This window comes from Pseudomonas sp. B3G-3, from assembly GCF_028640915.1.
In the GTDB taxonomy this organism is placed as follows: Bacteria; Pseudomonadota; Gammaproteobacteria; order Pseudomonadales; family Pseudomonadaceae; genus Aquipseudomonas; species Aquipseudomonas chlororaphis_I.
The window spans coordinates 1-57,494 of sequence record NZ_JAQZAB010000061.1; the positions used below are offsets into that span (position 1 = coordinate 1).

At 62.7% G+C, this 57,494-nt stretch carries 50 protein-coding genes (1 of these 50 running past the window's edge); 21 read left to right on the plus strand and 29 right to left on the minus strand.

All coding sequences use genetic code 11. From position 1 onward, the window contains the following. Positions 1-528 precede the first annotated feature (528 nt). Together PVZ80_RS02725 and PVZ80_RS02730 are read left to right on the plus strand one after the other, a co-directional pair. Positions 529-861 (plus strand): DUF6124 family protein, encoded by a 333-nt coding sequence (locus PVZ80_RS02725; protein ID WP_038630595.1) that lies wholly within the window; start codon positions 529-531, stop codon positions 859-861. Positions 862-1,470: 609 nt separating this feature from the next. Next, positions 1,471-3,012 (plus strand): alkaline phosphatase D family protein, encoded by a 1,542-nt coding sequence (locus PVZ80_RS02730; RefSeq protein WP_041988883.1) that lies wholly within the window; start codon positions 1,471-1,473, stop codon positions 3,010-3,012. A gap of 117 nt (positions 3,013-3,129) precedes the next feature. Here the strand turns inward: PVZ80_RS02730 and PVZ80_RS02735 are convergent, their stop codons facing one another. Both PVZ80_RS02735 and PVZ80_RS02740 read right to left on the minus strand, forming a co-directional pair. After that, on the minus strand, positions 3,130-5,658 hold the full coding sequence (locus PVZ80_RS02735) for a PepSY domain-containing protein (RefSeq protein WP_124301137.1): 2,529 nt from the start codon (positions 5,656-5,658) through the stop codon (positions 3,130-3,132). A 265-nt stretch (positions 5,659-5,923) separates the two neighbouring features. Continuing rightward, positions 5,924-8,197, minus strand: a complete 2,274-nt coding sequence (locus tag PVZ80_RS02740) for a TonB-dependent receptor (RefSeq protein ID WP_028681659.1) — start codon at positions 8,195-8,197, stop codon at positions 5,924-5,926. Positions 8,198-8,402: 205 nt separating this feature from the next. Here PVZ80_RS02740 and PVZ80_RS02745 point away from each other — a divergent pair, with 205 nt between their 5' ends. Further along, positions 8,403-9,083 (plus strand): Fe2+-dependent dioxygenase, encoded by a 681-nt coding sequence (locus PVZ80_RS02745; protein WP_016701680.1) that lies wholly within the window; start codon positions 8,403-8,405, stop codon positions 9,081-9,083. A gap of 3 nt (positions 9,084-9,086) precedes the next feature. Next, a complete protein-coding gene (locus tag PVZ80_RS02750; protein ID WP_053268205.1) occupies positions 9,087-9,869 on the plus strand; it encodes a tetratricopeptide repeat protein in 783 nt (260 codons plus the stop codon). 185 nt (positions 9,870-10,054) lie between these two features. Here the strand turns inward: PVZ80_RS02750 and PVZ80_RS02755 are convergent, their stop codons facing one another. Together PVZ80_RS02755 and PVZ80_RS02760 are read right to left on the minus strand one after the other, a co-directional pair. Beyond that, on the minus strand, positions 10,055-11,218 hold the full coding sequence (locus PVZ80_RS02755) for a type III PLP-dependent enzyme (RefSeq protein WP_007923836.1): 1,164 nt from the start codon (positions 11,216-11,218) through the stop codon (positions 10,055-10,057). Positions 11,219-11,569: 351 nt separating this feature from the next. Beyond that, positions 11,570-12,541: a LysR substrate-binding domain-containing protein gene (locus PVZ80_RS02760; RefSeq protein ID WP_009046955.1), complete on the minus strand. Its 972-nt coding sequence runs from the start codon at positions 12,539-12,541 to the stop codon at positions 11,570-11,572. A gap of 134 nt (positions 12,542-12,675) precedes the next feature. On the opposite strand from PVZ80_RS02760, the gene PVZ80_RS02765 reads away from it, so the two are divergent. After that, a complete protein-coding gene (locus tag PVZ80_RS02765; protein WP_009046956.1) occupies positions 12,676-13,359 on the plus strand; it encodes a type 1 glutamine amidotransferase domain-containing protein in 684 nt (227 codons plus the stop codon). On the opposite strand, the gene PVZ80_RS02770 is transcribed toward PVZ80_RS02765, so the two are convergent. From PVZ80_RS02770 to PVZ80_RS02795, 6 genes are all read right to left on the minus strand, one after another. Further along, a complete protein-coding gene (locus tag PVZ80_RS02770; RefSeq protein WP_053268206.1) occupies positions 13,360-13,500 on the minus strand; it encodes a zinc-binding dehydrogenase in 141 nt (46 codons plus the stop codon). Further along, positions 13,491-13,880: a zinc-binding dehydrogenase gene (locus PVZ80_RS02775; RefSeq protein WP_016701684.1), complete on the minus strand. Its 390-nt coding sequence runs from the start codon at positions 13,878-13,880 to the stop codon at positions 13,491-13,493. Before PVZ80_RS02775 ends, PVZ80_RS02770 begins: the two co-directional genes overlap by 10 nt. 246 nt (positions 13,881-14,126) lie before the next feature. After that, positions 14,127-15,284 carry an osmoprotectant ABC transporter ATP-binding protein OsmV gene (locus PVZ80_RS02780; protein WP_009046959.1) on the minus strand — a complete coding sequence of 386 codons (1,158 nt, stop codon included), beginning with the start codon at positions 15,282-15,284 and terminating at the stop codon, positions 14,127-14,129. A 222-nt stretch (positions 15,285-15,506) separates the two neighbouring features. Continuing rightward, a complete protein-coding gene (locus PVZ80_RS02785; RefSeq protein WP_016701686.1) occupies positions 15,507-16,199 on the minus strand; it encodes an ABC transporter permease in 693 nt (230 codons plus the stop codon). A gap of 14 nt (positions 16,200-16,213) precedes the next feature. Then, complete coding sequence (locus PVZ80_RS02790; RefSeq protein WP_016701687.1) at positions 16,214-17,107, minus strand: glycine betaine ABC transporter substrate-binding protein; 894 nt, start codon at positions 17,105-17,107, stop codon at positions 16,214-16,216. A 20-nt stretch (positions 17,108-17,127) separates the two neighbouring features. After that, positions 17,128-17,844, minus strand: a complete 717-nt coding sequence (locus PVZ80_RS02795) for an ABC transporter permease (RefSeq protein WP_028681655.1) — start codon at positions 17,842-17,844, stop codon at positions 17,128-17,130. Positions 17,845-18,390: 546 nt separating this feature from the next. Here PVZ80_RS02795 and PVZ80_RS02800 point away from each other — a divergent pair. Beyond that, positions 18,391-19,974 (plus strand): peptide chain release factor 3, encoded by a 1,584-nt coding sequence (locus tag PVZ80_RS02800; RefSeq protein WP_028681654.1) that lies wholly within the window; start codon positions 18,391-18,393, stop codon positions 19,972-19,974. A gap of 479 nt (positions 19,975-20,453) precedes the next feature. Further along, entirely contained in the window at positions 20,454-20,714 is a 261-nt protein-coding gene (locus PVZ80_RS02805; protein ID WP_016701688.1) for a hypothetical protein, read from the plus strand. 120 nt (positions 20,715-20,834) lie between these two features. On the opposite strand, the gene PVZ80_RS02810 is transcribed toward PVZ80_RS02805, so the two are convergent. From PVZ80_RS02810 to PVZ80_RS02860, 11 genes are all read right to left on the minus strand, one after another. After that, on the minus strand, positions 20,835-21,806 hold the full coding sequence (locus PVZ80_RS02810) for a peptide ABC transporter ATP-binding protein (RefSeq protein WP_009046965.1): 972 nt from the start codon (positions 21,804-21,806) through the stop codon (positions 20,835-20,837). Beyond that, positions 21,806-22,774, minus strand: coding sequence for an ABC transporter ATP-binding protein (locus tag PVZ80_RS02815; protein ID WP_009046966.1), 969 nt, complete (start codon positions 22,772-22,774; stop codon positions 21,806-21,808). The genes PVZ80_RS02810 and PVZ80_RS02815 overlap by 1 nt, the downstream gene beginning before the upstream one ends. Positions 22,775-22,784: 10 nt before the next feature. Beyond that, complete coding sequence (locus tag PVZ80_RS02820; protein ID WP_007927027.1) at positions 22,785-23,711, minus strand: ABC transporter permease subunit; 927 nt, start codon at positions 23,709-23,711, stop codon at positions 22,785-22,787. 11 nt (positions 23,712-23,722) lie between these two features. Continuing rightward, positions 23,723-24,733 (minus strand): ABC transporter permease subunit, encoded by a 1,011-nt coding sequence (locus PVZ80_RS02825; protein WP_009046967.1) that lies wholly within the window; start codon positions 24,731-24,733, stop codon positions 23,723-23,725. Positions 24,734-24,806: 73 nt separating this feature from the next. Continuing rightward, a complete protein-coding gene (locus tag PVZ80_RS02830; RefSeq protein ID WP_009046968.1) occupies positions 24,807-26,402 on the minus strand; it encodes an ABC transporter substrate-binding protein in 1,596 nt (531 codons plus the stop codon). Positions 26,403-26,483: 81 nt separating this feature from the next. Then, entirely contained in the window at positions 26,484-27,905 is a 1,422-nt protein-coding gene (locus PVZ80_RS02835) for an OprD family porin (RefSeq protein ID WP_009046969.1), read from the minus strand. Between the two features lie 171 nt (positions 27,906-28,076). Then, the gene (locus PVZ80_RS02840) at positions 28,077-29,678 is read right to left on the minus strand and encodes an ABC transporter substrate-binding protein (protein ID WP_009046970.1); all 1,602 of its coding nucleotides are present in this window, start codon (positions 29,676-29,678) and stop codon (positions 28,077-28,079) included. A 305-nt stretch (positions 29,679-29,983) separates the two neighbouring features. Continuing rightward, positions 29,984-31,609 carry an ABC transporter substrate-binding protein gene (locus PVZ80_RS02845; protein WP_009046971.1) on the minus strand — a complete coding sequence of 542 codons (1,626 nt, stop codon included), beginning with the start codon at positions 31,607-31,609 and terminating at the stop codon, positions 29,984-29,986. Between the two features lie 113 nt (positions 31,610-31,722). Next, positions 31,723-32,160 (minus strand): hypothetical protein, encoded by a 438-nt coding sequence (locus tag PVZ80_RS02850; RefSeq protein WP_273863401.1) that lies wholly within the window; start codon positions 32,158-32,160, stop codon positions 31,723-31,725. Positions 32,161-32,423: 263 nt separating this feature from the next. Beyond that, positions 32,424-32,987, minus strand: coding sequence for a helix-turn-helix domain-containing protein (locus tag PVZ80_RS02855; RefSeq protein ID WP_009046972.1), 564 nt, complete (start codon positions 32,985-32,987; stop codon positions 32,424-32,426). A gap of 214 nt (positions 32,988-33,201) precedes the next feature. Then, positions 33,202-33,918 carry an SIMPL domain-containing protein gene (locus PVZ80_RS02860; RefSeq protein ID WP_273863402.1) on the minus strand — a complete coding sequence of 239 codons (717 nt, stop codon included), beginning with the start codon at positions 33,916-33,918 and terminating at the stop codon, positions 33,202-33,204. A gap of 400 nt (positions 33,919-34,318) precedes the next feature. On the opposite strand from PVZ80_RS02860, the gene PVZ80_RS02865 reads away from it, so the two are divergent. The 4 genes from PVZ80_RS02865 to PVZ80_RS02880 all read left to right on the plus strand — a co-directional run bounded on the left by PVZ80_RS02865 (position 34,319) and on the right by PVZ80_RS02880 (position 38,776). Continuing rightward, positions 34,319-35,581 (plus strand): ATP-binding protein, encoded by a 1,263-nt coding sequence (locus PVZ80_RS02865; RefSeq protein ID WP_009046974.1) that lies wholly within the window; start codon positions 34,319-34,321, stop codon positions 35,579-35,581. Further along, entirely contained in the window at positions 35,574-36,134 is a 561-nt protein-coding gene (locus PVZ80_RS02870) for a response regulator transcription factor (RefSeq protein WP_009046975.1), read from the plus strand. The genes PVZ80_RS02865 and PVZ80_RS02870 overlap by 8 nt, the downstream gene beginning before the upstream one ends. A gap of 97 nt (positions 36,135-36,231) precedes the next feature. Further along, the gene (locus PVZ80_RS02875; RefSeq protein WP_009046976.1) at positions 36,232-37,959 is read left to right on the plus strand and encodes an ABC transporter ATP-binding protein/permease; all 1,728 of its coding nucleotides are present in this window, start codon (positions 36,232-36,234) and stop codon (positions 37,957-37,959) included. Between the two features lie 67 nt (positions 37,960-38,026). After that, positions 38,027-38,776, plus strand: coding sequence for a FadR/GntR family transcriptional regulator (locus tag PVZ80_RS02880; protein ID WP_009042168.1), 750 nt, complete (start codon positions 38,027-38,029; stop codon positions 38,774-38,776). Positions 38,777-38,999: 223 nt separating this feature from the next. On the opposite strand, the gene PVZ80_RS02885 is transcribed toward PVZ80_RS02880, so the two are convergent. Both PVZ80_RS02885 and PVZ80_RS02890 read right to left on the minus strand, forming a co-directional pair. Further along, positions 39,000-39,191, minus strand: coding sequence for a hypothetical protein (locus tag PVZ80_RS02885; RefSeq protein ID WP_009046977.1), 192 nt, complete (start codon positions 39,189-39,191; stop codon positions 39,000-39,002). 13 nt (positions 39,192-39,204) lie between these two features. Then, a complete protein-coding gene (locus PVZ80_RS02890) occupies positions 39,205-40,842 on the minus strand; it encodes a hypothetical protein (RefSeq protein WP_009046978.1) in 1,638 nt (545 codons plus the stop codon). A 236-nt stretch (positions 40,843-41,078) separates the two neighbouring features. On the opposite strand from PVZ80_RS02890, the gene kdgD reads away from it, so the two are divergent. The 5 genes from kdgD (at position 41,079) to PVZ80_RS02915 (ending at position 47,772) form a co-directional block, all read left to right on the plus strand. After that, a complete protein-coding gene (gene kdgD / locus PVZ80_RS02895) occupies positions 41,079-41,990 on the plus strand; it encodes a 5-dehydro-4-deoxyglucarate dehydratase (RefSeq protein WP_016701696.1) in 912 nt (303 codons plus the stop codon). Positions 41,991-42,057: 67 nt separating this feature from the next. Next, on the plus strand, positions 42,058-43,503 hold the full coding sequence (locus PVZ80_RS02900) for an aldehyde dehydrogenase family protein (RefSeq protein WP_273863403.1): 1,446 nt from the start codon (positions 42,058-42,060) through the stop codon (positions 43,501-43,503). A 99-nt stretch (positions 43,504-43,602) separates the two neighbouring features. Next, positions 43,603-44,967 (plus strand): MFS transporter, encoded by a 1,365-nt coding sequence (locus tag PVZ80_RS02905; protein ID WP_009046981.1) that lies wholly within the window; start codon positions 43,603-43,605, stop codon positions 44,965-44,967. A 12-nt stretch (positions 44,968-44,979) separates the two neighbouring features. Beyond that, a complete protein-coding gene (garD, locus tag PVZ80_RS02910) occupies positions 44,980-46,533 on the plus strand; it encodes a galactarate dehydratase (RefSeq protein ID WP_273863404.1) in 1,554 nt (517 codons plus the stop codon). A 297-nt stretch (positions 46,534-46,830) separates the two neighbouring features. Further along, a complete protein-coding gene (locus tag PVZ80_RS02915) occupies positions 46,831-47,772 on the plus strand; it encodes an AEC family transporter (RefSeq protein ID WP_009046983.1) in 942 nt (313 codons plus the stop codon). A 93-nt stretch (positions 47,773-47,865) separates the two neighbouring features. On the opposite strand, the gene PVZ80_RS02920 is transcribed toward PVZ80_RS02915, so the two are convergent. From PVZ80_RS02920 to gatC, 6 genes are all read right to left on the minus strand, one after another. Continuing rightward, entirely contained in the window at positions 47,866-48,246 is a 381-nt protein-coding gene (locus PVZ80_RS02920) for a carboxymuconolactone decarboxylase family protein (protein ID WP_009046984.1), read from the minus strand. Beyond that, on the minus strand, positions 48,243-49,298 hold the full coding sequence (locus tag PVZ80_RS02925; RefSeq protein ID WP_289945830.1) for a calcium/sodium antiporter: 1,056 nt from the start codon (positions 49,296-49,298) through the stop codon (positions 48,243-48,245). Before PVZ80_RS02925 ends, PVZ80_RS02920 begins: the two co-directional genes overlap by 4 nt. A 59-nt stretch (positions 49,299-49,357) precedes the next feature. Next, positions 49,358-49,729, minus strand: coding sequence for a septal ring lytic transglycosylase RlpA family protein (locus tag PVZ80_RS02930; protein ID WP_016701700.1), 372 nt, complete (start codon positions 49,727-49,729; stop codon positions 49,358-49,360). A gap of 133 nt (positions 49,730-49,862) precedes the next feature. After that, a complete protein-coding gene (gatB, locus tag PVZ80_RS02935; protein WP_016701701.1) occupies positions 49,863-51,308 on the minus strand; it encodes an Asp-tRNA(Asn)/Glu-tRNA(Gln) amidotransferase subunit GatB in 1,446 nt (481 codons plus the stop codon). Positions 51,309-51,457: 149 nt separating this feature from the next. After that, positions 51,458-52,909 (minus strand): Asp-tRNA(Asn)/Glu-tRNA(Gln) amidotransferase subunit GatA, encoded by a 1,452-nt coding sequence (gene gatA / locus PVZ80_RS02940; protein WP_135006256.1) that lies wholly within the window; start codon positions 52,907-52,909, stop codon positions 51,458-51,460. A gap of 16 nt (positions 52,910-52,925) precedes the next feature. After that, positions 52,926-53,213, minus strand: coding sequence for an Asp-tRNA(Asn)/Glu-tRNA(Gln) amidotransferase subunit GatC (gatC, locus tag PVZ80_RS02945; RefSeq protein ID WP_009042181.1), 288 nt, complete (start codon positions 53,211-53,213; stop codon positions 52,926-52,928). A gap of 210 nt (positions 53,214-53,423) precedes the next feature. Between gatC and mreB the strand changes: the two genes are divergently transcribed. The 5 genes from mreB to rng form a co-directional block, all read left to right on the plus strand. Beyond that, the gene (mreB, locus tag PVZ80_RS02950) at positions 53,424-54,461 is read left to right on the plus strand and encodes a rod shape-determining protein MreB (RefSeq protein WP_002555108.1); all 1,038 of its coding nucleotides are present in this window, start codon (positions 53,424-53,426) and stop codon (positions 54,459-54,461) included. Between the two features lie 141 nt (positions 54,462-54,602). Beyond that, complete coding sequence (gene mreC / locus PVZ80_RS02955; RefSeq protein ID WP_273863426.1) at positions 54,603-55,721, plus strand: rod shape-determining protein MreC; 1,119 nt, start codon at positions 54,603-54,605, stop codon at positions 55,719-55,721. Continuing rightward, on the plus strand, positions 55,721-56,197 hold the full coding sequence (gene mreD, locus PVZ80_RS02960) for a rod shape-determining protein MreD (RefSeq protein ID WP_009042183.1): 477 nt from the start codon (positions 55,721-55,723) through the stop codon (positions 56,195-56,197). Before mreC ends, mreD begins: the two co-directional genes overlap by 1 nt. A gap of 43 nt (positions 56,198-56,240) precedes the next feature. Beyond that, positions 56,241-56,840 (plus strand): Maf family protein, encoded by a 600-nt coding sequence (locus tag PVZ80_RS02965; RefSeq protein WP_053268213.1) that lies wholly within the window; start codon positions 56,241-56,243, stop codon positions 56,838-56,840. 57 nt (positions 56,841-56,897) lie between these two features. Then, on the plus strand, positions 56,898-57,494 hold the 5' end (the start) of the coding sequence (rng, locus tag PVZ80_RS02970) for a ribonuclease G (protein ID WP_007929907.1). Its footprint extends 861 nt past the window's final position; only the first 597 of its 1,458 coding nucleotides appear in the window; it begins with the start codon at positions 56,898-56,900; the stop codon falls past the right edge of the window.

Consider the following 57,494-nt stretch of genomic DNA (forward strand, 5'->3'; position numbering starts at 1 on the left):
TCCATACGATGTCCTCGACTGCGTCGAGGGGCGCTGCGCGCCATCCCCCTGATGAACACCTCCGCTCGGCCTCCCGATGGGGCGGGTGGATCAAGATCAAAAGCCAAAGCCAAAGCCGGGCGCGACCTGCCGGTCGGCGCGAAACCCTGTAGCCGCTGCCGAGCTTGCGAGGCTGCGATCGACCCCGAAGGGGGCGCAGGATCTTGAGACCGCTGGAGGACCTTCGGTCCTATCGCAACCTGCGGCAGCGGCTACAGGGATCGTGTGTATCAGGTTCTGCGGATGACAGTTTTGTCGCGTAAGACGCTGTCTGAAAGTGAGGCGCTTCGCTTTCCTTTGTAAGGCTTTTCCGAGAAGCTCCGGGCCGCTTGCGTCTGGGAAGGGCGCTGTCTAGCCTCGGGTTTGTCACTGGTTTTTCAGTGATCGGGACTAGCAGCCCGGGTCAGGGGATTTCGGTCCCGTGTTCATCGGTCGGTGTTTCACTTGTTCTGATGAGTCATGGCGACTCCATTTATTCGGAGGAGCATCATGAAAAGCCCAAATTCTGTCCCCCTGGTTTCTCACGCTCGTCGCTTGTGTGATTTCAAGCACGATGAAGCTAACCGCTCGGTGCTTAAAGCGCTTAAAGAAACAGCCAGCTCTACCATTGGCAACAACTCGCTCTTCACCGTCCGCCCAGGCATCAGCGCCGAAGAGGCGTTGCTTCACGTTTCCATGCTGCTCAAGTCCGCCGAGGAGGTTTCCGACGAGATCACCGAGCACGCCAGCGGTATCGAGCGTGGCCTGATCTGGTCGCTGGTGCATTCCGTGGAGATGGCGCGTGGTGTGGTGGATGCCTTGCTCGATGGCAATCGTCTTTGATCTGAAATGACTGCCGCAGGCTGCGATCGATTTTGAAGAGGGCGCGGGATCTTGAGATTGCAGGAGGACCTTCGGTCCTATCGCAGCCTCGCGGGCTCGGCAGCGGCTACAGGGACCGTGGGTATATCGGGGCCTTTTGTAGGAGCGAGCTTGCTCGCGAGCAGATCGTTCGGATGACGCGTTGGACCTTGTAGGACGCTGTTTGAAAGTGCGGCTCTTCACTTTCTTGTGTAAGGCCTTTCCGAGAAACGCTGGGCCACTTGCGCCTGGGAAAGGTGCTGTCTAGCCTCGGGTTTGTCTCTGGTTTTTCAGTGATTGGCTTTAGTCGGATTCTGTTCTGGCGGCTGAACGTGGGGCACCCTCGGGGGCGCCGGGCTCCTGAGCCCCGGTCTGCTAACCCGCGTCCAGCTGCCATCCTCAATCGTTTAGTTATTCCATGACTCGCAATGCTCGGCTGTAACACCGCAGTTCATCAGACAGGTGGCGTTATCGTTGACGGCCATCGCGAGCAAGCTCGCTCCTACAGTAGAGGCGGGGTGTGGGGTTTGTCATACGCAGTTCATCCACACTGGCTAAGGTTTGCTTTTGACATTAGGTCAGGGAGCAACCATGAGCGATTTCACTCTCGGTCGGCGGCGTTTGATTCAGGTGGCGGGGGCAGGGCTGTTGCTGCCGGGGTTGGCGCCGGCGGTGATTGCCTCGGGCAAGGACCGGCCGAAGATGGTCGATGGCGTGCAGTCCGGGGATCTGCTCGGCGATCGGGCGATGGTCTGGAGCCGTACCGACCGGCCGGCGCGGATGGTGGTGGAGTGGGATACCCGCAGCCTGTTCAGCAACCCGCGCAAGTTTGTCTCACCCCTGGCCGATGCCCGCACCGACTTTACCGCGCGGGTCGAGTTGGGCGGGCTGCCCACCGACCAGGCGATTTTTTATCGGGTGTATTTCGAGGATGCCCAGACCGGCGTGCGCAGCAAGCCCTGGTTCGGCCATTTGCGCAGCGTGCCGCAGACCCGTCGCGATATCCGCTTTGTGTGGAGCGGCGACACCGTCGGCCAGGGCTTCGGCATCAACCCGGACATCGGCGGCATGCGCATCTACGAGGCCATGCGCCGGCGCCTGCCGGACTTTTTTATCCACAGCGGCGACACCATTTACGCCGATGGCCCGGTGCCGGCGCAGCTGACCACCGAGAACGGCCGGGTGTGGCGCAATATCACCACCGAGGCCAAGAGCAAGGTCGCCGAGACCCTCGACGAATACCGCGGCAACTACCGCTACAACCTGCTGGACGAGAATGTGCGGCGCTTCAACGCCGAGGTGCCGCAGATCTGGCAGTGGGACGACCATGAGGTGGTCAACAACTGGTCGCCGAGCAAGGTGCTGGACGAGCGTTACACCACTAAAGATATCCACACCCTGGTGGGCCGTGCGCGGCAGGCCTGGCTGGAATACGCGCCGATGCGCTTGCAGAGCGCCGACCAGGGCGGGCGGATCTATCGCAAGCTGAGCTACGGGCCGCTGCTGGATGTGTTCGTGCTGGACATGCGCAGCTATCGCGGCGGCAACGACGACAATCTCGGCGCGGCCAAGCCGTTCCTCGGCCGCGAACAGTTGGATTGGCTCAAGCAAGGGCTCAAGCACTCCAAGGCGCAGTGGAAGGTGGTGGCGGCCGACATGCCCATCGGCCTCGGCGTGCCGGACGGCGAGGTCAGCCCCGGCGTGCCGCGCTGGGAGGCAATCGCCAACGGCGACCCGGGCCCGGCCCAGGGCCGCGAGCTGGAGATCGCCGAGCTGCTGGCGTTCCTGCGCAAGCACAAGGTGCGCAACCATGTGTGGCTGACGGCGGACGTGCATTACTGCGCGGCGCACCACTATCACCCGGATCGCGCTGCGTTCCAGGATTTCGAGCCGTTCTGGGAGTTCGTCGCCGGGCCTTTGAATGCCGGCAGTTTCGGGCCCAACGCGCTGGACAAGACCTTCGGTCCGGAGGTGGTGTTCCAGAAGGCGCCGCCGGCGCAGAACACCTCGCCGTTTGCTGGGTTCCAGTTCTTCGGCGAAGTGCAGATCGAAGGGCAGAGCGGGGAGTTGAAGGTGATCCTGCGGGACCTGGACGGGGTGGCGGTGTTCGAGCGCAAGTTGCAGCCGGTTTGATACGACTGCATCTGTAGGAGCGAGGCTTGCCCGCGATGGGCGCGACGCGGTGTGTCTGAAACACCGCGTTATCGTTCATCGCGGGCAAGCCTCGCTCCTACAGAAGCATGCGGTGAATCAATAGACGTCGCGGCGATAGCGGCCTTGCTCGATCAGCCGTTCGACGACCTCGGCGCCCAGCACTTCGTTGAGCACCTGATCCACCCCCGAGGCCATGCCTTGCAGGCTGCCGCAGATGTAGATCGAGGCGCCGTCGGCCAGCCATTGCTTGAGGCGTTCGGCCTGTTGGCGCAGGCGGTCCTGGACATAGATCTTCTCTGCCTGATCGCGGGAGAAGGCCAGGTCCAGGCGGCGCAGGTCGCCGGCGGTCAGCCATTCCTGCAGCTCGTCCTTGCAGTAGAAATCATGCTCGGCGTTGCGCTCGCCGAAGATCAGCCAGTTGTCTTGCTGGCCCTCGGCGATGCGCGCCTTGAGCAGGCTGCGCAAGCCGGCCAGGCCTGTGCCGTTGCCCAACAGGATCAGCGGACAAGGCTCGGCCGGAGGATGGAAGCCGCTGTTGCGCCGCACCCGCAGGCTGATGCTGGAGCCGACCGGCGCGTGCTCGGTAAGCCAGCCGGAGCCGATGCCCAGGCTGCCGTCGGGGTGGCGTTCCTGGCGTACCAGCAGTTCCAGTTGGCCGTCGCTGGCCAGCGAGGCGATGGAGTATTCGCGCATCGCCAGCGGCACCAGGGCATCCACCAGTGCCTGGGCGTGCAGGCCCACCAGATGGGCACGGTTTTCCGGGAGCTGGCGGCTGGCCAAGGCCTGGGTCAGGGTTTCCGTCAGGCCGTCGAGCTGCACCGTGGCGCTGCCGTCCAGGCCCAGGCCGTCGAGGAAGAACTCGATGGCCCATGCGCAGTTGCGCGGCAGCACTTCCACCAGGTCGCCGGCCAGCCAGCTGCTCGGTTGTGGTGGCGTCAGGCCCAACAGGTAGACGCCGGAGCCGCTGCTGTCGGGGTTGAGCAGCAGGCGCTGGTTCAGGGTCCAGTTGTCGTAGGCGGGCGCCTGCCACAGGTCCACTGGCGCTTGTCCGATCAACTGGCCCAGTTGCTGCTGCCAGTGGCGCAGGGCGTAGCTATCGCCGCTGTCGACTTCCACCGGGGCGAACAGGGTGTTGCCGCCATGCTCGGCCAGCCAGCCATGCAGGCGCTTGGCAAAGCCGCAGAAGTGCGGGTATTGCCGGTCGCCCAGGCCCAGTACGGCGTACTTGAGGTTGTCCAGGGACAAGGCGCGGCTCAGCACCTTGCGCTCGAAGCCCCGGGCGCTGTCCGGCGCTTCGCCGTCGCCGAAGGTGCTGACCACGAACAATGCGTTCTGGGTATTCAGCAGGTCTTGCTCGCTGACGCTGGCCAGCGGCTGGACCCTGGCCGGTACGCCGGCGGCCTGCAATTGTCCGGCAGTCTGCCAGGCCAGTTGTTCGGCGAAACCGCTCTGGCTGGCGAAGCCGATCAGCCAGGCCGAGGCATCGCCGGTGTCGGCGCTCAGGCCCTGGCGCGCGTCCTTGATCTGGCGTTTCTTGCGCCGGCGATCCAGGTACAGCAGCCAGCCGGTGATAAAGAACAGCGGCATGGTCAGCGAAGCGATAGTCACCAGGATGCGCCCGACGATGCCGAAGTAGCTGCCCACATGCAGGGCATAGATGCTGGTCAGCAACTGGGCCTTGAGGCTCTTGTCGCTGTAGCGGTCATGGCGGCTGACCACGCCGCTGTTCGGGTCGATAGTGATCTGGTTCAGCGCGCGGTCGTGGGGCGAGTGCTTGAGCAGATAGAACACGGTCGCCGGCTTGCCGGCCACCGCGGGCATGCGGATGTTGTAGGAACTCAGGTCCTTGCCGGCGGTGCTGTAGATGCCCAGCCACATGGCGTTGTAGTCGGCGGTCGGCGCCGGGCCCTGGGGCGGCGCGCCCCGGCCGCCCTTCATGCGCTGGCCCTGTGGCGAGTCGGCCAGCAGTTTGTTCAGGCCCTTGTTGTACCACTCGTAGGACCAGGACAAGCCAGTCAGTGCCGCCAGTAGATAAAACAGCAGGCACCAGGTCCCGGCCACGGCGTGCAGGTCCCAGTTGAAGCCACGGCCTTTTTTCGCCCAGTCCAGGGTCAGCCAGGCGCGCCAGCTCGCCACCTGGCGCGGCCAGCGCAGGTACAGGCCGGACAGGCAGAAGAAGATCAGGATCAGGGTGCAGGCGCCGGTGATCTGCCGGCCGCTGTCGCCCATGGCCAGGAAACGGTGCAGTTGCAGCATCAGGCCGAAGAAGTCCTGGCCCAGGGCGGCGCCCATGAATGCGCCGGTGTAGGGGTCGAAATAGCGCATTTCGCCGCGGCGCTGGCCCGGCGGCGGGGTGAACCAGACGCGGGCGGCATTGCCGCTGTCGGCTTCCACGGTGAGCATCGACACGGTCTTGCCCGAGGCAGCCTGGATTTTTTCCACCAGCTCGGCGGGTGGCAGGACGCCAGCCGGCTGTTTTTCCACCAGCAGTGTGGAGGGGTTGAGGGCACGCAGGATTTCATCCTGGAACGACACGGTCGCTCCGGTAATGCCCATCAAGGCCAGGACCAGGCCGGCGCTGATGCCGAAAAACCAGTGCAACTGGAACAGGGTTTTCTTCAACACATCGACCGCCTCGTTGGTTCTGTAAGTCTGTGCACGGCGCGCATTATGCCGTGAGTTGTCGAGAAGCATTCTTTCTTACGCACAAAAGCCCCACTCACCGAAGTGGATGGGGCTTGCGTGGGTGTAGCCGCTGCCGAAGGCTGCGATAGGCCGGGGTCGCGCTCGACACGCAGGTCCTCCAGCGATTTCACGATCTTGCGCCCCCTGCGTCGGAATGCCGCCCAGATCGATCGCAGCCTGCGGCAGCGGCTACAGGTGAAACCCGTCAGAAGTGGAAGTTGGTGGTGAACAAGGCGGTACGGCCGGCTGCCTGGTTGGCGAAGTGCGCCGAGTAGGCTTTGTCGTAGTAGGTCTTGTCGGTCAGGTTCTGCACGTTCAGCTGCAGGTCGACGTTCTTGCTCAGCTTGTAGCTGGCCATGGCGTCGTAGCGGGTGTAGGACGGCACATACACGGTATTGCCGGCATCGCCATACACCTCGTCGACATAGAACGCACCGCCGCCGACGGTCAGCTTCGGCAGAACTTCATAAGTGGTCCACAGGCTGAAGCTGTTTTTCGGCGTGTTCGGCATTTCATTGCCTTTGTTCGAACCGGCGCTGACCACCCCGTTACGACCGTTGAGGCCGGCGTCCACCAGCTCGCTTTTCAGGTAGCTGTAGCCGGCGAAGACTTGCCACTTGTCGGTGATCTTGCCGCTGGCCGACAGCTCCAGGCCGTCGACGCGGGACTCACCGGCGTTCTGGTAGGTCAGGGCATCCACCAGGATGCGGGTGTTTTTCTTCTCGGTACGGAACACCGCGGCGGTCAGGGACAGGCGGTCGTTGAACACATCCCACTTGGTGCCCAGCTCGTAGTTGACGGTTTCTTCCGGTTGCAGGTCGCTGACGCTGGCGCCGGCGGACAGCGGGTTGCCGTCCGCACCCTCGCCGACCAGGCCGCCCGGTGGTGTGGCCGATGTGGCGTAGGAGGCATAGACGCTGCCGTTGTCCGTCGGTTTCCACACCAGGCCGGCCTGCCAGTTCCAGAACTGGCTGTCGTCCTTGATCTTGGTGCGCCCGGTGGCGGTGTCGGTATTGGCCACGGTGTCGAAGGTGTCGTAGCGCAGGCCGACGTTCAGCAGCCATTGCGGATCGAGTTCGATGGTGTCGAACACATAGGCCGCGCGGCTGGTGGCTTTGGTGTTGGTGCCGTAGTAGTTGCGGCTGATCGCGCCGGTCCAGGCATCGTCCGGGTTCGGGTTGCTCAGCGAGGTGCAGCTCGGGATGCTGCCCGGGTTACAGACCTTGGCGGTGTTGCCGGCGATGTTGTAGCTGCTGACACGGGTCTCTTCGCCAGTGAACTCAAGGCCGGTGGAGTAGTTGTGCTTGAAGCCCAGGGCCTGGAATTCGCCGAACAGGTCGGTCTGGTTGGTGGTGGTTTCGGTGGTGGACACCCGCGAGTTGGCGCGACGCCACACGGTGCCGTACTTGTTGACGTTGAACTTGCTGTCGTCCGGCTGGGTGAGGATGTAGTCCTGGCCGGTGTTGCCATGACGCAGGGTGTTTTTCAGCGTCATGTTGTCATTCAGATCGTGCTCGATGGAGATGGTGCTGATGTCCGCGCGGGTCTTGCGGAAGTCACGATCCTTCAAGCCATAGAAGTTGTCGCTGTTGCCGCCGTCGGTGGGTTTGTCGTGCTTGTGGGCGGTGGCGCTGGCCGAGCTGTAGCCGTAGGGAATGCCCGAGTCCGGCAGGTCATCGCTTTCCATGTGGTAGTAGCTGAAGTTGACGCGGGTCGGGGTGCCCAGGCCGAACGTCAGGGACGGTGCCACACCCCAGCGGTCGTAGTTGACGGCGTCGCGACCGGCCACGTTCTGCTCGTGGCTCATCAGGTTCAGGCGGAAGGCGGCGCTGTCGAGGAACTGGCGGTTCACGTCCAGCACATAACGGCGGGTCTGGTCGGAGCCATAGGTGAAGCCACCGTTGAGGAAGTCTTGCTGCTTGGGCGTCTTGCTCACCAGGTTGAGGCTGCCGCCGGCCGAGCCGCGACCGCCGAAGGAGGAGTTGGGCCCCTTGCTGACTTCGATCGATTCGATGTCGAAGATCTCGCGGCTCTGGCCGCCGGTGTCGCGCACGCCATCGAGGTAGGTGTCGCCCTGGGCGTCGAAGCCGCGGATGAACGGACGGTCGCCTTGCGGGTTGCCGCCTTCACCGGCGCCGAAGGTGATGCCCGGCACGGTGCGCAGCGCATCCTGCAGCGAGGTGGCGGCGGTGTCCTTGAGGACTTGTTGAGGCACCACGGTGACCGAGCGCGGGGTGTTGACCAGCGGCGCGGTGTACTTCTGCGACGAGGCCTTTTCGACCTGGTAGGACGTCTGGTCCTGGGCTTCGCCGGTGATGCTGGTGGCATCCAGGGAAATGGCATTGCCGGCGGCTTTCTTCTCGGTGTTTTCCGCGGCAAAAGCCATGTGGGCTGCGGAACCGGCGGTGATCGCCACGCCAATTGCAGACGCCAGCAGGCGTGGTGAACCGAGCGGTGATGGTGGTTGTTGGCGCGACATGGTGATTCCCCTCCCCAAGGATTTGAGGCGGCGGAATATAAGGCGAACAAGTATTTGTATCAATTGCGAAAAATTGCTATTCGCACAGAATTTACATTCTTTACAATTTCGCTTTACGGTTTTTACGTTTTCATTCGTCTGCGCATTTTACATTTGCAATAAGAATCAATATCATTTGCACCCCTTTGCTTTCAGGTATTGCCTCATGCTCCTGCATATTCCCGGTCTGTTCTCCCGTGAAGAAGTGCTGCGTATTCGTGAGGCCCTGGAGCAGGCGGACTGGGCCGATGGCAAGATCACCGCCGGTTACCAGTCGGCCAAGGCCAAGCACAACCTGCAGCTGCCCGAAGGCCACCCGCTGGCCCAGGAGATCGGCGCGGCGATGCTCGAGCGCCTGTGGCAGCACCCGCGCTTCATGTCGGCGGCGCTGCCGCACAAGGTGTTCCCGCCGCTGCTCAACTGCTACACCGCCGGTGGCAGTTTCGACTTCCATATCGACAACGCCGTGCGCCAGCCCAAGGGCAGCGTCGAGCGGGTGCGGACCGACCTGTCCTCGACCCTGTTTTTCAGCGACCCGGAGGACTACGACGGCGGCGAGCTGGAAATCCAGGACACCTTCGGCACCCAGCGGGTGAAGCTGCCGGCCGGCGACATGGTGCTGTACCCGGGCACCAGCCTGCACAAGGTCAATGCGGTTACTCGCGGCACCCGTTATGCGTCGTTCTTCTGGACCCAGAGCCTGGTGCGCGAAGACAGCCAGCGCGCCCTGCTGTTCGAGATGGACGAGGCGATCCAGCAACTGACCCGCGACATGCCGGATCATCCGTCGCTGATCCGCCTGACCGGCACCTACCACAACCTGTTGCGCCGCTGGGTCGAGGTGTAGACCGTGAGTTTCCAGTTACGCCGCGAGGAAGTCCTCGACGGCGAGCAACTGCGCGCCATGCTCGAACAGAGCCCGGCCCGGGCCGCCCAGGCGATCCTGCTGGCGGCCGGGGAGGGCGTGCTGGATGCCCAGGCGCTGCTCGGGCAGATCCTCCTCGACGGCCTGGGCATCGAGCGCGACCAGGCGCTGGCGCTGCGCTGGTTCACGATCGCCGCCAAGGGCGGGCACCTGATGGCGCGCAACATGCTGGGGCGCTGCTGTGAGCACGGTTGGGGCTGCGAGGCCGATGCCAAGGCGGCTGCCGGGCATTATCGCCAGGCGGCCGAAGCCGGGCTGGACTGGGCGCTGTACAACTACGCCAACCTGCTGGCCACCGGTCGCGGAGTCGCTGAAAACCACGCCCTGGCCTTGAACTGCTACCAGCGCGCGGCCGCCATGGGCCATGCCAAATCCATGAACCTGCTAGGCCGCTATCTGGAGGAGGGGCGTCACTGCCCCAGGGATGTCGCGGCGGCCTGCGACTGGTATCGCCGTTCCGCCGAGGGCGGGGATTTCCGTGGGCAGTTCAGCCACGCTGCGGTGCTGGCCGATGCCGGGCGTATCGACGAGGCGCTGGGTTGGCTGGGCAAGGCTCTGGAAGGCGGCAACCTGAACTTCCTGCGGGTCGCCCGTGGCGCTTTGTTGCAGGCGGCCCATCCGCAGATCCGCGGCCTGGCCCTGGCTTATCACCAGCGTGCGGCAGAGCTGGGTGACGAAACCGACCGCGAGGCGTTAGCCCAGCTGTAGCTTCTGTAGGAGCGAGGCTTGCCCGCGATGACGGTATCAAGGCCGCCACCGGCCTTCGGCCTATCGCGAGCAAGCTTCGCTCCTACAGAGGCAACGCGTGCGCTACATAGACGCAAGCCACCGCCATTTCGCAGGCATAAAAAAGCCCATGACACGTCATGGGCTTTTTCGTTACGGCGTGGCGCTTACACGTAGAAGGATTTCAGTGGCGGGAAGCCGTTGAATTCCACAGCGCTGTAGCTGGTGGTGTAGGCACCGGTGGACAGCCAGTACAGGCGGTCGCCGATGGCCAGGTTCAGCGGCAGTCCGTACTTGTAGTTCTCGTACATGATGTCGGCGCTGTCGCAGGTCGGACCGGCAATGACCACTTCCTCCGTCTCGCCTTTCTTCTCGGTCCAGATCGGGAACTTGATGGCTTCGTCCATGGTTTCGATCAGGCCGGAGAACTTGCCCACGTCGGTGTAGATCCAGCGCTCCACGGCGGTGCGGGATTTACGCGCTACCAGCACCACTTCGCTGACCAGGATGCCGGCGTTGGCGATCAGCGAACGGCCTGGCTCGAGGATGATTTCCGGCAGCTCGTCGCCGAAGTCTTCCTTGAGGAAGCGGATGATTTCCTCGGCATAGGTTTCCAGGCTGTTGGTGCGGGTGATGTAGTTGGCCGGGAAGCCGCCACCCATGTTGATCAGCTTGAGGTGGATGCCGTCTTCTTCCTTCAGGCGTTCGAAGATCACCTTGACCTTGGCGATCGCCGCGTCCCAGACGCTGATGTCGCGCTGTTGCGAACCCACGTGGAACGACACGCCGTAAGGCACCAGGCCCAGGTCGCGGGCGAGGATCAGCAGGTCCATGGCCATGTCGGTCTGGCAGCCGAACTTGCGCGACAGCGGCCAGTCAGCGGTGGTCGAGCCTTCGGTGAGGATCCGCACATAGACTTTCGAGCCCGGCGCGGCCTTGGCGATGTTGCGCAGGTCGGCTTCGGAGTCGGTGGCATACAGGCGCACGCCCTTCTCGTAGAAGTAGCGGATGTCCTTGGATTTCTTGATGGTGTTGCCGTAGCTGATCTGGTCCGGGCTGACGCCGCGGCCCAGCACCTTGTCCAGTTCGTAGATCGAGGCGATGTCGAAGTTCGAACCTTTTTCCCGCAGCAGGTCGATGATTTCGACGGCCGGGTTGGCTTTTACCGCGTAGTAGACCTTGGCGAACTCGAAACCGGCGCGCAGGTCATCGTAGGCCTGGGCGATCATCTGGGTGTCGATGACCACGAACGGGGTTTCTTGCTTGTCGGCGAACGCCTTCATTTTCTGAAAGGTTTCGCGCGCGAAATAGTCTTCGACCTGAATCGACATACCTGGGAGCTCCTAATGGCAAACGGGTAAAAACAATGGGTGCAAATGAACGTCCTCCGTATCCCCACTTTGGTTCGCCTACTTCCCAAGGCATGTCGCCGAAAGCAAAAAGGCCACGGGCGTATTTGCCCTTGGCCTTGCTGTCTCGTCGTCAGTACTTGAGCCGGATGGATCGTTTCCAGCATGGACGTTCGGCGCGAACTTTAGGGCGTGAGGGGCCTGAGATCAACAAAAAATGTCGCGTTTTTGCACGCGTTCGTCGCGTGGTCCGAGTCAGTCATTTATGTAACCGACCCAGATGACAGGCTGATGTTCCTCGCCATTGTCCGCTGACCTTGCCGATCCGCCGGTTCAGAGCCTGGAGTCGGTCAGGAAACAGGCATCCTCGTCGCCGCGCAAAGCATAGCCGTCGTAGAGATTTTCAAAGTCCAGGGCGCGAAAGTTCTCGGCGAGAAAATCCAGCAGCGCGCGGACCGAGGGCATGACGCCGCGACGGCTGGCGAACAGCGCATAGACCTGGGCGCTCCTGGGTTTCCAGCCGGCGAGGACCGGACGCAAGGTGCCGTTGCGCATGTCCTTGAACACCACCAGCTTGGGCAGTTGCACGATACCGCCGCCCTCGAGGGCGACGCGGCGCAAGGTGATCATGTCGTCGGTGATCAGCCGCGGGCTGTGCGCCACCGAGGCCTGTATCCCCTGGTCATCTTCCAGGTGCCAGCAATAGCTGTGGTTGGCCGGCCCCTGGTCCAGGCTGGGAAATCCCGTGAGGTCGCTCAGCGCCCGCACCGGCCCCAGGCGTTCCAGTAGCGCCGGGCTGGCCACCAGTTCCTGGGGGCTGCGGGACAGCGGCTTGAGGGTCAGGCTGCTGTCTTCCAGCGGTGGAACGTCGACCCGCAGGGCAATGTCGAACCCTTCACGCAGCAGGTCGACACTGCGGTTGGTGCTTTCCAGCTGCACCTTGATCTCGGGGTAGCGCTCCATGAAGCGCGAGATCATGCCGGCCACCAGGAAGTTCAGCAGCGCGGTGGGGCAGGCGATGCGCACCGTGCCCTTGGGGGAGGCCTGGCTGTGTTCGATCAGCGACTGCGCAGCCTCGGCCCCTTCGAGCATGGCCAGGCAATGCTGGTAGTACTCCAGCCCCAGCTCCGAAACGCTGAACTGACGCGTGGATCGGTTGATCAGGCGCACCCCGAGGCGCTCCTCGAGGGCGCTCAGGTGACGGCTGAGCCGGGACTTGGGAATCCCCAGGTTACGGCTGGCTGCGCCTATTCCCTGGTGTTCGACGATGCAGGTAAAGAAGTACAGCTCGTTCAGGTCGTACATCGTGGGGCTGTTCCAAGAATGAAATAGTCAGTTGCGGCCCGTCGGCTATGTGCGCGGGGTGGAGCTGGCTAAGGTGGCTTTCCCTTGGCCGCGCGGCCGGTCCGCGCAGCCATTCATGTCCAGTGAGGTGAAGCATGAGCAAGAAAATGCTAGTGGTCCTGACCAGTTTTCCCAAGTACCCGACGCTGAACCGGGCCACCGGCCTGTGGCTGGGCGAAGCCGTGCATTTCGTCAAGGCGGTCGAGGCGGCCGGTTACGCGGTCGATTATGTGAGCCCCAAGGGCGGTTATACACCGATCGATCCCCACAGCCTGGCCATGGCCGACGAAACCGACTGGGCCTGGTACCAGGACGCCGCGTTCATGGCCCGGCTTGGCTCGGTGCTGAAACCGGAGCAGGTCAACCCGGCGGATTACTCGGTGATCTACTACGCCGGTGGCCATGGCGTGGTCTGGGACTTCCCGGACAACAAGGCGCTGCAGAAGATCGCCAGTTTGATCTATGAAGCGGGCGGCATCGTTTCGTCGGTGTGCCACGGTGCCGTGGGCCTGCTGAACATCCAGCTGTCCGACGGCAGCCTGCTGCTCAAGGGCAAGGAAGCCACCGGCTTCTCCAACGCCGAGGAGAAACTGGCCGAACTCGATCAGTACGTGCCGTACCTGACCGAGGACGAAATGCTCAAGCGTGGCGCGATCTACAAGAAGGCCGCCGAGCCCTGGGCATCCTTCGCGGTGGCCGATCAACGCCTGATCACCGGGCAGAACCCGGCATCGGGCGGGGCGGTCGCGGCGCTGGTGCTCAAGGCGCTGGCGGGCTGATCAGCCGCGGGTAAAGAGCTGGAGGATGATCTTGCCGATATGCCGGCCGCTGTCGATCAGTCGGTGGGCCTGCTGCACATCCTCCAGCGCGAACCGCTCGAATCTATAGGGTTTGACCCGGCCGGCGCTGATCAGCGCCAAACCTGCCGTTCCAGCTCGGCGACGATTTCGGCTTTCTCGTCGTGGCTGCGCGAGCGCAGGGTCGAGCCCACCAGCGTCAGGCGTTTGCTCAGCAAGGGGAACAGGCTCAGTTCCCGGGCCGCGCCCTTGTGCACGCCGATCTGCACGATCCTGCCGTACGTCGCCGCGGCGGCGAAATTGCGTGCCACATAGTCCCCGGCAATGATATCGACGATCACGTCCACGCCCTTGCCGTCGGTGGCCTGCATCATCACCTCGACGAAATCTTCCTGCCGGTAATTGATCGCCTGGTCCGCGCCCAGGGCAAGGCTGACCTTTTGCTGTTCCTCGCTGGAAACCGTGGTGAAGATCCGCGACGCGCCGAAGGCCTTGGCCAGCATGACCGCCGGGGCGCTGGATTTCGATGGCGAACATGGAGGGGGACATGAGGGCTTCCTCGAATGATTGGGATGCCGTTCAAGGTAGGGGCGGGAGTTGATGCAGTCGCGCAGCGATTTCTCGCTGCTGCGATGCATAAATGCAGCGAATAAAAAACTCGGGCGTGGTGGTTTTTCCGGTCATGGCACAAACGAGCCAGACCTCGGTCTGGCTCGTTTGCGTGATGTCACGGGGTTGATGGACAGGCCTCAGGCCAGCGCAGTCTCGGCCGGCGAGACGATATTGGTCTTCATCCCCCGCGAGCGACCGGAGCTGAGGTAGGCGGCAATCGATTCCTGGGTCACTTCGCCGAGGAACACCCGCTCGGCGTCCAGCACCGGCAGCCACGAACGGTTGAACTCGTACATCCGCGACAGCAGGATGCGCAGGTGTTCGTCGTAGGCCGCGGTGGCGTTGAACTCGCGCAGGTACTGGGCGCAGGTGCCGGTTTGGCGGTGCAGGTCGCGGCGGCGCACGTAACCCAGGGCCTTGTTCTCGGCGCAGGTCACCACCAGGTAGCGGCGGTCGTGTTCGTCCATCAGTTCCAGGGCGTCGGCCACCGGGGTTTGCGGGCTGACCGACGGCGCGTTGTCGGCGGCGTCCTCGGCCTTCACCAGCAGCAGGCGCTTGAGGGTGCTGTCCTGGCCGACGAAGTTGCTGACGAAGTCGTCCGCCGGATGGGCCAGCAGGGTGTCCGGGTGGTCGATCTGCAACAGCTTGCCGGCGCGGAAGATGGCGATCTTGTCGCCGAGCTTGATGGCTTCGTCGATGTCGTGGCTGACCATGATCACGGTCTTGTTCAGCGCCCGCTGCATTTCGAAGAACTCGTTCTGGATCATCTCGCGGTTGATCGGGTCGACCGCGCCGAAAGGTTCGTCCATCAGCAGCAGCGGCGCATCGGCCGCCAGTGCGCGGATCACCCCGATCCGCTGTTGCTGGCCGCCGGACAGCTCGCGCGGATAACGATGCAGGTACTGCTTGGGTTCGAGCTTGATCATGCTCATCAGCTCGCGGGCGCGCTCATGGCATTTCTGCTTGTCCCAGCCCAGCAGGCGCGGCACCACCACGATGTTTTCCTCGATGGTCATGTTGGGGAACAGGCCGATCTGCTGGATCACGTAGCCGATGTTGCGGCGCAGGGTCACTTCGTCCAGGCCGGTGGTGTCTTCGCCGTTGATCAGCACCTTGCCCGAGGTCGGCATGATCAGGCGGTTGATCATTTTCAGCGTGGTGCTCTTGCCGCAGCCCGACGGGCCGAGGAACACGCAGATTTCGCCTTCGTTGACGGTCAGGCTTACGGAGTCAACGGCGGTGATGGTCTTGCCGTTGCTTTGGAAGGTCTTGGTCAGGTTTTGAAGTTCGATCATTTGAGCAGTCCTGGTAGGGGGTGTTCGGTGCAAATGACGGAGCGCGTTGGAGTTGTGATCGCTCCGGGCAAGGCGTGGGACGCAGGGAATGGTGTTCCCTTCTCAAGTCCCACAACGCAGGCCGGAGCGATCACAGCTCCAACCCGAAGGGCCGTGCCCCACAAAGCGCAATCCGTCGTTATTCGTCGTTCATTTGGAAAAACCAAACTTCTCTCCTCATGCCTAGTCTTGCGCTTTGTGGGGCGACGGCGCGCCCGTCATTTGCACCGAACACCCCCTACTCGTCAGCGAGCGTTGCAGCCATTGCAGAAGCAGGTCGGCGAAGATGGCCAGGAGACTGACCAGTACGGCGCCGACGATCAGCATCGACATGTCGCTGCGGCTGATGGAAGCAAGAATGAGCACACCCAGGCCGCCGGCGCCGATGGTGGCGGCGATGGTCATGACGCCGATGTTCATCACCACGGCGGTGCGAACGCCGGCGAGAATCACCGGCACGGCGATCGGCAACTCGACCATGCGCAGGCGCTGGCCGAAGGTCATGCCGATGCCACGGGCCGCTTCGCGAATCCCCGGCTCGACGCCGGTCAGCGCCAGGTAGGTGTTGCGCATGATCGGCAGCAGGGAATAGAGGAACACCGCGGTGATCGCCGGCAGCGGCCCCAGGCCCTGGCCGAACTTGGAATAGAACGGCAGCAGCAGGCCGAACAGCGCGATGGACGGAATGGTCAGCAGCACGGTGGCGCTGGCTTGCAGCGGACCGGCCAGGGTCGGGAAGCGGGTCATCAGGATACCCAGGGGCACGCCGAAGAGGATCGCCAGGGTCACGGCGATGCCCACCAGGGTGATGTGCTGCCAGGTCAGCTGGATGACTTGCGGCCAGTCGAGATGGGAAAAGGCGTTGAGCAATTCCATGGCTTTTTCCTCCCTCAGTTCAGTGGATGCTGGCGCAGGAAATCTGCGGCAACGGCGGATGGGCTTTCATGGTCGACGTCGACCCGGGCGTTGAGCTGGCGCATGGTCTGGTCGTCGAACAGTTCGGCCAGTGGCTTGAGGTCGGCGGCCAGTTGCGGGTGGGCGTCGAGGTAGGCCTGGCGCACCACGGGGGCCGCGGTGTAGTCGGGGAAGTAATGCAGGTCGTCGTCCAGCAGCTTCAGGTTGAAGGCGTTGAGCCGGCCGTCGGTGGTGTAGACCAGGCCGGCGAACACCTGGCCGTTACGCAGGGCGGTGTAGACCAGCCCGGCGTCCATCTGCCGGATGTTCTTGCGGGTCAGGTCCATGCCGTACAGCTTGACCATGCCTTGCAGGCCGTCGGAGCGGTTGGCGAACTCGGTGTCCAGGGCGATCAGGTGGTGGTCCTGGCGTTCGGCGTCGAGGACGTGTTTCAGGTCGCTGACGCTGTTGATCTGCGGGTATGCGTCCGCGACATTTTTCGGCAGGGCCAGGGCGTAGGTATTGCTGAATTTCGACGGCGTCAGCCAGACCAGGCCTTTTTTTCCGTCGAGTTCCTTGACCCGTTCATAGGACTGTTGGCTGTCGAGTTTTTCCGTCACGTGGTTGTAGGCCACCAGGGACACGCCGGTGTATTCCCAGAGCATGTCCAGCTGCCCGCTTTCGTGGGCGCTGCGCGCCAGGTTGCTGCCCAGGCCGCCGGTGACCCGGGTGTCGTAACCCTTGCTGCGCAGGTACTGCGAAGTGATTTCCGCCAGCAGCGTCTGCTCGGTGAAGACCCGGGCGCCGATGCGGATCACCGGCTTTTGCGCGGCTTGGGCAATTCCTGCGCACAGCAGGACGCAGCCTATGATCAAAGCTATTTTTTTCATGTGAATTCCTTCGCGCAGGCTTAAGACGGGCGCAGGCCGCGTTCCAGCCAGAGGCGGCTGGCCAGTGTCACCAGGCCGTCGAGCAGCAGCGCCAGCAAGGCGGTGCAGGCCGCGCCGAGCAGCAGTTGCGGCTGATTGTTCAGGGCGATGCCGGGGAAGATCAGGCTGCCGAGGCTGTTGGCGCCGATCAAGAAGGCCAGCGGCGCGGTGCCGACGTTGATCGCCAGGGCCACGCGCACGCCACCGATGATGATCGGCACGGCGTTGGGCAGCTCGACTTTCCACAGCACCTGGCGCGGGGTCATGCCGATGCCGACGGCGGCTTCCTTGAGGGAGCCCTGGACGTTTTTCAGGCCTTCGTAGGTGTTGCGCACGATGGGCAGCAAGGAGGCGAGGAACAAAGCGAAGATGGCCGGCCCGCTGCCGATGCCGAGGATCCCCAGGGCGATGGCCAGGACGGCCAGGGGAGGGACGGTGTTACCGATGTTGAACAGCTGCATGAAGCGCTCGGCACGCCCGACCATCTGCGGTCGGCTGAGGAAGATGCCGGCGGGTATCCCCACCACGAGGGCGGCGAACATTGAAGCGAGTACCAGGTACAGATGGGCTTGCAGGTAAAACAACAGATCGTCGCGGTAGTGTTCGATCGTACTGATGCCGATCCAGTGGACCAGCAGGGCCAGGAGAGCGATGACCGCCGCGCCTCCTATCAGCCCTTTGCCATAGCGAATAGCCACAGGCGGACTCCTTTTTTATGTCGGCGAGCCTTCTTTCGTGTGACAAGGCCATGCCTGGCTGCCAAAAGAATGGTCGCGAGAAGCAGCTCGTCGCTGCGCTGGAAACAGCGCCGGATCGAGCCATACGCATAGCCTCGTCAGGCTAACTTGCTGATTTTTCTACCCCTGACGAAAGCTCGTAACAGGGGAGTGGACGCCTCCACCTTTTAAAAGGTTCCATATTTGGCAACGTTTGGCCACCCTCAATCCCATTACTCCGATATCTCTGATGCCTGGCCGCCTGTAGCCGCTGCCGAGCGCAGCGAGGCTGCGATCGAGCGCGCAGCGCTCGCAAACACGGAGTACGGGATGGGACTGAAACACCGCGTTGCCTGGTTTTGCGACTGCTGCGTCGGAATGCCGCCCAAATCGATCGCAGCCTCGCGCTGCTCGGCAGCGGCTACAGGGCAAGGGGTGCAGAGGCTCCAGGCCGAACGGTGGTCCGTGGAGCTTGCTTTGCGCTATACTCGCCGCCCTTTTTTTGAATCACCTGCCAGGCGATTTCCCATGACCAAACAGGCCGCCGAAGTCGCGAAACGCCGCACTTTCGCCATTATTTCCCACCCGGATGCGGGTAAAACCACCATCACCGAGAAGCTCTTGCTGATGGGCAAGGCGATTGCCGTTGCCGGTACGGTGAAATCCCGCAAGTCCGACCGCCACGCCACCTCCGACTGGATGGAGATGGAGAAGCAGCGGGGTATTTCCATTACCACGTCGGTCATGCAGTTCCCTTATCGCGAACACATGATCAACCTGCTCGACACCCCGGGCCACGAAGACTTCTCGGAAGACACCTACCGCACCCTGACCGCGGTGGACTCGGCGCTGATGGTGCTCGACGGCGGTAAGGGCGTAGAGCCACGGACCATCGCCCTGATGGACGTCTGCCGTCTGCGCGACACGCCGATCGTCAGCTTCATCAACAAACTCGACCGTGACATCCGCGACCCGATCGAACTGCTCGACGAAATCGAAGCGGTCCTGAAGATCAAGGCGGCGCCCATCACCTGGCCGATCGGGTGCTACCGCGACTTCAAGGGCGTGTACCACCTGGCGGGCGACTACATCATTGTCTACACCGCCGGCCACGGCCACGAGCGCACTGAAACCAAGATCATCGAGAAGCTCGATTCCGATGAAGCCCGTGCCCACCTGGGTGACGAGTACGAGCGCTTCATCGAGCAGCTGGAACTGGTGCAGGGCGCCTGCCACGAGTTCGACCAGCAGGAGTTCATGGACGGCCAGCTGACCCCGGTGTTCTTCGGTACCGCCCTGGGCAACTTCGGGGTCGACCACGTGCTCGACGCCGTTGTTGACTGGGCGCCGCTGCCGCTGGCACGCGTGGCCAACGAGCGCACCGTCGAGCCACAGGAAGAGAAGTTTTCCGGCTTCGTGTTCAAGATCCAGGCGAACATGGACCCGAAACACCGCGACCGGATCGCCTTCATGCGCATCTGCTCGGGCAAGTACGAGAAAGGCATGAAGATGCGCCACGTGCGCACCGGCAAGGACGTGCGCATCGGCGATGCGCTGACCTTCTTCTCCTCCGAGCGTGAACAGCTCGAAGAAGCCTACGCTGGCGACATCATCGGCCTGCACAACCACGGCACCATCCAGATCGGCGATACCTTCACCGAAGGCGAGGCCCTGGGCTTCACCGGCATCCCACACTTCGCCCCGGAGTTGTTCCGCCGCGTGCGCCTGAAGGATCCGCTGAAATCCAAGCAACTGCGCCAGGGCCTGCAACAGCTGGCCGAAGAAGGCGCGACCCAGGTGTTCTTCCCCGAGCGCAGCAACGACATCATTCTCGGCGCCGTTGGTGTGCTGCAGTTCGATGTGGTCGCCAGCCGCCTGAAAGAGGAATACAAGGTCGAGTGCTCCTACGAGCCGATCACCGTGTGGTCCGCGCGCTGGATCGATTGCAGCGACAAGAAGAAGCTCGAGGAATTCGCCAACAAGGCCGTGGAAAACCTGGCGCTGGACGGCGGCGGTCACCTGACCTACCTGGCCCCGACCCGGGTCAACCTGGCGCTGATGGAAGAGCGCTGGCCCGACGTGAAATTCCGCGCGACCCGCGAGCATCACTAAGGTCTGAGCGACGCCTCACAAAAAAGCCCCGCGGCCCCAAACCGCGGGGCTTTTTTATGCCCGTGGATAGGTGATGCCCGCACACCCTGCGGGGCAGGGATCGAACCGCGCATGCTGCTGTAGGAGCGAAGCTTGCTCGCGATGGGCTGCGTAGCAGCCCCAAAACCTGCCACCACTATTCTGCCGGAATCCCATTACCCGAATGGACGCCATCGCGGGCAATCGAGCGTCGACCGGCAGTTCCTACAGATACGTGGTGTGCTTGTAGATCGCGAATCAAATCCCGCATACCCCCGTAGGAGCGAGGCATAACCGCAGGTTTTAAGGCCTAGTCGAAAGCCGTCTATCCAGTGGGCGAATAGATAGCTTGCTATCTGGCAAAGCACCGGCTTCGGGGCTAGGTTTCATACGAAGCCTCGCCTTGCAGGTCAGGGCCTGTGGCCATTATTGATTCACCTACGCAAAGGGACGGAATCAACATGAATGTTTTCCAACGGGTTGTGCTGTTGCTCAAGGTGCTGGTGCTGTTGTCGCTCGGCCTGTCTGCGGCCTGGGCCAGTGACCAGGCGGCGCGGGTGCCGGGTTTCTGGGGGCCTGGGCATCTGCAGAACGGGGTGCAGATGATCGCCAAGTCGGAATCCGAGCCGGGCGATCAGGGGCAGGGTGGCAGCGCGGACGATGACGATGCGACGACCGACGAGCCGGATACCGACAGCGAAGACGAGGCTAGCCAGGGCTGAGCTTGCGTCTGCGGAAAAAAGAAAACCCCCTCTGCCGGACTGATGCGCAATCCGACAGAAGGGGCTTGGTCAACACTGATCAGGCGCCGCGGGCAACCGCGGCGCCTTTTTCTTGCCGGGTCAGCCGAGGAACTGCTCGGCGTAGTGGCAGGCCACCTGGCGGGTGTCGAGCAGGCGCAGGGCCGGCTCTTCGCTGCTGCAACGCTCGGTGGCGTACGGGCAGCGCTTGTGGAACGCGCAGCCGGATGGCGGGTTCAACGGGTTGGGCAGCTCACCGACAATCTTGATCTTCGGCTTGTCCGGGTCCGGGTGAATGGTCGGCGTGGCCGACAGCAGCGCCTGGGTGTAGGGGTGCAGGGGACGGGTGTAGATGTCCTCTTTCGGGCCCATTTCCACCGGCCGGCCGAGGTACATCACCATCACGTGGTCGGCGACGTGACGCACCACCGCCAGGTTGTGGGAGATGAACACGTAGGCGGTGTTGAACTCCTGCTGCAGGTCCATGAACAGGTTCAGCACCTGGGCCTGGATCGACACGTCGAGGGCCGAGGTCGGTTCGTCCGCCACCAGCACTTTCGGTTGCAGCATCATCGCCCGCGCCAGGGCGATACGCTGGCGCTGGCCGCCGGAGAACATGTGCGGGTAGCGCTGATAATGCTCGGGGCGCAGACCCACCTGCTTCATCATTGCCTGGACCTTGTCACGGCGCTCGCTGGCCGACAGCTTGGTGTTGATCAGCAGCGGCTCAGCCAGTTGATCGCCGATCTTCTGCCGGGGGTTGAGCGAGGCGTAGGGGCTCTGGAACACCATCTGCACGTCTTTGCGCAGTTGCTTGCGCTGGGCCTTGTCGGCGCCGGCGACTTCCTGGCCGGCGATTTTCAAGGACCCGGAGGACGGCTCTTCGATCAGGGTCAGGGCGCGGGCCAGGGTGGATTTGCCGCAGCCGGATTCACCGACCACCGCGAGGGTCTTGCCGGCTTCCAGCTCGAACGACACGCCGTTGAGGGCGCGCACGGTCGCATGGCCCTTGAACAGGCCGCGGGACACTTCGTAGTGGCGGGTCAGGTTGCGGGCGGTAAGAACGACGGCCATTACGCCACCTCCTGATTCAGCGGGTAGAAGCAGCGCGCGAGGCTGGCGGCTTTCGGATCGAGGCTTGGACGCTGCTGACGGCAGTTTTCCTGCACGTACGGGCAACGCGGCGAGAGCAGGCAGCCTTGCGGACGGTCATAGCGACCGGGAACGATGCCCGGGAGGGTCGACAGGCGCGCGGCGCCCATGCTGTGCTCGGGAATCGCCGCCAGCAGCGCTTCGGTGTAGGGGTGGGCGGGGATGTCGAACAACTCCGGCACCTTGCCCACTTCCACCGCTTGCCCGGCGTACATCACGCACACGCGCTGGGCGGTTTCGGCAACCACGGCCAGGTCGTGGGTGATCAGCACCAGGCCCATGTTCTGCTCGCGTTGCAGGTTGAGCAGCAGGTCCATGATCTGTGCCTGGATGGTTACGTCCAGGGCGGTGGTCGGTTCGTCGGCGATCAGCAGTTTCGGCTCGCCGGCAATCGCCATGGCAATCGCCACGCGCTGGCTCATGCCGCCGGACAGTTGATGCGGGTAGGCGTCCATGCGGCTGGCGGCGCCCGGGATCTCGACTTTTTCCAGCAGTTCGATGGCGCGCTTGCGGGCCGCCTTGCCGGACATCTTCAGGTGCAGGCGCAGCACTTCCTCGATCTGGAAGCCCACGGTGTAGCTCGGGTTCAGCGCGGTCATCGGGTCCTGGAAGACCATGGCCAGGTCCTTGCCGACGATCTGCCGGCGTTGCCGGGCGCTGAGCTTGAGCATGTCCTTGCCGTCGAAGCTGAGGGCGTCGGCGGTGACGATGCCGGGATGCTCGATCAGCCCCATCAGCGCCATCATGGTCACGGACTTGCCGGAGCCGGATTCGCCGACGATGGCCAGGACTTCGCCCTTGTCCACGTTCAGGTCCAGGCCATCCACCACGGGAACGGCCTGGGCGTCGCCGAAGCGCACGTTGAGATTCTTGATTTCTAGCAGTGACATGGGAATCTCCTCAGGCGGCGTTCTTGAGTTTCGGGTCCAGCGCATCGCGCAGGCCGTCGCCCATCAGGTTGATTGCCAGCACGCTGAGCAAAATGGTCAGACCGGGCAGGCTCACCACCCACCAGGCGCGTTCGATGTAGTCGCGGGCCGAGGCCAGCATGGTGCCCCACTCGGGGGTGGGCGGCTGGACGCCAAGGCCGAGGAAGCCCAGGGCCGCGGCATCGAGGATCGCCGAGGAGAAGCTCAGGGTCGCCTGGACGATCAGCGGCGCCATGCAGTTGGGCAGCACGGTGATGAACATCAGGCGCGGCAGGCCGGCACCGGCCAGGCGCGCGGCGGTCACGTAGTCACGGTTGAGCTCGCCCATCACCGCGGCACGGGTCAGGCGCACGTAGGACGGCAGCGATACCACGGCGATGGCGATCACGGTGTTGATCAGGCCTGGGCCGAGGATGGCGACGATCGCCACGGCCAGCAGCAGGGACGGCAGGGCCAGCATGATGTCCATCAGGCGCATGATGGTCGGCCCGAGCAGGCGCGGGAAGAACCCGGCGAACAGGCCCAGGAGGATGCCCGGGATCAGCGACATGACCACTGACGACAGGCCGATCAGCAGCGACAGGCGCGAACCGGTGATCAGGCGCGACAGCAGGTCACGGCCCAGTTCGTCGGTGCCGAGGATGAATTGCCATTGGCCGCCTTCGAGCCAGACCGGCGGGGTCAGCAGGAAGTCGCGGTATTGCTCGCTCGGGTTATGCGGGGCGACCCAGGGCGCGAAGATCGCGCAGAAGATCACCAGCAGCATGAACAGCAGGCCGGCCACCGCGCCCTTGTTGCGCGAGAACGCCTGCCAGAATTCCTTGTACGGCGAGGGGTACAGCAGGCTTTGATCCACGGCCACGGCGGATACGGCTACTGAGGAGGTTGGAGTGCTCATGAGTATTGTCCTCAGCGCTGGTGGCGAATGCGTGGGTTGGCAAAGCCGTAGAGGATGTCCACCACGAAGTTGACCAGGATCACCAGGCAGGCGATCAACAGGATGCCGTTCTGCACCACGGGGTAGTCCCGGGCGCCGATGGCTTCGATCAGCCATTTGCCGATGCCGGGCCAGGAGAAGATGGTTTCGGTCAGGACCGCGCCGGCCAGCAGGGTGCCGACTTGCAGGCCGACCACGGTCAGCACCGGGATCAGCGCGTTGCGCAGGCCGTGGACGAACACCACGCGGGCGGGCGACAGGCCCTTGGCCTTGGCGGTGCGGATGTAGTCTTCGCGCAGCACTTCGAGCATCGAGGAGCGGGTCATCCGCGCGATCACCGCCAGCGGAATGGTGCCGAGCACGATGGCCGGCAGGATCAGGTGGTGCAGGGCGTCGAAGAAGGCGCTGGTGTCATCGGCCAGCAGGGTGTCGATGAGCATGAAGCCGGTTTTCGGCTCGATGTCGTAGAGCAGGTCGAGCCGTCCGGAAACCGGGGTCCAGCCCAGGCTCACGGAGAAGAACATGATCAGGATCAGGCCCCACCAGAAGATCGGCATCGAGTAGCCCGCGAGGGAGATGCCCATCACCCCGTGGTCGAACAGCGATCCTCGTTTCAGCGCGGCGATCACCCCGGCCAGCAGGCCGATCACGGCGGCGAACAGCATCGCGGCCGAGGCCAGTTCCAGGGTCGCCGGGAACAGGGAAGTGAATTCGGTCCACACACTCTCGCGAGTCCGCAGGGATTCACCCAGGTCGCCCTGGGCGAGTTTGCCGATGTAGTCCAGGTACTGGGCATACAGCGGTTTGTTCAGACCAAGGCGTTCCATTGCCTGGGCATGCATCTCAGGGTCTACCCGGCGCTCGCCCATCATGACTTCCACGGGATCGCCGGGAATCATGCGAATCAATGCGAACGTCAGCAAGGTGATGCCGAAGAATGTGGGAATCAACAACCCCACACGGCGGGCAATAAAACTAAACATCTTCTGGTGTACCTCATCAGCCGGTTAGGCGTGTCCGGCATCCCTGGGGTCAGGGATGCCGGGCGTTTCTTATCTACTTCACCTGGGTGGTAGCGAAGTTGTTGGTGGTCAGGGGGCTCTGGTGGTAGCCCTCGACGTTCTTGCGCATTGCGGTGAACATTTTCGGATAGGCCATGGGGATCCAGGGTTGTTCCTTGTCGAAAATGTCCTGGGCCTGTTCATAGAGTGCGGTCCGTTTGGCCGGCTCGGACTCGGCGCGGGCCTGATCGATCAGGCTCTGGAACGCTTTATTGCACCAGCGAGCGTAGTTTTCGCCGTTTTTGGCGGCCTCGCAACTGAGGTTGGGGGTCAGGAAGTTGTCCGGGTCCCCGTTATCCCCCGCCCAGCCGGCGGAAACCATGTCGTGCTCGCCGTTCTTGGCGCGCTTGAGCATCTCGCCCCATTCCATGACGCGGATATCGATCTTGAGGCCGATCTTCGCCAGGTCGGACTGCATCATCTGCGCGCCGAGCAGCGGGTTGGGGTTGGTCGGGCCACCGCCGTTGCGGGTGAACAGGGTGAAGACCGTGCCTTCCGGCACGCCGGCTTCCTTGATCAGGGCGCGGGCCTTGTCCAGGTCGCGGGCCGGGTTGCCCAGGCTGGCGTTGAAGCCCAGCAGGGTCGGCGGGTAGGGGCCGGTGCCGACCACCGCGTTGCCCTTGCCGTACAGGCTGTTGACGTAGGCTTCCTTGTCGAAGGCGATGTTGATGGCCTGACGGACACGCGGGTCGCTCATGTATTTCTTGGTGGTGTTCAGGGCGACGTAGCCCACGGTCATGGCGGCCAGGTCGTCGACCTTCAGGTTGGTGTCGGCCTTGATGCTCGGGATGTCGTCGGGTTTCGGATACAGGGCGACCTGGCACTCGTTGGCCTTGAGTTTCTGCAGGCGCACGTTGTTATCGGTGGTGATCGCCAGGATCAGCGCGTCGGCTGGTGGCTTGCCACGGAAGTAGTCCGGGTTGGCCTTGAACCGTACCTGGGCGTCCTTGGCGTAGCGCTGGAAGATGAACGGGCCGGTGCCGATCGGCTTGCTGTTGAGGTCGCCGGGCTTGCCGGCCTTGAGCAGCTGGTCGGCGTATTCGGCCGGGAAGATCGAGGCGAAGGCCATGGCCACGTCGGCCAGGAACGGTGCTTCGCGACGGGTCAGGGTGAAGACCACGGTGTGGTCGTCGGTTTTCTCGACGCTTTTGAGCAGCTCCTTGAAGCCCATGCTCTCGAAATAGGGGAAGCCCACGCTGGACTTGTCATGCCACGGGTGTTTCGGGTCCAGCTGGCGCTGGAAACTCCAGAGCACGTCGTCGGCGTTCATCTCGCGGGTCGGCGTGAAGTAATCGGTGCTGTGGAACTTGACGCCTTTGCGCAGGTGGAAGGTGTAGGTCAGGCCGTCCGGGCTGATCTCCCAGGACTCGGCCAGGGCCGGCTCGATGTCCGTGGTGCCGGGCTTGAAGTCCACCAGGCGGTTGAAGATGGTTTCCGCCACCGCGTCGGCAGTGACTGCAGTCGTGTACTGGACCATATCGAAGCCTTCCGGGCTGGCTTCGGTACAGACCACCAAGGGCTTGGCCGAGACGCCTGCGGCGACGCTCAGCAGTGCGGCAGCGATGGCCGCTCTCAGGGATAGCATTTTCATCTAGAACCCTCTGCAATCGGTTGAACCAGAGTAGCTGGAATGGCGAATTCATCATGAATTCGCCAACCAGCCGGTGTGTTTTTAGAGAATGTTGAACGGGATGGTGGTGACCAGGCGGAACTCGTTGATGTTGCCGTCGGCCTGGTGTTCGCTGGCCCGGTGCGTAGTGTAGGTCGCACGAATGGCGGTGGCCTTGAGCGGACCACTCTGGACTGCATAAGACGCGCCAATGCCGTATTCGTAGTGGGTTTCGCCATCCATCAGGCTCAGGTCGCCGCGCTTGGCGCCTGGGTCGGTGTAGGCGGTGCCACGGTAGTGGGTACCGTCGATGCCCCAGCCACGTGCCTGGTAGATGTTGAACTTCAGGCCTGGTACGCCGTATTCGGCCATGTTGAGGCCGTAGGCGATCTGGAAGGATTTCTCGTTCGGGCTGTTGAAGTCCGAAAGCAGGGAGTTGGCCAGGTAGATACCGTTGGTTTCGTGCAGGTAGTCGAAGTACTCGTTACCGTTCACTTCCTGGTAGGAGAAGGTCAGGCTGTGCGCCTGGTGAGCCAGGCCGAGCGACAGCGAGTAGGTGTCGTTGTCGATCTCGCCCATCAACTTTTTGCCTTCGTCGACGGTCTTGTAGTAGTTCAGGCCGGTGGTCAGGCTCAGTACCTGGCTGTCGCCCAGTTCGTGGGTGGCGCCGAAGTAGTACTGGTTCCAGAAGTCTTCGACCTTGGCGCCATACAGGCTGGTCTTCAGGCTCTTGAACGGCTGGTAGTTCACACCTGCGGTGTAGACCTTGTCGGTTTCCACGCCGGTGGCGGAGTACTCGGTACGGAATTTCGACAGGCTCTGTTCGCTGCGTGGCGAAACGCGGTCGAAGCCGGCCAGGTCGAACGACAGGTTGTTCAGCTCTTCGCTGTGCAGGCTGATACCTTCAAAGCTGGAAGGCAGCGCACGGTTGCCGATGACGTCGATGATCGGGGTGCTGAAGTTCTGGCGACCGGCGGTCAGCGTGGTATTCGATACCCGGAACTTGACGTTGGCCAGGCCCAGTTTGCTCCACTGATCTACCGCGTCGCCGTTGGAGTCCGCCAGGGTACGGTTGGAGCCACCGGCAATGTCCTTGCGATCACGGTCCAGCGCGATGGCGTTGTAGGCAGCCACTTCGGTGCTGACGCCAACGGTGCCCTGGGTGAAACCCGAGGTGTAGTTGAGGATGGTGCCCTGGACCCAGTTGATACGCCGGGCGGTCGGGGTCTTGGGTGCAGTGGGATCGTTTTTGACGCTGTTTTTCTTGTAGCTGAAGGTGTCGTCACGACGCTTCAGTTCATTGGCGTACCAGTTGCGGGTGGTGCCCCCAAGGCTCTGTCCGTCAATGAAACCCTTGGCTTCGCTTTGGGCGTTGGTACCGGCCAGGGTCGTCGGAACGAATTCCTGGCTCACGCTTTCCGCATGGGCCATGGCCGTGATGCTGCTGATGGCCAGGGCCAGTAACGCGGTGTTGCTCGGTTTCATGGGTGAAGCTCCTTTGCTTTCTTTATTTTTATGCCGGTCTTTTTGGTTGACCGGCTTTTGCTTTACAACTCATTCAAGGCATCGCAAACGTTTGCATGAGGCGTGAGCGCCGAATTCAGGCAACAAATTTGCGTGGGGGCGAATATCGCCCCCAGCGGCCTGGCTAATCATTTATTGGTCGATGCTGACGCCCGAGAACACGTTGCGGCCGAAAGGGCTGACCTTGAATCCTTCGACTTTGGCGCTCAACGGCTGGTTGACCGTCGAGTGGGCGACAGGGGTGATCGGCACCTGCTGCTTGAGCAACTGCTGGGCCTGTTGGTAGAGCACCGTGCGCTGTTCGCGATCGGTGACGATCTTGGCCTGCTTGATCAGCTTGTCGTACTGCGGGTCGCACCACATGGAGTAGTTGTTGCCGCCAATGGCGTCGCAGCTGTACAGGGTGCCGAGCCAGTTGTCCGGGTCACCGTTGTCGCCGGTCCAGCCGATCAGGCTGATGTCGTGCTCGCCATTCTTGGTGCGCTTGATGTACTCGCCCCATTCGTAGCTGACGATCTTCACTTTCAGGCCGATCTTGCCCCAGTCGGACTGGAGCATTTCGGCCATCAGCTTGGCGTTGGGGTTGTAGGGACGTTGCACGGGCATGGCCCAGAGGGTGATTTCCGTGCCTTCCTTGACCCCGGCGGCCTTGAGCAGCTCACGGGCCTTTTGCGGGTTGTAGGCGGCGTCCTTGATGCTGGTGTCGTAGGACCACTGGGTCGGCGGCATGGCGTTGACTGCCAGCTGGCCGGCGCCCTGGTACACGGCGTTGAGGATGCCTTGCTTGTTCACCGCCATGTCCAGCGCCTGGCGCACTTCGAGCTGGTCGAAGGGCTTGTGGCGGACGTTGTAGGCGATGTAGCCGAGGTTGAAGCCGGGCTTTTCGATCAGTTGCAGTTTCGGGTCTTTTTTCAGCGCTTCGACATCGGCTGGCCGCGGGTGCAGGGTGACCTGGCATTCGCCGGCCTTGAGCTTCTGCACGCGCACCGAGGCGTCGGTGTTGATGGCGAAAATCAGTTGGTCGAGCTTGACCCGGCTCGGGTCCCAGTACTGCTTGTTGGCGGTGTAGCGGATGTTCGAGTCTTTCTGGTAGCTCTTGAACACGAACGGCCCGGTGCCGACCGGCTTCTGGTTGATCTCGCTGGGCTTGCCGGACGTGAGCAACTGGTTGGCGTATTCGGCCGAGAGGATCGCGGCGAAGCTCATGGCGATGTTCTGGATGAACGCGGCGTCCACCGAGTTCAGGGTCATCACCACGGTCAGCGGCCCGGTCTTCTCGACCTTGGCGATGTTCTTGTTCAGGCTCATCCCGTTGAAGTAGGGAAACTCGGTCGGGTAGGCCTTACGGAAAGGGTGCTCGGCGTCGAGCATACGGGTGAAGGTGAAGACCACGTCGTCGGCGTTGAAATCACGCGTCGGCTTGAAGTACGGCGTGGTGTGGAACTTCACCCCTTCGCGCAGGTGGAAGGTGTACTGCAGGCCGTCCGCGGAAATATCCCAGCGGGTGGCCAGGCCAGGCACCACATTGGTCGCGCCTTTTTCGAACTCCGCCAGGCGGTTGTACAGCGGCTCCGCCGCGTCGTTGTCGGTGGCGGTGGTGTATTGCGCGGTGTCGAAACCGGCCGGGCTGCCTTCGGAGCAGAACACCAGGCTGTTGCTGGCCGCCAGGCTGGCGGAGGTTGCGGTCAACAGACCGGTGCCCAACAGGGCGGATAAAACCAGAGAATGACGCATGACGCTCCCTCTCCCTTTTTATTGTTTTGATCGATGAGCAGTCGCCCCATCCGGAGGCGGTCATGTCATTGATCCCAAGTCTCGCTTGCAGCAAATGCCGGGCAATGGATGCACCACTCCATGCTTTGACGGTAGGGGTCGCCGCATGGGTAGTAAATGCCAAAGAGCCTGAAAGACATGTAGGGAACTTCCGAAATGCCCGTACTCACCACGATGGGGCGCAGCAAGAGGAAGAGCGTTCGAGTTCCGGCAGTCCTGGCAGGTAAGGCAACGGCGACATCAGGTGACGTCGCCGTTGCAGACCCTTATTTGCTGATGCTGACGCCGTAGAACGAGTTCAGACCAAAGGGGCTGATCTTGAAGTCCTGCACGTTGGCGCGCATGGGTTGGAACACCGTCGAGTGGGCGATAGGTGTCATCGGGACTTGGTCTTTGAGGAGGTGTTGCGCCTGCTTGTACAGCTCGGTGCGTTTGGCCACGTCCGGGGTGGCCTTGGCTTGCTTGATCAGTGCGTCGTACGGCTTGTCGCACCATTTGGAGAAGTTGTTGCCGTTCATGGCGTCGCAGCCGAACAGGGTGCCGAGCCAGTTGTCCGGGTCACCATTGTCGCCGCTCCAGCCGATGATCATCGCCTGGTTCTCGCCGCCCTTGGAACGCTTGATGTACTCGCCCCATTCGTAGCTGACGATGTTGACCTTCAGGCCGATCTTCGCCCAGTCGGACTGCAGCATTTCAGCCATCAGCTTGGCGTTCGGGTTGTACGGACGCTGCACCGGCATGGCCCACAGGGTGATCTGGGTGCCTTCCTTGATGCCGGCTTCCTTGAGCAGCGCCTTGGCTTTCTCAGGGTCGTACTTGGCATCCTTGATGGTGTCGTCATAGGACCACTGGGTCGGTGGCATGGCGTTGACCGCCAGCTGGCCCGCGCCCTGGTAGACCGAGTCGATGATCTGCTGCTTGTTCACCGCCATGTCCAGCGCCTGACGGACCTTGAGGTCGGCCAGTGGGTTGGCGTCAGTGCGGCCCTTGAGCACAGGCATCACGTTGTAGGCGATGTAGCCGAGGTTGAAGCCGGCCTGCTGCGGCAGCTTGAGGGTCTTGTCCTCGCCCAGGGCCTTGAGGTCGGCCGGACGTGGGAACAGGGTGACCTGGCATTCGTTCTTTTTCAGCTTCTGGATGCGTACCGACGGGTCGGTGGTGATGGCGAAGATCAGGTTGTCGATCTTCACGTCCTCAGGCTTCCAGTACTCCTTGTTGCCGGTGTAACGGATGTTGGAGTCTTTCTGGTAGCTCTTGAACACGAACGGGCCAGTGCCGATCGGCTTCTGGTTGATGTCGCCCGGCTTGCCTTCCTTGAGCAGCTGGTCGGCGTACTCGGCGGACTGGATGGAGGCGAAGCTCATCGCCAGGTTCTGGATGAACGCGGCGTCTACGGTTTTCAGGGTGAACTTGACGGTCTTGTCGTCGACTTTCTCGACCTTGGTGATGTTGGTGTCCATCCCCATGTCGGTGAAGTAAGGGAATTCGGTCGGGTACGCCTTGCGGAACGGCATGTCCTTGTCGAGCATGCGGTTGAACGTGAAGAGCACGTCGTCGGCGTTGAAATCACGGGTCGGCTTGAAGTACGGCGTGGTGTGGAATTTCACCCCATCGCGCAGATGGAAGGTGTAGGTCAGGCCATCGTCGGAAATGTCCCAACTGGTCGCCAGGCCAGGAACGACGGCGGTGCCGCCACGCTCGAACTGGCTGAGACGGTTGAAGATGGTTTCTGCTGAGGCGTCGAAGTCGGTTCCGGTGGTGTACTGGCCTGGGTCGAAACCGGCCGGGCTCCCTTCGGAGCAGAACACCAGGTTAGTCGCTGCCTGGGCGAAGGGTGCGCTGGCGAGCAAGCCGGCGCTGACTAAAAGCGGAATGACTGCTTGTTTGAACATGGTGGCCTCATGATTTGTTGTCATTTTTGGTGTAGAGGGCGACCTTATGAGTCGACCCGCCGATACTTATGCAGGCCCCATACCCAATGCAAGATGCGGGGCTGTCACAAGTATCAAGGAGTGGAACGAACGTACAGGAATGACGCATTTGTATAAATATTGATGAATTTGACCGTATGCGCTGGCTTTTTCTGGTGCATGGGTTGCCTTCTTGCGGGGCATCCAGGGCGAACCGTGCCTCCGATTGGTGCGTCGCTGGAGCGGGTGTCGACTGGCTTCTGGTTGAGCCGCCTGGCCTGGCCTGTCTGGCGCAAATGTTTGGCGCATTGGGTTGACCGGATGAAGTAGAGCGGCTTGCTGAGGGAGGCCGTGGAGAACGGATGCCCGGGATCTTGCAGGCGATGGCGGGTGAACAGCACATCGTCGGCGGTGTTGACGTTGTGGCTCGCAGTGAAGTTGTCACTGTGGAGGTTGCGGGTGGCGTGTGACGGTGGGACGCCGAGGATCAGCCCCGCTGTCTGCCAAACCTGGAGCGGAAAGGTCTTACGCATGCAAACCTCAATTTTTTCTTTTTCTGGGGCGCATCTGAGGATTGGCCTTGTGGGCCGGGACAACTCGCCTTCTATGGGGAATGGATGCACCCCCATGGACCCTGTGTGGCGACGGCGATCGCTTGTTATGTGGTTGATTGACGATTCGCCGATGCCGAAATTAAGTCATGCTGAAATCGTGGTCAACGAAAATTAAGCGTGACTAACATTTCTCTTGCGCACAGGGTGTCTGTGAGGTTGCGCAGGCGACCATGGGCCGGGTTTCAGGCCGCTGAATGGTCGTCGAACAGGCCCATGGTCGTGACGGTCAATACTTCTGCCGGGTCGTTGCCGGCGTTAGCCAGGTAGTGCGGTTTGGTCGAGTCGAAGTGCACCGAGTCGCCGACGCCGAGGGGATACTGCTGCCCCTCGATGGTGTAGACAATCTGCCCCGCAAGAACGTAGGAGAACTCGGCGCCATCATGGGAAATCAGTTCCGACTGGTAGCCCACCGGTATGTTCATCTTCACCGCGTTGATCAGGTTGCCGGGAAAGGAACTGGACAGCCGCTCGTAGGACAGGGGCTGGCCTTCGATGGTGTAGCGCACCCGCTTGCCGTCGTGGGAGTCGGGTTGGGCCTGGGTCGGCTGGTCGAAGAGGGCGTTCAGCGGAACGTTCAGAGACTTGGCAATGTTGACCAGGGAGGAGATCGAGACTCCGGTGAGATTGCGTTCCGCCTGGGAGAGAAAACTGGCGGTCAGACCGGATTCGCTGGCGATCTGGCGCAGGGTTTTCTTGGCGGCGCGGCGATAGCGACGCAGGCGTTCGCCGATGCGATCTGCGGTCATTTGGAGAGACTCTTATAGGAAAGGCGCAGTATACCCGGTGGACATCAATGACGTCTGATGGGCGACCGAGGTCGGTAACTTTAGCATCACCGACCTGGCCGAGTTCAGCCCCCCAAGGCGAGGCCCTCAGGCTCGGGTTGAAATAGAGGGTAGAAAAAAGGCGGTAACCTGATTTTGCTGGAGGTTACCGCCGTTTCGGAAGGCAGGGAAAACGTTACGGCATCAGCACTTCGATCGAGCCATCGGCGGTCATGCTGACCTGGCTGGTACCGGCTTCGACTTCCGGAGTGACCGGCGCCGCATCCATGCCCGCGGCTTTCATCATCATCTGGCCACGCAGGTACGGCTGTGGATAACCGTTGCTGTTGAGGTTCAGGTTGACGATCTTGTAGCCCTTGCCGCCCAGCGCTTCGGTGGTCAGTTGCGCGCGTGCCTTGAAGGCGTCGACCGCTTCCTTGAGCAGCTTGTCTTCGCTGGCCTTGCGGGTCGGGTCGGCGATGGCGAAGTCCATGCCACCCATTTTCAGATCAGTCAGCAGTTCGCCGGTGAGCTTGGACAGCGCGGCGAAGTCCGAGCTTTCCAGGCGCAGCTCGGCGCGTTCACGCCAGCCGGTGATCTTCTGGCCCTTGGTGTCGTAGATCGGGTAGCTGTTGCGGCTGCCCTGGCGCAAGGTGATGTCCTTGACCTGGCGTGCCTGGCCCAGGGCCTTGTTCATGGTGGTGGTGATTTCCGCGGCGAGCTTGGCCGGGTCGGCGTTCTGCGATTCGCTGTAGAGGGTGACGATCATCAGGTCGCGGGCCACTTCCTGACTGACTTCGGCGCGCAGGGAGATCTGGTTGTAATGAAGCTCATTGGCGGCCACGGCCGGCAGGCTGGCGAGGGTGCCGGCGCTGAGGGCGAGAAGGGCGGCGCTGCGACTGAATGTATGCATGAAAACTCCTTGAGTGCGGTCCGCAGGTATTGGGTCCCAGCCTGCGTGAAACCATCAGACTCTAGCTTTTATTGTCTGGTTCGGCCCGTTAACAACTTCTATACATCTATTACCCAATACCAACTGCGGGGGCTTTGGTAGCCGCTGGCGAAGCCTGCGCTCGACTGCGCAGCAGTCGCAATCTGTTCGCGAGTCGGACTCCGGGATGGGGATGGCGAGCGCCTTGCGCTCTATCGCGGGCAAGCCTCGCTCCTACAGGCAAATGGTGCTTTTGCAGGCAAGGCTTGCCTGCGATTGGCCGTTGCCCAAGACTGTGGCGGTTTGCCGCAGTTTTGCCTGTCTGGGCCGCTGCTTGGTTATACTCGTCGCGATCCGCCTGGAGCGCTCATCAGGAGAGCTCATGCTCGCCCCCGTACAACTGCTTTCCGCCACTCGCCAGAACCTCTGGCGTCTGACTTTCATCCGCATCCTGGTTCTGGCCGCTCAGGCCGGTTCGGTGGGGCTCGCCTACTGGTTCGACCTGCTGCCGCTGCCCTGGCTGCAACTGGCTGTCACCCTGGGCCTGTCGCTGATTCTCTGCGCCTTCACCGCCATTCGCCTGCGCACCTCGTGGCCGGTCACCGAGCTGGAATATGCCGTGCAACTGGCCTGTGACCTGTTTATCCACAGTGCCCTGCTGTATTTCTCCGGCGGTTCGACCAACCCCTTCGTCTCCTATTACCTGGTGCCGCTGACCATCGCCGCCGTGACCTTGCCATGGCGCTACTCGGTGGTCCTTTCCGGCATCGCGCTGACCATGTACACCTTGCTGCTGGCGCAGTTCTACCCGCTGCAGACTTTCCCCATCGCCCGGGAAAACCTGCAGATCTACGGGATGTGGCTGAGCTTCGCCCTGGCTGCGGCGGTGATCACCTTCTTCGCCGCGAGGATGGCCGAGGAGCTGCGACGCCAGGAAGAGCTGCGGGCGATCCGCCGCGAAGAGGGCCTGCGCGACCAGCAGTTGCTGGCTGTCGCGACCCAGGCCGCTGGCGCCGCCCACGAATTGGGAACGCCCCTGGCGACCATGAGCGTGCTGCTCAAGGAAATGCGCCAGGACAACCTCGACCCGCTGCTGCAGGATGACCTGGGCGTGCTCCAGGATCAGGTCAAGCTGTGCAAGGAAACCCTGCAGCAACTGGTGCGCGCCGCCGAGGCCAACCGCCGGATGGCCGTGGAAATGCAGGATGTCACCGTCTGGCTCGATGAAGCGCTGAACCGCTGGCACCTGATGCGCCCCGAAGCCACCTATCGTTTCCAGTTGCTGGGCCAGGGCCCGATGCCGCGGGTAGCGCCGCCGCCGGACCTGACCCAGGCGCTGCTCAACCTGCTGAACAATGCCGCCGACGCTTGTCCGGAAGGGCTGGAAGTGCAACTGGATTGGGACGCCGAGACCCTGACCATCAGCATTCGCGACCACGGCGCCGGTGTGCCGCTGGCCATCGCCGAGCAGATCGGCAAACCGTTTTTTACCACCAAGGGCAAAGGTTTCGGCCTGGGCCTGTTTTTGAGCAAAGCCAGCGTGACACGCGCCGGCGGCTCAGTGAAACTCTACAGTCATGAGGAAGGCGGCACGCTCACCGAGCTGCGTCTGCCCCACGGCGCCCGAGGAGACCAACATGAGTGACGAAATCCAAGTCGAAGGCGAAGAACTGCCGCATCTGTTGCTGGTGGATGACGACGCCACCTTCACCCGGGTGATGGCGCGGGCCATGAGCCGTCGCGGCTTTCGCGTCAGCACCGCAGGTTCCGCCGAGGAAGGCCTGGCCCTCGCCCAGCAGGACCTGCCGGACTTCGCCGCGCTGGACCTGAAGATGGACGGCGACTCCGGCCTGGTGCTGCTGCCCAAGCTGCTCGAGCTCGACCCGGAAATGCGCGTGGTGATCCTCACCGGTTATTCGAGCATCGCCACCGCGGTCGAAGCGATCAAGCGCGGCGCCTGCAACTACCTGTGCAAGCCGGCCGATGCCGATGACGTGCTGGCCGCGCTGCTCTCCGAGCACGCCGACCTCGACACCCTGGTGCCGGAAAACCCGATGTCGGTGGACCGCCTGCAATGGGAGCATATCCAGCGGGTGCTGACCGAACACGAAGGCAATATCTCCGCCACTGCCCGCGCCCTGGGCATGCACCGCCGAACGCTGCAGCGCAAGTTGCAGAAGCGCCCGGTTCGTCGCTGAACCGCGACTGAACGAATGTCCTCGGGACGAGTGAAAAAGCGAGCCGATCCTCTATGATCGGCTCGATGCTTGTCCTTATCACAATCGAGCCTTGATGATGAATCAGAACGCTGAGTATTCCGCGGTCAACGATACTGTGCGCGGGCAGTTTTTCCGTCGTGTCTGGGAAATGACTACGCCTTACTGGCGCAGCGAGGAGAAGGGCAAGGCCTGGCTGCTGCTGTTCGCGGTGGTCGCCCTGACCCTGTTCAGCGTGGCGATCTCGGTGTGGGTCAACAGCTGGTACAAGGACTTCTACAACGCCCTGCAAAGGAAGGATGAAGCAGCCTTCTGGCAACTGATCCTGTATTTCTGCGGGATTGCCGCGGTGGCCATCCTGGCCGCGGTCTACCGGCTCTACCTGACCCAGATGCTGACCATCCGCTGGCGCGCCTGGCTCACGGAAAAACACTTCGCCCGCTGGTTGGGCCACAAGAATTACTACCAGCTGGAGCAGGGCGGCTACACCGATAACCCGGACCAGCGGATTTCCGAAGACCTCAACAGTTTCACCAGCAATACCCTGGGGCTCGCCCTGGGCCTGCTGCGTACCGTGGTCAGCCTGGTGTCGTTCTCGATCATCCTGTGGGGCGTGTCGGGCAGTATCGAAGTCTTCGGCTACACCATTCCCGGCTACATGTTCTGGTGCGCCCTGGTGTACGCCGCCGTCGGCAGCTGGCTGACCCACCTGATCGGTCGACGCCTGATCGGCTTGAACAACAACCAGCAACGTTTCGAGGCGGACCTGCGTTTCTCCATGGTGCGCGTGCGCGAGAATGCCGAGAGCATCGCCCTGTATGACGGCGAGCCGAACGAGAACAAACGCTTGAGCGCTCGCTTCGGCATGGTCTGGCACAACTTCTGGGACATCATGAAAGTGTCCAAGCGCCTGACCTTCTTCACCTCGGGCTACGGCCAGATCGCGATCATTTTCCCCTTCATCGTCGCGGCCCCCCGTTACCTGACAGGCAAGATCGAGCTGGGTGAGCTGATGCAGATCAACTCGGCATTCGGCAACGTCCAGGAGAACTTCAGCTGGTTCATCACCGCCTATTCCGAGCTCGCGGCATGGCGCGCCACTTGCGACCGTCTGCTGAGCTTCCGCCAGGCCATGAGCGAAAACGAAGAGCGCGCGCCCGCCATCGACGTGCAGAACCAGGGCGAAACCCTGCAAGTGCATAACCTCGGCCTGGATCTGGCGGATGGCCGGCACCTGCTGGCCGGTGCCGAGATGACCGTGAGCCCCGGCGAGCGGCTGATGCTCAGCGGTCGCTCCGGCAGCGGCAAGAGTACCCTGCTGCGGGCGATGGGGCGGCTCTGGCCGGCTGGTCACGGCAGCATCCGCATGCCCGCCGAGCGTTATCTGTTCCTGCCGCAGAAGCCTTACCTGCCGATCGGCAGCCTGCGCGAAGCCTTGAGTTATCCACAGTCGGGCGATACCTACCCGCAGGAGCGTTATGCACAGGTGCTGGAAACCTGCCGCCTGCCGCACCTGGTGTCCCGCCTGGACGAGAGCAATCACTGGCAGCGCATGTTGTCCCCGGGCGAGCAGCAACGCCTGGCCTTTGCCCGTGCGTTGCTCTATGCGCCGCAATGGCTGTACATGGATGAGGCCACCTCGGCCATGGACGAAGAAGACGAGGCGACCCTGTACCAGGCGCTGATCGACCAGCTTCCGGGGCTGAGCATTGTCAGCGTCGGGCATCGCAGCAGCCTCAAGCGTTTCCACCCGCGGCACATCCGCATCGAGCGCGGGCATCTGGTCGACCAGGCGGTGACGGTGTAGTCAACAGTGATCGTACAACTTGGCTGAGCTATGATGCGTCATCAGTTTTCGGAGAAAGATCTTCACCATGGACAACCAGAACACGGCGCCCCGCCTTCCACGCAAGCGCCGTAGCCTCGCCCAGGAACTGGTGACCGTGCTGTCGGAGCAGATTCGCGACGGTCAGCTCAAGCGCGGTGACAAGTTGCCCACCGAGTCGGCGATCATGGAGGCCCATGGCGTCAGCCGGACCGTGGTGCGCGAAGCCATTTCCCGGTTGCAGGCCGCCGGCCAGGTGGAAACCCGCCACGGCATCGGCACCTTTGTGCTCGACACGCCGAGCCCGAGCGGCTTCAGGATCGATCCGGCGACCGTGGTGACCTTGCGCGATGTGCTGGCGATCCTGGAACTGCGCATCAGCCTGGAAGTGGAGTCGGCCGGGCTGGCCGCGCAGCGGCGCAGCACCGAGCAACTGGCGGCGATGCGCGCGGCGCTGGATGCCCTCAATGAAAGCGCGGCCCACGACAGCGATGCGGTGGCCTCGGATTTCCAGTTCCACCTGCAGATTGCCCTGGCCACGGGCAACCGCTATTTCACCGACATCATGACCCACCTGGGGACCAGCATCATTCCGCGCACCCGCCTGAATTCGGCGCGCCTGGCTCACGACGATCAGCAGCACTACATGAGCCGCCTGAGCCGTGAACACGAAGAAATCTATGAAGCCATTGCCCGCCAGGATTCGGATGCGGCCCGAGCGGCCATGCGCCTGCACCTGACCAACAGCCGCGAACGGCTGCGCCATGCCCATGAAGAGGCAGAAGCGCAGCGCGGGTAAATGCAACAGGCGCCAGACCGGGGAGGTTTGGCGCCTGTTGTCGGCTGTCGCGAGCAGGCTTTCCATCGAATGCGTAGCAGCGTCCTAAAGGGCTAGCGCTGTTCTGCCGGCAGAAAATCATCGCCTGGGCAGCCTTTATCGCTGGCAAGTCGGATCGCCGCCCGCTCGCTCCTACAGAAACACTGTTCGTCTTCGGTAGGCGCGAAGCGTGCTCGCGCTGCTTTTAGCGGCCTTTGAGAATCGAGCGGTCCACCCTCACGGCCAGTTGCCCGGCAGCGGGCTTGGCATCGAAAGCCACGCGCCCTTGCTGGTCGACGGTTGCCCGCGCGACGGGAGCGCCGTTGACCAGCAGTTCCAGGGGCGCGCCCTGCAGGGATTGGCCAGAGGCCAGTTCTAGAGTCAGATTGATAGCCATGTCGATGTCCTTATCAGGCATTGCGGTCGATGTAGGTGGTGGCGGTCTTGTCGATCGAGGCGATCAACTCCGGCGAGCCGCCGCGGAACTGGCGAAAGAGGTTACGCCCGCTGGAACCGCTGCCGGTATCCACCGGCACATTCAGGGTTGGCTGGAAGCGGTCGCTCAGTTCGGCGTAGGCGGACCAGGGGCCGATGTACGACTCGTTCAAACCGTTGGTGTAGCTGAAGGCATAACGCACGGCATTGCCCGGCAACCAGTTGGGTTCGCTGGGTGCCTGGCTCTGCCAGCCATTGGCCTGGATGCTCGGGGCAAGCGTCGGTGCTTCCAGGTAGCCCGCCGGCTTGTTGGGCTTGTAGTCCTTGAGCAGCAGGTAAGTGCTCCAGCCCCACCAGTTGTCGATGGTCTTGGTATCGTTCAGGTTGTTCACGTCGCTGCGTCGCAGCACCTTGTCGCCCTGCATCACGAACAGCGGTGAAAAGTTGCCGCTCTTGGCAGCGTTCAGGTCCGGCAGCAGCTTCAGCGCCGTGAAGTTGCCGGGCGTCGGGGCCGTTCCGCTGAGGTAGCTTTCGAAAATCTCGTCCGCCGAGCGCTGCACCGCCAGCTTGACCTGCTTGCGGTTGTTGCTGTCGATGGTGTCGAAATAACGCTTGTCGCCATAGGCATGCCAGCGGTCGCCCTGGGCGTTGCTGACGTTGAGGCCGAACTTGCTGTCTTCGTCGTGCATGAAGCGGGTGATCAGCGAACCCAGGTCGCTCGGCGTGACCACCGCCGCCAGCTGCTTGCGCGGTACCCGCACATGGCCGGCGGAGAACAGGTCGGTGAGGAAGTGATCGGCGAAGGCGTTCATGGCGTAGGCCAGTTCCAGCTGCTTCTCGTCGGCGTTCTTGTGCGCCAGCACCGCCTGCTGCAGGGCCGCGGTGTGCCCGGCGATATAGGCCAGCAATGCCCATTCGCCGAAATGGTCGGCATTGTTGGCCGCCAGCTTCAGGTAGCGACCGAGGGGGAACAGCGCCGAGGCGAAACTGCCGCCGCCGGTGATCTTGTTCCACTCTTCGGACAACGTATCTCCCAGGGCGTCATACGCCTCGTGAGGTTGTCGGCCGTCCTTGAGCGCCTGGTTGGCGGCGGCGATTTCCTTCTGCATCACCGCGAGAATCTGTTTTGCCTCGTCCTTGGCCGCCGGCAACACGGCAAGCGAGTTGAACGCGGCGGTAAAACGCTGCAAACGATCCACCGGCGTCGCGCCTTCGCAGATCGGCTGGTCGGGGATGCCATAAAAATCGCCACCCAGCGCCACCACCTGGCCGTAGGTCAGGGCCAGGCCGTTGGGCAGGTGCAATTCGACCTGCCAGGCCGGAACACCGGGGGCGTCCTTGACGAAACGCAACAGGGTGGCGTCGCCGATGGCGGTGTGCTCGCCACCCTCGAAACGCAGCTGGGGCAGGGCCTTGAGGTTTTTGCCCGGTGCCGCGGGGAGGATCCCGGGCTTGTGATACTTGATGGTGTGATGACCGTCGGCGATCAGTACCAGATGGTCGCCGTCACCGGAAATGGCAATGCCGCGTTCGCTGAAAAGGCTGTCCAGATCGGCAACGATCTGGCTTTTGTGCTGCAGCTGTTCCCGCTGCTGAGTGTGTAGACCTGACATTTCTAGCTCCTTGATATGTCGTAGGTATTTCAAAAATACAGCTGTATGTATATACAGTTGTTTTGCGAGCATAAAGCAAAATCCTGACCCGTCAAGCAGGTATTTTTTGCCGCGTATTTTGGCGGTGGCTGACGAATTGCTGTTGACGATTGCTTTTTAAGTTGTACGATGACTTACAACTTCGGCCAAGGCTGATGTGTTTCTCATCACAATGTGCGTCCCAGGGTGTTCGAATAATGAATCCACAAGAACTGAAGTCCATCCTCTCCTCCGGCTTGCTGTCTTTCCCGGTGACCGATTTCAATGCCCAGGGCGATTTCCATCGCGCGGGCTACATCAAGCGCCTGGAATGGCTGGCCCCTTACGGCGCCTCGGCGCTGTTCGCCGCAGGCGGCACCGGTGAGTTTTTCTCCCTGGCGGCCAGCGAATATTCGGAAATCATCAAGACCGCGGTCGACACCTGCGCCACCAGCGTGCCGATCCTGGCCGGGGTCGGCGGTTCGACCCGCCAGGCCATCGAATACGCCCAGGAGGCCGAGCGCCTGGGGGCCAAGGGGCTGTTGCTGTTGCCGCACTACCTGACCGAAGCCAGCCAGGATGGGGTCGCCGCTCATGTGGAGGCGGTGTGCAAATCGGTGAAGATCGGCGTGGTGGTCTACAACCGCAACGTCTGCCGCCTGACCGCGCCGCTGCTGGAGCGCCTGGCCGAGCGCTGCCCGAACCTGATCGGCTACAAGGACGGCCTGGGCGATATCGAGCTGATGGTGTCGATCCGCCGTCGCCTCGGCGATCGCTTCAGCTACCTGGGCGGGCTGCCGACCGCCGAAGTCTACGCTGCGGCCTACAAGGCCCTGGGCGTGCCGGTGTACTCCTCGGCGGTGTTCAACTTCATCCCGAAAACCGCGATGGATTTCTACCACGCCATTGCCCGTGAAGATCACGCCACGGTCGGCAAGATCATCGATGGCTTCTTCCTGCCTTACCTGGATATCCGCAACCGCAAGGCCGGTTACGCGGTGAGCATCGTCAAGGCCGGAGCCCGCATCGTCGGCCGTGACGCCGGCCCGGTGCGGGCGCCGCTGACCGATCTGTTGCCGGAAGAATATGAAGCGCTGGCGGCGTTGATCGACGCCCAGGGCGCGCAGTAATCCATCCCCGGGGCCGCTGAGCGATCAGCGGCCTTTTGCGTAAGGCTTTTGTGTAAGGAGAGGGCGCGTGGCAGAGGTAAAACGCTTCGATAACTACATCGGTGGCCAGTGGCTTGCCGGTGCCGACTACTCGACCAATATCAACCCGTCCGAGTTGTCCGATGTCATTGGCGAATACGCCAAGGCCGACCTGGCTCAGGTGCATGCCGCGATCGATGCGGCGCGCGATGCATTCCCGGCCTGGTCGACCTCCGGTATCCAGGCGCGCAGCGATGCCCTGGACAAGGTCGGCAACGAGATCCTCGCCCGTCGTGAAGAACTCGGCACCCTGCTGGCCCGGGAGGAGGGCAAGACCCTGCCCGAAGCCATCGGCGAGGTGACCCGCGCCGGCAATATCTTCAAGTTCTTTGCCGGCGAATGCCTGCGCCTCTCGGGGGATTACCTGCCGTCTGTGCGTCCGGGCGTCAACGTCGAAGTGACCCGCGAAGCCCTGGGCGTGGTCGGCCTGATCACCCCGTGGAACTTCCCGATCGCCATCCCGGCGTGGAAGATCGCCCCGGCCCTGGCCTACGGTAACTGCGTGGTGCTCAAGCCCGCCGAGCTGGTGCCGGGCTGTGCCTGGGCCCTGGCGGAAATCATTTCCCGTGCCGGTTTCCCGGCCGGGGTGTTCAACCTGGTGATGGGCAGCGGCCGGCTGGTCGGCGACGCCCTGGTCAACAGCCCGAAAGTCGACGGCATCAGCTTCACCGGTTCCGTGGGCGTGGGCCGGCAGATCGCCGTCAACTGCGTCTCGCGCCAAGCCAAGGTGCAGCTGGAAATGGGCGGCAAGAACCCGCAGATCATCCTCGACGATGCCGACCTCAAGCAGGCGGTGGAGCTGGCGGTACAGAGTGCCTTCTATTCCACCGGGCAGCGTTGCACCGCTTCCAGCCGGCTGATCGTCACCGCGGGCATCCATGACCGGTTCGTCGAGGCGATGGCCGAGCGCATGCGCTCGATCAAGGTCGGCCATGCGCTGAAGGCCGGTACCGATATCGGCCCGGTGGTGTCCCAGGCGCAGCTCGAACAGGACCTGAAGTACATCGATATCGGCCAGTCCGAAGGGGCGCGGCTGGTCAGCGGTGGCGGCCTGGTGACCTGCGATACCGAGGGGTATTTCCTCGCGCCGACCCTGTTCGCCGACAGCCAGGCCTCGATGCGCATCAGCCGCGAAGAGATCTTCGGCCCGGTGGCCAACGTGGTGCGCGTTGCCGACTACGAGGCGGCGCTGGCCATGGCCAACGACACCGAATTCGGCCTGTCGGCGGGCATCGCCACCACGTCGCTGAAATACGCCAACCACTTCAAACGCCACTCCCAGGCGGGGATGGTCATGGTCAACCTGCCGACGGCCGGCGTCGATTACCACGTACCTTTTGGTGGTCGCAAAGGTTCATCCTATGGTTCCCGCGAGCAAGGTCGCTACGCGCAGGAGTTCTACACCGTGGTGAAGACCTCCTACATCGGATCGTAAGCCCCGCTGTACCCCCCGCCAGCCTTTGCCTGAGGCCCGGCGGGGTCGATGAAGCGAATGTTTTACCCGCATAAAAATAATTAGTGGGAGTACATCCATATGCAAGCGACCAAGCCGACTCGCGTCCGCTACCTGATCCTGTTCATGCTGTTCCTGGTGACCACGATCAACTATGCCGACCGCGCCACCATCGCCATCGCGGGCTCCAGCCTGCAAAAAGACCTCGGCATCGACGCCGTCACCCTCGGTTATATCTTCTCTGCCTTCGGCTGGGCCTATGTGGCGGGGCAGATCCCCGGCGGCTGGCTGCTCGACCGCTTCGGCTCGAAAAAAATCTATGCCCTGAGCATCTTCACCTGGTCGCTGTTCACCGTGTTGCAAGGTTATGTCGGTGAGTTCGGCGTCTCCACCGCGGTGGTGGCGCTGTTCATGCTGCGGTTCCTGGTGGGGCTGGCCGAGGCGCCATCCTTCCCTGGCAATGCGCGGATTGTCGCGGCCTGGTTCCCGACCGCCGAGCGCGGTACGGCTTCGGCGATCTTCAACTCGGCGCAGTACTTCGCCACGGTGCTGTTCGCGCCGCTGATGGGCTGGATCGTCTATCACTTCGGCTGGCAGCACGTGTTCATCGTGATGGGCGCGATCGGCATCGTCTTCTCGCTGGTCTGGCTCAAGGTGATCTACAGCCCGCGCCAGCACCCGCTGATCAACGAGGCCGAGTTCAAGCACATCGCCGACAACGGCGGCATGGTCGACATGGACCAGGACAAGGTCCAGGGCAAACGCAGCGACGGCCCGAAATGGGACTACCTGCGCCAGTTGCTGACCAACCGCATGATGCTCGGCGTGTACCTGGGCCAGTACTGCATCAATGGCATCACTTACTTCTTCCTGACCTGGTTCCCGGTGTACCTGGTGCAGGAGCGTGGCATGACCATTCTCAAGGCCGGTTTCATCGCGTCCTTGCCGGCCATCTGCGGTTTTATCGGTGGGGTGCTCGGCGGGGTGATTTCCGACTACCTGCTGCGCAAGGGGCATTCCCTGACCTTCGCCCGCAAGGCGCCGATCATCGCCGGCCTGCTGGTCTCCAGCAGCATCGTGGCCTGCAACTATGTGGACATCGAGTGGATGGTGGTGGGCTTCATGGCCCTGGCGTTCTTCGGCAAAGGCGTGGGCGCGCTCGGCTGGGCGGTGGTGTCCGATACCTCGCCGAAGCAGATCGCCGGCTTGAGCGGCGGCCTGTTCAACACCTTTGGCAACCTGGCCTCGATCACCACGCCGATCGTCATCGGCTACATCATCAGTTCCACCGGCTCGTTCAAATGGGCGCTGGTGTTCGTCGGCTGCAACGCGCTGCTGGCGGTGTTCAGCTACCTGGTGATCGTCGGTCCGATCAAGCGCGTGGTGCTCAAGGAGCCACCGAGCAATGGCCCCGAGCTGACCCAACTTTCCCAAGCGCATTCCTGAAGGGGCGGCGTCATGCAGTTGATTGAACATTCCGATTCGCCGCGCTACATCCGTCTGCACGAGCGGGACAACGTGGTGGTTGTGGTCAATGACCAGGGCGTACCGGCGGGCACCGCGTTCGCCGACGGCCTGGTGACCCTGGACTTCATCCCCCAGAGCCACAAGGTGGCGCTGGAGGACATCGCCGAAGACGGCCTGGTGATTCGCTACGGCCAGACCATCGGCTATGCCTTGCAGCCGATCGCCCGCGGCAGTTGGGTCAGGGAGGAGCAGTTGCGCATGCCCAGCGCGCCGCCGCTGGACAGCCTGCCGCTGTCCACCGAAGTGCCGGCGGCCCAGGCGCCGCTGGAAGGTTTCACCTTCGAGGGCTATCGCAATGCCGACGGCACGGTCGGCACGCGCAACATCCTGGGCATCACCACCACCGTGCAATGCGTGACCGGGGTGCTCGATCATGCGGTCAAGCGGATCAAGGACGAACTGCTGCCCAAGTATCCCCACGTCGACGATGTGGTGGCGCTGACCCACAGCTATGGCTGTGGTGTGGCGATCACCGCCACCGATGCCTATATCCCGATCCGTACCGTGCGTAACCTGGCGCGCAACCCGAACCTGGGGGGCGAGGCCCTGGTGATCAGCCTGGGCTGCGAGAAGCTGCAGGCCGGGCAGGTGATGCACGAAGGCGACACTTCGGTGGACCTCAGCGAGCCCTGGTTGTACCGCCTGCAGGACTCCAGCCAGGGTTTTACCGAGATGATCGAGCAGATCATGGAGCTGGCCGAGGTGCGTTTGCGCAAGCTCGATCAGCGGCGCCGGGAAACCGTGTCGGCCTCGGAGCTGGTCCTCGGCATGCAGTGCGGCGGCAGCGATGCCTTCTCCGGGATCACCGCCAATCCGGCCCTGGGCTATGCCTCGGACCTGCTGTTGCGGGCCGGCGCGACGGTGATGTTTTCCGAAGTCACCGAGGTGCGCGATGCCATCTATCTGCTGACTTCCCGCGCCGAGTCCGAAGAGGTGGCCCGGGAGCTGGTGCGCGAGATGGACTGGTACGACCGTTACCTGGCCAAGGGCGAGGCCGACCGCAGTGCCAATACCACGCCGGGCAACAAGAAGGGCGGGTTGTCGAACATCGTCGAGAAGTCCCTGGGCTCCATCGTCAAGTCCGGCAGCAGCGCGATCAATGGCGTGCTGGGGCCGGGCGAGCGCTTCACCCGCAAAGGCCTGATCTTCTGCGCGACGCCGGCCAGCGACTTCGTCTGCGGGACCTTGCAACTGGCGGCGGGGATGAACCTGCATGTGTTCACCACCGGGCGTGGCACGCCTTACGGGCTGGCGATGGCGCCGGTGGTCAAGGTCTCGACCCGTTCCGAACTGGCCCAGCGCTGGCCGGACCTGATCGACATCGACGCCGGGCGCATCGCCACCGGGCGGGCGAGTATCGAAGAGCTGGGCTGGGAGCTGTTCCATTTCTACCTGGACGTGGCCAGTGGCAAGCAGCAGACCTGGGCCGAGCGGCACAAGCTGCACAACGACATCACCTTGTTCAATCCGGCGCCAATTACCTGATCGGTAGCCGCTGCTGCAGGATCTTCAGCGTAGGTGGGGCGCCAACGCCCCTTCGGGGCGATCGCAGCCTTCGGCAGCGGCTACACCGATCGCGACATGCCACTCAACCGAGCCCGACACAGACTCTGTAGCCGCTGCCGCAGGCTGCGATCGAGCGCAGTGCGGGCGTGGCGTTTGATAGCCGCGAACGCCTGCGGTCCGATGGATCTGCTTGCGGTTAGGGCAAATCCATCGGGCTTAAGGGCGCGGGCTGGCTTATCATTAGCCGCCTAACGACAGGTTCAAGGTTGACCCGGCATGCTGGCCATTTTTCTCGAAACGCTGAATATCACCGCGCCGGTATTCGCCATGTTGTTTCTCGGTGTGCTGCTCAAGCGCATCGGCTGGATCAACGACGGTTTTATCCACACGGCGTCGGCCCTGGTGTTCAACGTCACCATGCCGGCGCTGCTGTTTCTCGGGATTCTCCATGCCGACCTGCATTCGGCGCTCAAGCCGGGGCTGCTGATCTATTTCGCCGTGGCCACCCTGGCCAGCTTTGCCTTCGCCTGGGGTTGGGCGATCTGGCGTTGCCCGCGGGAAGACCGGGGCATCTACACCCAGGGCGCGTTTCGCGGCAACAACGGGGTCATCGGCCTGGCACTCGCGGCCAGCATGTACGGCGACTACGGGATTTCCCTCGGGGCGATTCTCGCGGCGCTGGTGATCCTGTTCTACAACACCCTGTCGACCATCGTCCTGGCGGTGTACAGCCCGGTGATCAAGTCCGATCCGTGGAGCATCTGCAAAAGCGTGGTCAGCAACCCGTTGATCATTAGCGTCCTGGCGGCCACGCCTTTCGCGGTTTTCCAGATCGGCCTGCCGACCTGGCTGGAGACGTCCGGCCAGTACCTGGCGCAGATGACCCTGCCGCTGGCATTGATCTGTATTGGTGGCACCCTGTCCCTGGCGGCGCTGCGCGAGAGCGGCGACCTGGCCCTGAGTTCGAGCCTGGTGAAAATGGTCGGCCTGCCGGTCCTCGCCACCCTGGGGGCCTGGCTTTGCGGATTCCGCGGGGCGGAGCTGGGGATTCTGTTCCTGTATTTCGGCAGCCCGACCGCGGCGGCGAGCTTTGTCATGGCCCGGGCGGCCAATGGCAATCATGAACTGGCGGCAGCGATCATCGTCATCACCACGCTGATGGCGGCGGTGACCACCAATATCGGGATCTTCCTGCTGCAGTGGGGCGGGTGGATCTAGTGCTCTTGTAGGAGCGGTCGGTCGACGCTCGATTGCCCGCGATAACGGTGTGTCAGGCAGGTCGCTATCGCGGGCAAGCCTCGCTCCTACCGATCACTCGGGTTTCTGGTAAGTGTCGATCACTTCCTGGGCGGCGCGGAACGCGTCGATCGCCGCCGGTACGCCGGCGTACACCGCGCAATGCAGCAGCGCCTCGCGAATCTCTTCCACCGTGCAGCCGTTATTCAGGGCGCCGCGGACATGGCCCTTGAGTTCCTGCGGGCACTTGAGCGCGGTCAGGGCGGCGAGGGTGATCAGGCTGCGGGTTTTCAGCGGCAGGCCTTCGCGGTTCCAGACACTGCCCCAGGCATGCTCGTTGACGAAGTCCTGCAGCGGCTGGCTGAACTCGGTGGCGTTGCCCAGGGCGCGTTCGACAAAGGCATCGCCCATCACCTGGCGGCGCATTTCCACGCCCTGCTTTTTATTCTCGGTCATTGCGCTTCCCCTTTTTTATGTTGGCGGCGCCAGGCCCGCAGCGAACTGAACAGCAGGAACGCCACCAGCACTGGCAGGACGAAAAACAGCATCAGGTCTTCCAGCTTGCCGGCCAGCGGCATGCCGGTGGTGAAGGACACCACGTGCAGCCCATAGGCCAGGTACAGGCCGAGAAACAGCAGGCCTTCGGCGCGAGTGACCCGATAACCCGAATAGAACACCGGCAGGCACAGCACGGCGACGCCGAGCATCACCGGCAGGTCGAAGTCCACGGCGTTGGGCGATACCGACAGGGGCGTCGGTGCCACCAGGGCGGTGAAACCCAGGACCCCCAGCAGATTGAACAGGTTGCTGCCGATGACGTTGCCCACGGCAATGTCGCGCTGGCCACGCAAGGCTGCGATCAGCGAGGTGGCCAGGGCCGGCAGGGACGTGCCGACGGCGACTATGGTCAGGCCGATGATGCGTTCGGACAGCCCCAGGTCGGTGGCGACTTCCACCGCCGCTTCGACCAATAGGTGGCCGGCGAACACCAACAGGAGCAGGCCGCCGATCATCCACAGCAGGCTGCTCAGCCAGTGCACGCGGGGCACGTCTGGGGCTTGCTGGGAAGGCGGGCGCGCCGAGTGCCGCGACTGGCGCAGCAGCAGCCCCAGGTAGAGGATCAGGGTCGCCAGCAGGATCAGGCCGTCGAGGGGCGTCAGTTCTTCGTTGTAGGCCAGGGTGAACACCAGCAGGCTGGCGAGGATCATCAACGGGATATCCAGCCGCACCAGCTGGCGCGATACCCGCAGCGGAATGATCAGGGCGGACAGGCCGAGGGTTACCAGGATGTTGAAGATGCCGCTGCCGATCACGCTGCCGACGGCGATGTCGGTGTTTTCGGCGAGGGTGGCTTGCAGGCTGACGGCCATCTGTGGCGCGCTGCTGCCGAAGGCGACGATGCTCAGGCCGATGATCAGTGCCCGTACACGCAGGCGGGCGGCGAGGCGGACCGCGCCGCGTACCAGCAACTCGGCGCCGGCGACCAGCAGGACCAGGCCGCTGAACAATTGAAGGACGCTGAGCAGCGGTAAATCGGTTAATCCGAAAATGATCAGGGCTCCGTGGGTCAGTCGCTGATGGCTTGCACGCGCACCTTGGCGGTGCCGCTTCTGATCATACCCAACTGTTGCGCGGCGGCACGCGACAAATCGATCAGGCGGCCACGGGTATGCGGGCCACGGTCGTTGATCCGGACCACGACACTCTTGTCGTTATTGAGGTTGGTGACTTTGACGCGGGTGCCGAATGGCAGCTCGCGGTGCGCGGCGGTCATGCCGTGCTGGTTGAAGGGTTCGCCGCTGGCGGTGCGTTTGCCGTGATGCTTGGCACCGTAATAGGAGGCGACGCCGGTCTTGTCGTAACCCCGCGGGTCGACGACATGGCTGGCGCAGCCGGCCAGGAGAAAGAGCAGGGAACAGGCAGCCAGTAGCGACTTCATAAAAGGGAGCCCTAAATGCAGATACAGGAGCGGACTTGCTCGCGATAGCGTTGTGTCTGAGACAACGTATCGCCAGCAAGTTCGCTCCTGCACAGGGCGGCGCACTATCGAATGCCCGCCATCCACGCCGCTATCAGCCTTCGAGTTTGCTTTTCAGCAGTTCGTTGACCTGTTGCGGGTTGGCCTTGCCTTTGGAGGCCTTCATCGCCTGGCCGACGAAGAAGCCGAACATCTTGCCGCGCTTGGCTTCATCGGCGGCGCGATACTGTTCGACCTGCTCGGCGTTGGCCGCCAGCATTTCGTCCAATACGGCGGAGATGGCACCGGTGTCGGTGACCTGCTTGAGGCCGCGCTTATCGATGATCTCGTCGGCCTGGCCTTCGCCATTGGCCATGGCTTCGAACACGGTCTTGGCGATCTTGCCGGAGATGGTGTTGTCCTTGATGCGCAGCAGCATGCCGCCCAGTTGTTCGGCCGAGACTGGCGCCTCGTCGATTTCCAGGCCCTGCTTGTTCAACAGGCTGCCCAGCTCGACCATGACCCAGTTGGCCGCCAGCTTGGCGTCACCGGCGATCTTCACTACTTGCTCGAAGTAGTCCGCCTGCTCGCGGCTCGAAGCCAGCACGCTGGCGTCATAGACCGACAGGCCGAACTGCTCCTGGAAGCGCTCGCGTTTTTGCGGTGGCAGTTCCGGCAGGGTGGCGCGTACCTGGTCGAGGAACGAGTCCTCGATGACCACCGGCAGCAGGTCCGGGTCGGGGAAGTAACGGTAGTCGTTGGCTTCTTCCTTGCTGCGCATCGGACGGGTTTCGTCCTTGTTCGGGTCGTACAGGCGGGTCTGCTGGATGACCTTGCCGCCGTCCTCGATCAGCTCGATCTGGCGCTGGACTTCCGAGTTGATGGCTTTCTCGATGAAGCGGAACGAGTTGACGTTCTTGATCTCGCAGCGAGTGCCGAACTCGGCCTGGCCTTTCGGGCGTACCGAGACGTTGCAGTCGCAGCGCAGGGAGCCTTCGGCCATGTTGCCGTCGCAGATCCCCAGGTAGCGCACCAGGGCGTGGATCGACTTGACGTAGGCCACGGCCTCCTTGGCGCTGCGCATGTCCGGCTCGGAAACGATTTCCAGCAGCGGGGTGCCGGCGCGGTTCAGGTCGATGCCGCTGGCGCCGTTGAACTCTTCGTGCAGGCTCTTGCCGGCGTCTTCTTCCAGGTGCGCGCGGGTGATGCCGACACGTTTGACCGTGCCGTCTTCCAGCGGGATGTCCAGGTGGCCCTTGCCAACGATCGGCAGTTCCATCTGGCTGATCTGGTAGCCCTTGGGCAGGTCGGGGTAGAAGTAGTTCTTGCGGGCGAACACGTTGTGCTGGCCGATCTCGGCGTCGATGGCCAGGCCGAACATGACCGCCATGCGCACCGCTTCCTGGTTCAGCACCGGCAGTACGCCGGGCATGCCCAGGTCTACCAGGCTGGCCTGGGTGTTGGGCTCGGCACCGAAGGCGGTGGAGCTACCGGAGAAAATCTTCGATTTGGTGGTGAGCTGGGTGTGAATCTCCAGCCCGATCACGACTTCCCATTGCATGTGTTTCTCCTCAGAAGTCATAACAGGGGATTTTGAAGCGCCGCGAGCGAAGGTAAGGCAAGGCGAAAACTGGCGAGTAAGCGGAGTTGACGTCAGTCAATGAGCATTACGAGCCAGTTTTCAACGCAGCATTACCGAGCGCAGCCGTTTCAAAAACCCTGTGGGGTGCGGGTGTGCCAGTCAGTGTGCAACTGATACTGGTGGGCAACGTTCAACAGACGGCCTTCCTGGAAATACGGGGCGAGCAGTTGCACGCCGACCGGCAAGCCGTCGACGAAGCCGGCGGGCATGGACAAGCCCGGCAGACCCGCGAGGTTGGCGGTGATGGTGTAAACGTCTTCCAGATACGCAGCGACCGGGTCGCTGCTCTTGTCGCCGATTTTCCAGGCCGGGTTCGGCGTGGTCGGGCCAAGGATGATGTCGACTTCATTAAAGGCAGCCATGAAGTCGTTCTTGATCAGGCGACGGATCTTCTGCGCCTTCAGGTAGTAGGCGTCGTAGTAACCGGCCGACAGGGCGTAGGCACCGACCATGATCCGGCGCTGCACTTCACTGCCGAAACCTTCTCCGCGGGAGCGCTTGTACAGGTCGGTGAGGTTCTTCGGATCTTCGCAGCGATAGCCGAACCGCACGCCGTCGAAGCGCGACAGGTTGGAGGAGGCCTCCGCAGGAGCGATCACGTAGTACGCCGGGATCGCGTGCTGCATGTTCGGCAGGCTGATTTCCTTGATCACGGCGCCGAGCTTTTCCAGCTCCTTGACGCTGTTGTGGATCAGCTCGGCGATGCGCGGGTCGAGGCCGGCGCTGAAGTATTCCTTGGGTACGCCGACGCGCAGGCCCTGCAGCGAGCCGTTGAGGCTGGCGCTGTAGTCCGGTACTGGCTCGTCGATGCTGGTGGAGTCCTGCGGGTCGAAGCCGGCCATGCCTTGCAGCAGGATCGCGCAGTCCTCGGCGGTGCGCGCCAGCGGGCCGCCCTGATCGAGGCTGGAGGCGTAGGCGATCATGCCCCAGCGCGAAACGCGACCGTAGGTCGGCTTCAGGCCGGTGAGGTTGGTCAGTGCCGCCGGCTGGCGGATCGAGCCGCCGGTGTCGGTGCCGGTGGCGGCAGGCAACAGGCGCGCGGCCACTGCGGCGGCCGAACCGCCGGACGAACCGCCCGGAACGCGTTCCAGGTTCCATGGGTTCTTCGCCGCGCCGTAATAACTGGTCTCGTTGCCCGAGCCCATGGCGAATTCGTCCATGTTGGTCTTGCCCAGGGTCACGGTTCCGGCGGCGGCCAGCTTGGCGACCACGGTGGCGTCGTAGGGCGCCTTGAAGTTGTCGAGCATCTTCGAGCCGCAGCTGGTGCGGATACCCTGGGTGCAGAACAGGTCCTTGTGGGCGATCGGCGCGCCGAGCAGGGCGCCGCTCTCACCGTTCGCGCGACGGGCGTCAGCGGCCTTGGCCTGCTGCAGCGCGAGATCTTCGGTGAGGCTGATGAAGCTGTTGAGCTGCGGGTCGAGCTGGGTGATACGCGCCAGCAGGGTCTTGGTCAGCTCTTCGGAGGAAAACTTCTTGTCGGCGAGTCCGCGGGCGATCTCGGCCAGGGTCATGTGATGCATTGCAGGCTCTTTCCCTTTAGTCGATGACTTTCGGAACCAGGTACAGGCCGTTTTCGACCGCTGGTGCGATGGACTGATAGGCCTCGCGATGATTGGACTCGGTCACAACGTCTGCGCGCAGGCGCTGGCTGGCTTCCAGCGGGTGGGCCAGGGGCTCGATACCGTCGGTATCGACTGCCTGCATTGCATCCACCAGCCCGAGAATGCTGTTCAGGTCGGAGGTGATGTGTGGAAGATCGGCTTCATTGAGGCCAAGGCTGGCCAGATGAGCGATTTTTTCCACGTCGGAGCGTTCAAGCGCCATGGGATTCTCCAGTGGAAAACAGAACGGATCTCGTCCGTGTGTTAGATTGTCGGAACACTACCGCATTTCTACGGTCATAAGGCCGCGATTGTGGGGGTTGGTGCACAGAAAAGCAGTCAATTTAACATATTGGCGCCTTGCCCAAAATCCCTGTCGTTGTTAGAGTTTGCCGCACTTTTTTACCCACGCGTTGCCTAGGGTCCCTTTCCCATGTTCAAGAAACTGCGTGGCATGTTTTCCAGCGATCTTTCCATTGACCTGGGCACTGCCAACACCCTTATTTACGTGCGCGAGCGCGGTATTGTCCTGAATGAACCATCGGTTGTGGCCATTCGGACCCACGGTAATCAGAAAAGTGTCGTGGCTGTCGGTACCGAAGCCAAGCGCATGCTCGGTCGTACTCCGGGCAACATTGCTGCCATTCGTCCGATGAAGGACGGCGTGATCGCCGACTTCAGTGTCTGCGAAAAGATGCTGCAATACTTTATCAACAAGGTTCACGAAAACAGTTTTCTGCAGCCCAGCCCTCGTGTGCTGATCTGCGTTCCATGCAAGTCCACCCAGGTTGAGCGTCGTGCCATCCGTGAATCGGCCCTCGGTGCCGGTGCCCGTGAAGTGTTCCTGATCGAGGAGCCGATGGCGGCCGCGATCGGTGCCGGCCTGCCGGTCGAAGAAGCCCGCGGTTCGATGGTCGTGGATATCGGTGGCGGTACCACCGAGATCGCCCTGATCTCCCTGAACGGTGTGGTGTACGCCGAATCCGTACGTGTCGGCGGCGACCGTTTCGACGAAGCGATCATCACCTACGTGCGTCGCAACTACGGCAGCCTGATCGGCGAGTCCACCGCCGAGCGCATCAAGCAGGAAATCGGTACTGCCTACCCGGGCGGCGAAGTCCGTGAAGTCGACGTTCGTGGCCGTAACCTGGCCGAAGGCGTGCCACGCGCATTCACCCTGAACTCCAATGAAGTGCTGGAAGCTCTGCAAGAGTCCCTGGCAACCATCGTTCAGGCCGTGAAAAGCGCGCTGGAGCAATCGCCTCCGGAACTGGCTTCGGACATCGCCGAGCGTGGCCTGGTGCTGACCGGTGGTGGCGCCCTGCTGCGCGACCTGGACAAGTTGCTGGCCCAGGAAACCGGTCTGCCGGTGATCGTCGCCGAAGACCCGCTGACCTGCGTAGCCCGCGGCGGTGGCCGTGCATTGGAAATGATGGACAAACACACCATGGACCTGCTCTCCAGCGAATAATCGCGCCGGGTGCATCCATGTGTTCCGCTCGCAGGCAGCACTTTGCAGTGCTGCCTGTTGGCGTTTATCTTCTGTCATTCTGCTCCAGGCCGGTTTGAAGCCGTATGAATAAAGAGAACATTTGCCTGGGAGGAGCGGCTTATTAAACCGCTTTTCGCCAAAGGCCCCTCATTGGGCGTACGCCTGTTGGTGCTGGTCGTGCTATCGGTCGCGCTGATGGTGGTCGATGCCCGCTTCACACTGCTCAAGCCAGTGCGTAGCCAAATGTCGCTGGTGCTGATGCAGTCCTACTGGATCACCGACCTGCCGCAACGGCTATGGCAGGGCGTGGCCAGTCAGTTTGGCAGCCGCACCGAGCTGGTCGCCGAAAACGAAAAACTCCAGACCGAAAACCTGTTGCTCCAGGGCCGCATGCAAAAGCTCGCCGCCTTGACCGAGCAGAACGTTCGCCTGCGCGAGTTGCTCAACTCTTCCGCACTGGTCAACGAGAAGGTCGAAGTGGCCGAGCTGATCGGCATGGACCCCAACCCCTTCACCCATCGCATCATCATCAACAAGGGTGAGCGCGACGGCGTGGTGCTCGGGCAACCGGTGCTCGACGCCCGTGGCCTGATGGGGCAGGTGGTCGAGCTGATGCCTTACACCTCCCGCGTGCTGCTGCTCACCGACACCACCCACAGCATTCCTGTCCAGGTGAACCGCAACGGTCTGCGGGCGATTGCCAGCGGCACCGGCAACCCGGAGCGTCTGGAACTGCGTCACGTGGCCGACACCGCGGACATCAAGGAAGGCGACCTGCTGGTCAGCTCCGGCCTGGGCCAGCGTTTCCCGGCGGGTTACCCGGTGGCAACGGTCAAGGAGGTGATCCATGACTCCGGCCAGCCATTTGCCATAGTGCGCGCCGTGCCGACGGCCGCCTTGAACCGCAGCCGTTACCTGCTGCTGGTGTTCAGCGATAACCGCACCGCCGAAGAGCGTGCCAACGATGCCGCCCAGGCTCAGGAAGCGCAGGATCAGCAGGGTGGTGCGGTCACGCCAGTGATTCCGGCCACGGTGCCCAAGCCTGTCGTGCCCGCGACGCCAGCGGCCGTGACCGCTCCAACTGCTCCGGCTGCTCCAGCCGTTGCCCCCGCGACACCCGCCGCCGCGACCCCGGTCAAGCCCGTGGCCCATCCGGCTCCGGTCAAGCCAGCCGTCACCAGATCCGCCGCGCCCAAGCCGCCTGCCGCGGCCCCGGCCTCCACGGGAGGAAGAGAATAATGTCCCGAAACGGCTGGATGGTCTGGCTGACCTTCGCCATCGGCATGCTGCTCAGCGTGTCCCCCTTGCCGCAATTCATGGAAATCCTGCGCCCGCTCTGGCTGGCCTTGCTGCTGGCGTTCTGGGCCCTGGCCCTGCCGCATAAGGTCGGCATGGTCACGGCCTGGTGCCTGGGGCTGGCCGAGGATGTGCTGTACGGCACATTGCTGGGGCAGAACGCGCTGATCCTGACCCTGATCACTTTCCTGGTGCTGTCGTTGCAACAACGCTTGCGCATGTTCCCGATGTGGCAGCAAAGCCTGGTGATCCTGGTGATCTTCGGCCTGGCGCAACTGGTCCAGCTGTGGCTCAGCGCCTTGACCGGCAACCGTCAACCGACCCTTGCGCTGGTTCTGCCGGCATTGGTCAGTGCCTTGCTCTGGCCTTGGGTCAGCTTCGGTTTGCGCGGGTTGCGCCGACGTTTCAAAATCAACTGATTCGGTCAGGCATTTGCCCGTACCTCGACAGGGAGATGTCTTGATGAAATCGCTTTACCTCGCCTCAGGCTCGCCCCGTCGACGGGAACTGCTCACGCAGATCGGCGTGCCTTTTACCGCCATCAGCGCGGATATCGACGAAACTCCTTTCCCCGATGAAAGCCCGGTGGCCTATGTCGAGCGCCTGGCGCGCGACAAGGCGGCGGCCGGGTATGCGCTGATCGCCGATGACCCGTCTGCGGCCTGTGTCCTGGGCGCCGACACCGCGGTGGTCCTGGATGGGCGAATTCTTGGCAAGCCCCTGGACCAGGCCGATGCGCAGTCGATGCTCATGGCCCTGTCGGATCGCGAACATGAAGTGCTGACCGCCATTGCCGTGCTCGATGGCCAGCGCTGCGAGTCGCGGGTGGTGCGCAGCCTGGTGCGCTTCCGGGCGATCGGCGATGACGAGGCAGCCCGCTACTGGGCCAGCGGCGAGCCCTGTGACAAGGCCGGCGGCTATGGCATCCAGGGGCTTGCGGCGATATTCGTGGCAGGGCTCAATGGCAGTTATTCCGCTGTCGTCGGCTTGCCGGTATGCGAAACCGCAGAACTACTTGGCCATTTCGGCATACCCTGTTGGCAAAACCTTGCAGTGCGCTAAGCGCCGTACCTGCTGATGCGGCCATCCATAGTGAATATGCCTGAACGAGACCCTGCCATGAGTGAAGAGATTCTGATCAACATCACGCCGATGGAGTCGCGCGTGGCGGTGGTCGAAAACGGTGTGCTGCAAGAAGTCCATGTCGAGCGTACCCAGCGTCGCGGAATTGTCGGCAATATCTATAAAGGCAAGGTGGTTCGGGTTCTGCCCGGCATGCAGGCGGCGTTCGTCGATATCGGCCTGGATCGCGCGGCGTTCATTCATGCATCGGAAATCTCCCTGCGCGAAGGGCCGGCGGTGGAAAGCATCGGCGCCCTGGTCCATGAAGGGCAGAGCCTGGTGGTGCAGGTGACCAAGGACCCGATCGGCTCCAAGGGCGCGCGCCTGACTACTCAGTTGTCGATCCCTTCGCGTTACCTGGTGTACATGCCGCGCACCGCCCATGTCGGCATCTCGCTGAAGATCGAGGACGAAGCCGAGCGCGAGCGCCTGAAACAGGTGGTCAGCGATTGCGTGGCCCAGGAAGGCATCAAGGAAGCCGGTGGTTTTATCCTGCGTACCGCCGCCGAGGGTGCAGGCGCCGACGAAATCATGATGGACATCCGTTACCTGCGTCGCCTGTGGGACCAGATCGGCGCGCAGATCAAGACCATC

Coding starts and splice junctions, on each gene's coding strand:
- PVZ80_RS02785 (WP_016701686.1), bottom strand. CDS start 16,199: ATGGAATTGCTCAACGCCTTTTCCCATCTCGACTGGCCGCAAGTCATC.
- PVZ80_RS02930 (WP_016701700.1), bottom strand. CDS start 49,729: ATGAAGTCGCTACTGGCTGCCTGTTCCCTGCTCTTTCTCCTGGCCGGC.
- PVZ80_RS02745 (WP_016701680.1), top strand. CDS start 8,403: ATGCTCCTGCATATTCCCGGTCTGTTCTCCCGTGAAGAAGTGCTGCGT.
- PVZ80_RS02905 (WP_009046981.1), top strand. CDS start 43,603: ATGCAAGCGACCAAGCCGACTCGCGTCCGCTACCTGATCCTGTTCATG.
- PVZ80_RS02965 (WP_053268213.1), top strand. CDS start 56,241: ATGAAATCGCTTTACCTCGCCTCAGGCTCGCCCCGTCGACGGGAACTG.
- PVZ80_RS02865 (WP_009046974.1), top strand. CDS start 34,319: ATGCTCGCCCCCGTACAACTGCTTTCCGCCACTCGCCAGAACCTCTGG.
- kdgD (WP_016701696.1), top strand. CDS start 41,079: ATGAATCCACAAGAACTGAAGTCCATCCTCTCCTCCGGCTTGCTGTCT.
- PVZ80_RS02755 (WP_007923836.1), bottom strand. CDS start 11,218: ATGTCGATTCAGGTCGAAGACTATTTCGCGCGCGAAACCTTTCAGAAA.
- PVZ80_RS02815 (WP_009046966.1), bottom strand. CDS start 22,774: ATGTCACTGCTAGAAATCAAGAATCTCAACGTGCGCTTCGGCGACGCC.
- PVZ80_RS02725 (WP_038630595.1), top strand. CDS start 529: ATGAAAAGCCCAAATTCTGTCCCCCTGGTTTCTCACGCTCGTCGCTTG.
- PVZ80_RS02875 (WP_009046976.1), top strand. CDS start 36,232: ATGAATCAGAACGCTGAGTATTCCGCGGTCAACGATACTGTGCGCGGG.
- PVZ80_RS02860 (WP_273863402.1), bottom strand. CDS start 33,918: ATGCATACATTCAGTCGCAGCGCCGCCCTTCTCGCCCTCAGCGCCGGC.
- PVZ80_RS02805 (WP_016701688.1), top strand. CDS start 20,454: ATGAATGTTTTCCAACGGGTTGTGCTGTTGCTCAAGGTGCTGGTGCTG.
- gatB (WP_016701701.1), bottom strand. CDS start 51,308: ATGCAATGGGAAGTCGTGATCGGGCTGGAGATTCACACCCAGCTCACC.
- PVZ80_RS02915 (WP_009046983.1), top strand. CDS start 46,831: ATGCTGGCCATTTTTCTCGAAACGCTGAATATCACCGCGCCGGTATTC.
- PVZ80_RS02890 (WP_009046978.1), bottom strand. CDS start 40,842: ATGTCAGGTCTACACACTCAGCAGCGGGAACAGCTGCAGCACAAAAGC.
- PVZ80_RS02870 (WP_009046975.1), top strand. CDS start 35,574: ATGAGTGACGAAATCCAAGTCGAAGGCGAAGAACTGCCGCATCTGTTG.
- PVZ80_RS02850 (WP_273863401.1), bottom strand. CDS start 32,160: ATGCGTAAGACCTTTCCGCTCCAGGTTTGGCAGACAGCGGGGCTGATC.
- PVZ80_RS02855 (WP_009046972.1), bottom strand. CDS start 32,987: ATGACCGCAGATCGCATCGGCGAACGCCTGCGTCGCTATCGCCGCGCC.
- gatC (WP_009042181.1), bottom strand. CDS start 53,213: ATGGCGCTTGAACGCTCCGACGTGGAAAAAATCGCTCATCTGGCCAGC.
- PVZ80_RS02920 (WP_009046984.1), bottom strand. CDS start 48,246: ATGACCGAGAATAAAAAGCAGGGCGTGGAAATGCGCCGCCAGGTGATG.
- PVZ80_RS02880 (WP_009042168.1), top strand. CDS start 38,027: ATGGACAACCAGAACACGGCGCCCCGCCTTCCACGCAAGCGCCGTAGC.
- PVZ80_RS02790 (WP_016701687.1), bottom strand. CDS start 17,107: ATGAAAAAAATAGCTTTGATCATAGGCTGCGTCCTGCTGTGCGCAGGA.
- PVZ80_RS02740 (WP_028681659.1), bottom strand. CDS start 8,197: ATGTCGCGCCAACAACCACCATCACCGCTCGGTTCACCACGCCTGCTG.
- PVZ80_RS02820 (WP_007927027.1), bottom strand. CDS start 23,711: ATGAGCACTCCAACCTCCTCAGTAGCCGTATCCGCCGTGGCCGTGGAT.
- PVZ80_RS02765 (WP_009046956.1), top strand. CDS start 12,676: ATGAGCAAGAAAATGCTAGTGGTCCTGACCAGTTTTCCCAAGTACCCG.
- PVZ80_RS02825 (WP_009046967.1), bottom strand. CDS start 24,733: ATGTTTAGTTTTATTGCCCGCCGTGTGGGGTTGTTGATTCCCACATTC.
- PVZ80_RS02810 (WP_009046965.1), bottom strand. CDS start 21,806: ATGGCCGTCGTTCTTACCGCCCGCAACCTGACCCGCCACTACGAAGTG.
- PVZ80_RS02840 (WP_009046970.1), bottom strand. CDS start 29,678: ATGCGTCATTCTCTGGTTTTATCCGCCCTGTTGGGCACCGGTCTGTTG.
- mreD (WP_009042183.1), top strand. CDS start 55,721: ATGTCCCGAAACGGCTGGATGGTCTGGCTGACCTTCGCCATCGGCATG.
- PVZ80_RS02775 (WP_016701684.1), bottom strand. CDS start 13,880: ATGCTGGCCAAGGCCTTCGGCGCGTCGCGGATCTTCACCACGGTTTCC.
- PVZ80_RS02845 (WP_009046971.1), bottom strand. CDS start 31,609: ATGTTCAAACAAGCAGTCATTCCGCTTTTAGTCAGCGCCGGCTTGCTC.
- PVZ80_RS02800 (WP_028681654.1), top strand. CDS start 18,391: ATGACCAAACAGGCCGCCGAAGTCGCGAAACGCCGCACTTTCGCCATT.
- PVZ80_RS02835 (WP_009046969.1), bottom strand. CDS start 27,905: ATGAAACCGAGCAACACCGCGTTACTGGCCCTGGCCATCAGCAGCATC.
- gatA (WP_135006256.1), bottom strand. CDS start 52,909: ATGCATCACATGACCCTGGCCGAGATCGCCCGCGGACTCGCCGACAAG.
- PVZ80_RS02885 (WP_009046977.1), bottom strand. CDS start 39,191: ATGGCTATCAATCTGACTCTAGAACTGGCCTCTGGCCAATCCCTGCAG.
- PVZ80_RS02830 (WP_009046968.1), bottom strand. CDS start 26,402: ATGAAAATGCTATCCCTGAGAGCGGCCATCGCTGCCGCACTGCTGAGC.
- PVZ80_RS02760 (WP_009046955.1), bottom strand. CDS start 12,541: ATGTACGACCTGAACGAGCTGTACTTCTTTACCTGCATCGTCGAACAC.
- PVZ80_RS02730 (WP_041988883.1), top strand. CDS start 1,471: ATGAGCGATTTCACTCTCGGTCGGCGGCGTTTGATTCAGGTGGCGGGG.
- PVZ80_RS02780 (WP_009046959.1), bottom strand. CDS start 15,284: ATGATCGAACTTCAAAACCTGACCAAGACCTTCCAAAGCAACGGCAAG.
- mreB (WP_002555108.1), top strand. CDS start 53,424: ATGTTCAAGAAACTGCGTGGCATGTTTTCCAGCGATCTTTCCATTGAC.
- garD (WP_273863404.1), top strand. CDS start 44,980: ATGCAGTTGATTGAACATTCCGATTCGCCGCGCTACATCCGTCTGCAC.